50 protein-coding genes and 1 other RNA gene (2 of these 51 cut by a window edge) are annotated in these 57,671 nt (G+C 60.8%); 35 read left to right on the top strand and 16 right to left on the bottom strand.

All coding sequences use genetic code 11. The annotated features are described in order from the left end of the window. The 3 genes in view from caiB to QEO92_RS11370 are tightly spaced (at most 54 nt apart) and all read right to left on the bottom strand, a layout consistent with a single transcriptional unit that may run on beyond the window. On the bottom strand, window positions 1-820 hold the 5' portion of the coding sequence (gene caiB / locus QEO92_RS11380) for a succinate--glutarate CoA-transferase (protein ID WP_227703088.1). It extends 383 nt beyond the left edge of the window; only the first 820 of its 1,203 coding nucleotides appear in the window; it begins with the start codon at window positions 818-820; the stop codon falls past the left edge of the window. A 1-nt stretch (window position 821) separates the two neighbouring features. After that, on the bottom strand, window positions 822-1,787 hold the full coding sequence (locus tag QEO92_RS11375; protein ID WP_227703087.1) for a DMT family transporter: 966 nt from the start codon (window positions 1,785-1,787) through the stop codon (window positions 822-824). Window positions 1,788-1,841: 54 nt separating this feature from the next. Continuing rightward, window positions 1,842-2,807, bottom strand: coding sequence for an alpha/beta fold hydrolase (locus QEO92_RS11370; protein ID WP_227703086.1), 966 nt, complete (start codon window positions 2,805-2,807; stop codon window positions 1,842-1,844). 141 nt (window positions 2,808-2,948) lie between these two features. On the opposite strand from QEO92_RS11370, the gene ettA reads away from it, so the two are divergent. From ettA to metF, 4 genes are all read left to right on the top strand, one after another. Then, window positions 2,949-4,598 carry an energy-dependent translational throttle protein EttA gene (gene ettA / locus QEO92_RS11365; RefSeq protein WP_227703085.1) on the top strand — a complete coding sequence of 550 codons (1,650 nt, stop codon included), beginning with the start codon at window positions 2,949-2,951 and terminating at the stop codon, window positions 4,596-4,598. Window positions 4,599-4,825: 227 nt separating this feature from the next. Next, window positions 4,826-7,126, top strand: coding sequence for a methyl-accepting chemotaxis protein (locus QEO92_RS11360; RefSeq protein ID WP_227703084.1), 2,301 nt, complete (start codon window positions 4,826-4,828; stop codon window positions 7,124-7,126). A gap of 172 nt (window positions 7,127-7,298) precedes the next feature. After that, window positions 7,299-8,294 carry an ArsR/SmtB family transcription factor gene (locus tag QEO92_RS11355; protein WP_037147566.1) on the top strand — a complete coding sequence of 332 codons (996 nt, stop codon included), beginning with the start codon at window positions 7,299-7,301 and terminating at the stop codon, window positions 8,292-8,294. Window positions 8,295-8,307: 13 nt separating this feature from the next. Then, entirely contained in the window at window positions 8,308-9,195 is an 888-nt protein-coding gene (gene metF, locus QEO92_RS11350; RefSeq protein WP_227703083.1) for a methylenetetrahydrofolate reductase [NAD(P)H], read from the top strand. Window positions 9,196-9,608: 413 nt separating this feature from the next. Here metF and QEO92_RS11345 read toward each other — a convergent pair whose 3' ends face one another. The 5 genes from QEO92_RS11345 to QEO92_RS11325 form a co-directional block, all read right to left on the bottom strand. Further along, complete coding sequence (locus QEO92_RS11345; RefSeq protein WP_227703082.1) at window positions 9,609-10,538, bottom strand: DMT family transporter; 930 nt, start codon at window positions 10,536-10,538, stop codon at window positions 9,609-9,611. A gap of 85 nt (window positions 10,539-10,623) precedes the next feature. Next, on the bottom strand, window positions 10,624-11,826 hold the full coding sequence (locus QEO92_RS11340; protein ID WP_227703081.1) for a lytic murein transglycosylase: 1,203 nt from the start codon (window positions 11,824-11,826) through the stop codon (window positions 10,624-10,626). A gap of 116 nt (window positions 11,827-11,942) precedes the next feature. Beyond that, on the bottom strand, window positions 11,943-12,752 hold the full coding sequence (locus QEO92_RS11335) for a glycoside hydrolase family 25 protein (protein ID WP_227703080.1): 810 nt from the start codon (window positions 12,750-12,752) through the stop codon (window positions 11,943-11,945). Window positions 12,753-12,896: 144 nt separating this feature from the next. Beyond that, entirely contained in the window at window positions 12,897-13,565 is a 669-nt protein-coding gene (locus QEO92_RS11330) for a class I SAM-dependent methyltransferase (RefSeq protein ID WP_227703079.1), read from the bottom strand. Continuing rightward, entirely contained in the window at window positions 13,565-14,812 is a 1,248-nt protein-coding gene (locus tag QEO92_RS11325; protein ID WP_227703078.1) for a BtaA family protein, read from the bottom strand. Before QEO92_RS11325 ends, QEO92_RS11330 begins: the two co-directional genes overlap by 1 nt. Window positions 14,813-14,969: 157 nt before the next feature. On the opposite strand from QEO92_RS11325, the gene QEO92_RS11320 reads away from it, so the two are divergent. Next, a complete protein-coding gene (locus QEO92_RS11320; protein WP_227703077.1) occupies window positions 14,970-16,319 on the top strand; it encodes a serine hydrolase domain-containing protein in 1,350 nt (449 codons plus the stop codon). A gap of 21 nt (window positions 16,320-16,340) precedes the next feature. Here the strand turns inward: QEO92_RS11320 and QEO92_RS11315 are convergent, their stop codons facing one another. The 3 genes from QEO92_RS11315 to QEO92_RS11305 all read right to left on the bottom strand — a co-directional run bounded on the left by QEO92_RS11315 (window position 16,341) and on the right by QEO92_RS11305 (window position 19,438). Further along, window positions 16,341-17,303: a lytic transglycosylase domain-containing protein gene (locus QEO92_RS11315; protein WP_227703076.1), complete on the bottom strand. Its 963-nt coding sequence runs from the start codon at window positions 17,301-17,303 to the stop codon at window positions 16,341-16,343. A 248-nt stretch (window positions 17,304-17,551) separates the two neighbouring features. Beyond that, the gene (locus QEO92_RS11310; protein WP_227703075.1) at window positions 17,552-18,187 is read right to left on the bottom strand and encodes a LysE family translocator; all 636 of its coding nucleotides are present in this window, start codon (window positions 18,185-18,187) and stop codon (window positions 17,552-17,554) included. Window positions 18,188-18,226: 39 nt separating this feature from the next. Then, a complete protein-coding gene (locus tag QEO92_RS11305) occupies window positions 18,227-19,438 on the bottom strand; it encodes a pyrophosphate--fructose-6-phosphate 1-phosphotransferase (protein ID WP_227703074.1) in 1,212 nt (403 codons plus the stop codon). 322 nt (window positions 19,439-19,760) lie between these two features. Between QEO92_RS11305 and QEO92_RS11300 the strand changes: the two genes are divergently transcribed. From QEO92_RS11300 to ligA, 28 genes are all read left to right on the top strand, one after another. Continuing rightward, window positions 19,761-20,504, top strand: a complete 744-nt coding sequence (locus QEO92_RS11300) for a J domain-containing protein (RefSeq protein ID WP_037147541.1) — start codon at window positions 19,761-19,763, stop codon at window positions 20,502-20,504. Beyond that, the gene (locus tag QEO92_RS11295; RefSeq protein ID WP_227703073.1) at window positions 20,501-21,268 is read left to right on the top strand and encodes an N-acetylmuramoyl-L-alanine amidase; all 768 of its coding nucleotides are present in this window, start codon (window positions 20,501-20,503) and stop codon (window positions 21,266-21,268) included. The genes QEO92_RS11300 and QEO92_RS11295 overlap by 4 nt, the downstream gene beginning before the upstream one ends. A gap of 231 nt (window positions 21,269-21,499) precedes the next feature. Beyond that, the gene (locus QEO92_RS11290) at window positions 21,500-22,087 is read left to right on the top strand and encodes a lytic transglycosylase domain-containing protein (RefSeq protein ID WP_227703072.1); all 588 of its coding nucleotides are present in this window, start codon (window positions 21,500-21,502) and stop codon (window positions 22,085-22,087) included. Between the two features lie 70 nt (window positions 22,088-22,157). Then, complete coding sequence (locus tag QEO92_RS11285; protein ID WP_227703071.1) at window positions 22,158-23,348, top strand: NAD(P)/FAD-dependent oxidoreductase; 1,191 nt, start codon at window positions 22,158-22,160, stop codon at window positions 23,346-23,348. Window positions 23,349-23,388: 40 nt separating this feature from the next. Then, window positions 23,389-23,825: RNase P RNA component class A (gene rnpB / locus QEO92_RS11280), an RNA gene on the top strand. A gap of 553 nt (window positions 23,826-24,378) precedes the next feature. Beyond that, complete coding sequence (gene mraZ, locus QEO92_RS11275) at window positions 24,379-24,813, top strand: division/cell wall cluster transcriptional repressor MraZ (protein WP_227703070.1); 435 nt, start codon at window positions 24,379-24,381, stop codon at window positions 24,811-24,813. Window positions 24,814-24,827: 14 nt separating this feature from the next. Next, window positions 24,828-25,853, top strand: coding sequence for a 16S rRNA (cytosine(1402)-N(4))-methyltransferase RsmH (gene rsmH / locus QEO92_RS11270; RefSeq protein ID WP_227703069.1), 1,026 nt, complete (start codon window positions 24,828-24,830; stop codon window positions 25,851-25,853). Between the two features lie 4 nt (window positions 25,854-25,857). Beyond that, window positions 25,858-26,319, top strand: a complete 462-nt coding sequence (gene ftsL, locus QEO92_RS11265) for a cell division protein FtsL (protein ID WP_227703068.1) — start codon at window positions 25,858-25,860, stop codon at window positions 26,317-26,319. After that, a complete protein-coding gene (locus QEO92_RS11260; RefSeq protein WP_227703067.1) occupies window positions 26,319-28,064 on the top strand; it encodes a peptidoglycan D,D-transpeptidase FtsI family protein in 1,746 nt (581 codons plus the stop codon). Before ftsL ends, QEO92_RS11260 begins: the two co-directional genes overlap by 1 nt. Window positions 28,065-28,122: 58 nt before the next feature. Next, window positions 28,123-29,583: a UDP-N-acetylmuramoyl-L-alanyl-D-glutamate--2,6-diaminopimelate ligase gene (locus tag QEO92_RS11255; protein WP_227705146.1), complete on the top strand. Its 1,461-nt coding sequence runs from the start codon at window positions 28,123-28,125 to the stop codon at window positions 29,581-29,583. Further along, on the top strand, window positions 29,580-31,013 hold the full coding sequence (locus tag QEO92_RS11250) for a UDP-N-acetylmuramoylalanyl-D-glutamyl-2,6-diaminopimelate--D-alanyl-D-alanine ligase (RefSeq protein ID WP_227703066.1): 1,434 nt from the start codon (window positions 29,580-29,582) through the stop codon (window positions 31,011-31,013). Before QEO92_RS11255 ends, QEO92_RS11250 begins: the two co-directional genes overlap by 4 nt. Window positions 31,014-31,041: 28 nt before the next feature. After that, entirely contained in the window at window positions 31,042-32,145 is a 1,104-nt protein-coding gene (gene mraY / locus QEO92_RS11245; RefSeq protein ID WP_227703065.1) for a phospho-N-acetylmuramoyl-pentapeptide-transferase, read from the top strand. A gap of 7 nt (window positions 32,146-32,152) precedes the next feature. Beyond that, window positions 32,153-33,571 (top strand): UDP-N-acetylmuramoyl-L-alanine--D-glutamate ligase, encoded by a 1,419-nt coding sequence (murD, locus tag QEO92_RS11240; protein ID WP_227703064.1) that lies wholly within the window; start codon window positions 32,153-32,155, stop codon window positions 33,569-33,571. A gap of 3 nt (window positions 33,572-33,574) precedes the next feature. Next, on the top strand, window positions 33,575-34,729 hold the full coding sequence (ftsW, locus tag QEO92_RS11235) for a putative lipid II flippase FtsW (RefSeq protein ID WP_227703062.1): 1,155 nt from the start codon (window positions 33,575-33,577) through the stop codon (window positions 34,727-34,729). A gap of 6 nt (window positions 34,730-34,735) precedes the next feature. Then, window positions 34,736-35,893: an undecaprenyldiphospho-muramoylpentapeptide beta-N-acetylglucosaminyltransferase gene (gene murG / locus QEO92_RS11230; RefSeq protein WP_227703059.1), complete on the top strand. Its 1,158-nt coding sequence runs from the start codon at window positions 34,736-34,738 to the stop codon at window positions 35,891-35,893. Continuing rightward, the gene (gene murC / locus QEO92_RS11225; protein WP_227703057.1) at window positions 35,890-37,305 is read left to right on the top strand and encodes a UDP-N-acetylmuramate--L-alanine ligase; all 1,416 of its coding nucleotides are present in this window, start codon (window positions 35,890-35,892) and stop codon (window positions 37,303-37,305) included. Before murG ends, murC begins: the two co-directional genes overlap by 4 nt. Next, entirely contained in the window at window positions 37,302-38,276 is a 975-nt protein-coding gene (murB, locus tag QEO92_RS11220) for a UDP-N-acetylmuramate dehydrogenase (protein WP_037147505.1), read from the top strand. The genes murC and murB overlap by 4 nt, the downstream gene beginning before the upstream one ends. Window positions 38,277-38,518: 242 nt before the next feature. After that, window positions 38,519-39,205 (top strand): aquaporin Z, encoded by a 687-nt coding sequence (gene aqpZ, locus QEO92_RS11215; RefSeq protein ID WP_037147502.1) that lies wholly within the window; start codon window positions 38,519-38,521, stop codon window positions 39,203-39,205. Between the two features lie 204 nt (window positions 39,206-39,409). Further along, window positions 39,410-40,356, top strand: a protein-coding gene (locus QEO92_RS11210) for an IS630 family transposase (protein WP_407721030.1) whose coding sequence is annotated in 2 segments (ribosomal slippage) — window positions 39,410-39,748 and window positions 39,751-40,356 — 945 coding nt in all. Because the reading frame shifts where the segments join, the coding sequence is not laid out codon by codon here. A 274-nt stretch (window positions 40,357-40,630) separates the two neighbouring features. Next, window positions 40,631-41,557, top strand: coding sequence for a D-alanine--D-alanine ligase (locus QEO92_RS11205; protein WP_227703055.1), 927 nt, complete (start codon window positions 40,631-40,633; stop codon window positions 41,555-41,557). Next, window positions 41,545-42,477: a cell division protein FtsQ/DivIB gene (locus QEO92_RS11200; RefSeq protein ID WP_407721176.1), complete on the top strand. Its 933-nt coding sequence runs from the start codon at window positions 41,545-41,547 to the stop codon at window positions 42,475-42,477. The genes QEO92_RS11205 and QEO92_RS11200 overlap by 13 nt, the downstream gene beginning before the upstream one ends. Continuing rightward, window positions 42,474-43,805, top strand: a complete 1,332-nt coding sequence (gene ftsA / locus QEO92_RS11195) for a cell division protein FtsA (protein ID WP_037147492.1) — start codon at window positions 42,474-42,476, stop codon at window positions 43,803-43,805. Before QEO92_RS11200 ends, ftsA begins: the two co-directional genes overlap by 4 nt. Window positions 43,806-43,892: 87 nt before the next feature. Next, window positions 43,893-45,653 (top strand): cell division protein FtsZ, encoded by a 1,761-nt coding sequence (gene ftsZ / locus QEO92_RS11190; RefSeq protein ID WP_227703052.1) that lies wholly within the window; start codon window positions 43,893-43,895, stop codon window positions 45,651-45,653. A gap of 255 nt (window positions 45,654-45,908) precedes the next feature. Then, complete coding sequence (lpxC, locus tag QEO92_RS11185) at window positions 45,909-46,865, top strand: UDP-3-O-acyl-N-acetylglucosamine deacetylase (protein WP_227703050.1); 957 nt, start codon at window positions 45,909-45,911, stop codon at window positions 46,863-46,865. A gap of 184 nt (window positions 46,866-47,049) precedes the next feature. After that, window positions 47,050-47,916, top strand: a complete 867-nt coding sequence (locus QEO92_RS11180) for an outer membrane protein assembly factor BamD (protein ID WP_037147486.1) — start codon at window positions 47,050-47,052, stop codon at window positions 47,914-47,916. Between the two features lie 24 nt (window positions 47,917-47,940). Beyond that, entirely contained in the window at window positions 47,941-49,614 is a 1,674-nt protein-coding gene (gene recN, locus QEO92_RS11175; protein ID WP_227703049.1) for a DNA repair protein RecN, read from the top strand. Between the two features lie 6 nt (window positions 49,615-49,620). Next, entirely contained in the window at window positions 49,621-50,148 is a 528-nt protein-coding gene (locus QEO92_RS11170; RefSeq protein WP_227703048.1) for a DUF6886 family protein, read from the top strand. A gap of 82 nt (window positions 50,149-50,230) precedes the next feature. Further along, window positions 50,231-52,648, top strand: coding sequence for an NAD-dependent DNA ligase LigA (ligA, locus tag QEO92_RS11165; RefSeq protein WP_227705144.1), 2,418 nt, complete (start codon window positions 50,231-50,233; stop codon window positions 52,646-52,648). Between the two features lie 38 nt (window positions 52,649-52,686). On the opposite strand, the gene QEO92_RS11160 is transcribed toward ligA, so the two are convergent. Together QEO92_RS11160 and QEO92_RS11155 are read right to left on the bottom strand one after the other, a co-directional pair. Beyond that, on the bottom strand, window positions 52,687-53,292 hold the full coding sequence (locus QEO92_RS11160; protein WP_227703047.1) for a BRCT domain-containing protein: 606 nt from the start codon (window positions 53,290-53,292) through the stop codon (window positions 52,687-52,689). A 178-nt stretch (window positions 53,293-53,470) separates the two neighbouring features. Further along, a complete protein-coding gene (locus QEO92_RS11155; RefSeq protein ID WP_227703046.1) occupies window positions 53,471-54,013 on the bottom strand; it encodes a GNAT family N-acetyltransferase in 543 nt (180 codons plus the stop codon). A gap of 272 nt (window positions 54,014-54,285) precedes the next feature. Between QEO92_RS11155 and QEO92_RS11150 the strand changes: the two genes are divergently transcribed. Both QEO92_RS11150 and QEO92_RS11145 read left to right on the top strand, forming a co-directional pair. Further along, complete coding sequence (locus QEO92_RS11150) at window positions 54,286-54,876, top strand: 3'-5' exonuclease (RefSeq protein WP_037147475.1); 591 nt, start codon at window positions 54,286-54,288, stop codon at window positions 54,874-54,876. 79 nt (window positions 54,877-54,955) lie between these two features. Further along, window positions 54,956-55,453 (top strand): CreA family protein, encoded by a 498-nt coding sequence (locus QEO92_RS11145; RefSeq protein ID WP_227703044.1) that lies wholly within the window; start codon window positions 54,956-54,958, stop codon window positions 55,451-55,453. A gap of 59 nt (window positions 55,454-55,512) precedes the next feature. Here QEO92_RS11145 and QEO92_RS11140 read toward each other — a convergent pair whose 3' ends face one another. The 3 genes from QEO92_RS11140 to QEO92_RS11130 all read right to left on the bottom strand — a co-directional run. After that, window positions 55,513-55,842: a hypothetical protein gene (locus QEO92_RS11140; RefSeq protein ID WP_037147471.1), complete on the bottom strand. Its 330-nt coding sequence runs from the start codon at window positions 55,840-55,842 to the stop codon at window positions 55,513-55,515. A gap of 209 nt (window positions 55,843-56,051) precedes the next feature. Next, a complete protein-coding gene (locus QEO92_RS11135; protein ID WP_037147467.1) occupies window positions 56,052-56,519 on the bottom strand; it encodes a chemotaxis protein CheW in 468 nt (155 codons plus the stop codon). A 1-nt stretch (window position 56,520) separates the two neighbouring features. After that, window positions 56,521-57,671 carry the 3' portion of a methyl-accepting chemotaxis protein gene (locus QEO92_RS11130; RefSeq protein ID WP_227703043.1) on the bottom strand. The gene runs 811 nt beyond the window's last position, so 1,151 of the gene's 1,962 nt are visible here — the last part of the coding sequence; its start codon lies beyond the right edge, outside the window; it ends in the stop codon at window positions 56,521-56,523.

The following is a 57,671-nucleotide window of genomic DNA, read 5'->3' as shown; positions in this document are numbered from 1 at the left end:
CCAGGAGGCGGCAGAAGCGGCGGAACTGGCCGTCATTGCCGACCGCAAGGATCAGGTGTCCATCTTCCGTCGGCACGACTTCGTAAGGCGAGATGTTCGGATGCGCATTGCCAAGCCGTACCGGTGCCTTGCCGGAGATGAGGTAGTTCATGTTCTGGTTGGCGAGCACGCCGGCCTGGACGTCGAGCAGCGCCATGTCGATATGCTGACCTTCGCCGGTCCTGATGGCATGAATCAGCGCTGCCTGAATTGCCGTTACGGCGTAGACGCCGGTGAAGATGTCGGCGATGGCGACGCCCGCCTTCATCGGTTCGCCGTCCGGCTCTCCGGTAATCGACATGAAGCCGGACATGCCTTGGACGATATAGTCGTAACCGGCGAGGCTGGCATAGGGGCCGTTCTGGCCAAAGCCGGTGATGGAGCAGTAGATCAGTTTCGGGTTTATCTTCCTGAGGCTCTCGTAGTCGAGGCCGTATTTCATCAACCCGCCGAGCTTGAAATTCTCGATCAGCACGTCCGCCGTGGCAACAAGCCGGCGAACGATCTCCTGGCCTTCCTCCGTCTTGAAATCGACGGTGATGGATCGCTTGCCGCGGTTGGTCGAGTGATAATACGCTGCCGAAAGATTTTCGCCGTTCTTCCCTTCGACGAAAGGCGGACCCCAGGCGCGTGTATCGTCGCCGCCGTCCGGATTTTCCACCTTGATCACGTCGGCGCCCATATCTGCCAGCACCTGTCCGGCCCAGGGGCCGGCGAGAATGCGAGCAAGTTCGATAACGCGGATGCCCGAAAGTGGTGGTTTCTTGTTCGTCTGGTTCATATCATGGGGTCACGGTTGACTTGGCGGCGCCGGTGATGGGCTCCATGGAAGCCACGCGCCTTTCCCGCCAGATGATGTAAAGGCCGGAGCCGATGATGATCGATATGCCGAGCCATTTCATCGGATCGGGGAAATCGCCGAAGACCAGCCAACCGAGCAACGTCGCCGAGACGATCTCGAAATACTGAAGAGGGGCGATCACCGAGGCAGGCGCCGCCCGATAGGCATAGACGGCCAGGATACCGGAAAGGGCGGCGAACGCGCCGACGCCGGCGAGCCAGGTGAAGGTCAACCAGTCCGGCAGGGACGGCGCGAGGAACGGGATGCCGGTCCGGTCGCCGACGAGAAGCAGCAGGCCGGAGATCGGAATGCCCCAGAGTGCCATCTGGAACTGCATCGACCATGGATTTTCGCGATGCGCCAGTGCCCGGGTCAGGAGCGCAAAGATCGCCACGCCGAGGGCGGTGACGATCGGCAGCAGGGCGACGAAGCCGATTTCCTGAAAGCTCGGACGGATAACGATCAATGCCCCGAGAAAACCGATCCCGCAGGCTGTGTAGCGACGCCAGCCGATGGTTTCCTTGAGAAAGATGCTGGAGAGCACCGTCAGGATGATCGGCTCGACAAAGAAAATGGCGACCGCGTCGGCAACCTCCATGACGGCAAGCGTCGCGACGAAGCAGATCATGGAGAGCGTAATCACCGTTGCGCGGATCGCATGGTAGATGCTGAGCTGCCATGAAAAGGTGCGCCACGAGCCGTTCCACAAAACGAATGGCAGCATGCAGAGCGCCTGGAAAAGGAAGCGGGCAGCAGTGATGAAAGTCGGCGAAGCCGAGTCGGTGGCAAGCTTGGAGAATATGTCGATGAAGGGCGCCATCAGCATGGCAAGGATCATCAGTCCGAGACCATGGACGATTCGGGTCTCGGGTGTCGAGGCAGCAAGGCTTGCAGACGACGAACTCATGAACCTCCTATAGCCGTGCATGACAGCGGAAGCACTTGAATAAATGTCATGAACTCATTCCATTTTAGATGACGAGCCGGTTTTGACGACAGGTGCTGCAGGCGGCAACGCGGCTTTCGCCCAGGATGCGAATTCAGCAATGGCGCGGGTGCGGACCGTGTCGTTCAGCGTTTCATGTCGCGTGCCCGGCCAGATCTTCGTGGTCACGTTCAAAAGACCATTCTTCTTGAGATGTTCTGAGAGCCAGAGAATTTCGCGGCCGCCGTTGGTGGCCGGATCCTCCGCGCCGCAGACCAGATGGATGGGCAGATCCTTTTGCAGGCTGCCGATCAGCGCCGGCGCGCGGAACGTCATCTCGAAAAGGTCGAGCCAGAGCGAAACGCTGGCGCCGAAACCGCAAAGCGGGTCTGCGATATAGGCATCGACGACGTCCCGGTCGTGGCTCAGCCAGTCGAATTCGGTGCGGTGGCCGGGGATGGATCTTCCCCAGGCTCCGAAAGTGAGTTTCGGCAGAAGGCCGCTCGGCACGTCGGAGCCCTTCAGGGCTTTTTCGGTGAGGAGGATCGCCTGCGCCGCACGCCCGGCAATTCCCGGATGGAAATTTGAGTTCCAGACGGCGACCGCGTCGAAACTTCCAGGAACGTCGACCGCGGCGCTGAGCGCAATGAGCCCGCCCATGGAATGGCCGAAGAGCAGAATCGGCAGGCCGGCATGGGCATCCGCTGCCATATCGCGCATGGCCTTCACATCTTCCAATACCAATCGCACGCCGTTACGCCTCGCGAAACGACCGATCGGCGCATCGGACGCCGTCGTCTCGCCATGGCCGCGGTGATCGAAGGCATAGACGTGGAAGCCGTGCGAAGCCATGATCTCGGCAAACGGTCGGTAGCGTTTGGAATGTTCAGCCAGGCCGTGGGAGATCAGCAAGATGCCGCTGACCGGTCCTGCAGCCGGCTGATAGTGATAGGCAAGACTTGCCCCCGTCGGGCTCGAAAGCCGCCTCGTTTCGTCGAACATCCCCGTCCTCCCATCGCTCTGCGCCGTTTATGCGTGATTTTCTTGCTTATGCATCGGTTTTTTCCGAAAAGCGCTTCACACTTTTCGGTCCGATGCACTACATAGCGGCAAACAAAATTCCCCCGTGGAGCAATTTATCCGATGGCACGTCAGTTCATTTACCACATGGCCGGCCTTAACAAGGCCTACGGCAACAAGAAGGTTTTGGAGAATATCCATCTGTCCTTCTATCCCGATGCGAAGATCGGCATCCTCGGCCCGAACGGCGCCGGCAAGTCGACCGTGCTCAAGATCATGGCCGGCCTCGATACGGAATATACCGGCGAGGCATGGCTCGCGGATGGCGCGACACTCGGCTATCTCGCTCAGGAGCCGCAGCTCGACGAGAGCCTGAACGTGCTCGGCAACGTGATGGAAGGCGTTGCCGACAAGAAGGCGATCCTCGACCGCTACAACGAACTGATGATGAACTATTCCGACGAGACGGCGGAAGAGGGCGCCAAGCTCCAGGACATCATCGACAGCCAGAACCTCTGGGATCTCGAAAGCCAGGTGGAGATGGCGATGGAGGCGCTCCGCTGCCCGCCGGGCGACGCGACCATCGACAATCTCTCCGGCGGTGAAAAGCGCCGCGTCGCGCTCTGCCAACTGCTGCTGCGCCAGCCCGACCTGCTGCTGCTCGACGAACCGACCAATCACCTCGACGCCGAGACGATCGCCTGGCTCGAAAAGCATCTGCGGGAATATCCCGGTGCCATCCTGATGGTCACCCACGACCGCTACTTCCTCGACAACGTCACCGGCTGGATCCTCGAGCTCGACCGCGGCCGCGGCATTCCCTACGAGGGCAACTATTCCGCCTATCTGCAGGCCAAGGCGAAGCGCATGTCACAGGAAGAGCGCGAAGAGGGCGCCCGCCAGAAGGCGCTTGCCCGCGAGCAGGAGTGGATCGCATCCTCTCCCAAGGCCCGCCAGGCGAAGTCCAAGGCCCGTATCCGCGCCTATGACGAACTGGTCAAGGCGGCGGAGGATCGTCGTCCCGGCGAAGCACAGATCATCATTCCGGTCGGCGAGCGGCTCGGACAGGTGGTCATCGAGGCGGAGAACATCTCCAAGTCCTATGGCGACCGTGTGCTCTTCGAAAATCTCTCCTTGAAGCTGCCGCCCGGCGGTATCGTCGGCGTCATCGGCCCGAACGGCGCCGGCAAGACCACGCTGTTCCGCCTGATCACCGGTCAGGAAAAACCGGACAGCGGCGATATCCGCGTCGGCGACACCGTCCATCTCGGTTACGTCGACCAGAGCCGCGATTCGCTCGACGGCAACAAGACCGTCTGGGAGGAGATTTCGGGCGGCAACGACATCATCAAGCTCGGCAAGCACGAGATGAACTCCCGTGCCTATTGCGGCGCCTTCAATTTCAAGGGCGGCGACCAGCAGCAGAAGGTCGGCACGCTTTCCGGCGGCCAGCGCAACCGCGTGCATCTCGCCAAGATGCTGAAAGCCGGCGGCAACGTGCTGCTGCTCGATGAGCCGACCAATGACCTCGATACGGAAACCCTCTCGGCGCTCGAAGATGCGCTCGAAAGTTTTGCCGGCTGCGCGGTCATCATCAGCCACGACCGGATGTTCCTCGATCGTCTTGCCACCCATATCCTTGCTTTTGAAGGCGACAGCCATGTCGAATGGTTCGAAGGCAATTTCGAGGATTACGAAGCCGACAAGATCCGTCGTCTCGGTGCTGATGCGGTCAATCCCAAACGCGTCACCTACAAACGCCTGACGCGCTGAGCAAAAGGCACTTCGACGAATTGTTGAGCCCCGTTTCGGCGGGGCTTTTTCATGCTTCTCATTTAAGTCGCACCTTATAAATGCGAGAAATTACTCCAACTATTTGATAGTGGGGCCGCAAGAAAGCGCAAAGACTCTGCTTCTAGGTTCTCAACGATAGCAGGACCATGCCCGTTCGGTCCTTGGCGCCATCATGAGGATGGGAGACTGGGGAGTGATTGATCGCCATGGCCCGTTTCATTGAACGTCTGTCTTTTCGGACTTCTCTGGCACTTGTCGCTGTTATACCAACCGCTGCTGCGATCGTCCTTGGTGCGGCTTTGGGGCTGAGTGCCTATGAGAACTACAGGCAGTTCGACAGGGCGCGGACGCTTACCAAACTTGTAGGGCCGGCCGGTAGCATGATGAATGCGATCTCCGCTGAAAGCTATGCGGGACCTGCTGAGCGCGATGCAGCGCGCAAGAACGCGGATACGATCGAGAAGGCTCTGGTTGACAACTATGCTCGCATCAAGTCGCAGGGCATGGCCGACCGCGGACTTGAGGAGACGATTGCCGCCCTGGAGGACCGTTACGCCCGCATGGGTGAATTCCGCGCCAAGATCGATGCTGGCGACAAGAACCCGCTTCTTACCGCACAATATCTCACGCCTTTGTCGCAGCAGACGCTCGATACCGTGGCTCGTGTTGCCAACCTGACCGAGGATCGTGCGCTGGCGCGCGCCATCGATGGCATTCATGCATTGGTGCAGGTCAATAATGGCTATGCGATTGTGACCCGGATGGGCCAGCAATTCGCCAAGAATGGTACGCTGACGTCCGAGGAAGTGGCCCGTTATGTTCAGGGTCGCCAGCAGGTGCGCATCTACGAAAAGCATATGCGTGCAGCACTGGCGCCAACGGTGCTCGCCAAGCTTGACGCTTTCTGGAACGCGCCCGACGGTGCGTTCGCAATTGATCTTCTGAAGACCTTCGATGCCCTGAAACTTTATACGCCCGCTGCCACGGACTACGACCGATGGACTGCCGCGATGGAACAGCGCAGATTGCTCTCGGCCGATCTGGTCGAAGAGGCTTCGGGAGAGCTGGTACGTCTCGCCGACGACCTGACGATGGGCGCTTCCAACAGGCTATTGACGATCAGTGGCGTGCTCGTTGCCTTGATCGCCGTCGTCGCCTGCTTCAGTTTCCTTGTTGCCTCCAGCCTGTCCGGTTCGATCCGCCGTATCAGTGGCCGGATGGCGAGCCTTGCTGCAGGCAATACCGAGGAAGCCATTCCCTACGCGGATCGCAAGGACGAGATCGGCGACATGGCGCGCTCGGTCGAGGTCTTCCGCGAAGCTGCCATCCGCAACAACGAACTCGAAGCAGACGCCGATGCCAGCCGCCGCCGTTCGGAGGCCGAGCGTATCGAAATGCAGCGGCAAACGGAGGCCGAAGCCGAGGCCCGTCTCAACCAGGCGACCGGTGCGCTTGCCACGCATCTGCGACGCCTCGCCAACGGGGACATGCTTTGTGAGGTGAATGAAGCCTTCGCGCCACAGTTCGAAGGTCTGCGGCACGACTTCAATACGTCGGTCCGCCAGCTCCGCGATGCACTTTTGAGTGTCGGCAACTCGGTTTCGACCGTTACCAGCGGCTCGAAGGAAATCTCGGATGCCTCGGATAACCTGTCCAAGCGCACCGAACAGCAGGCCGCCTCGCTGGAGGAGACAGCAGCTGCTCTTGAAGAGATCACCGCCAATGTGGTCGCGACGTCAAAGCGTACCTCCGAGGCTCGCGATGTCGTCCGCGATGCCCGCGCCCGCGCCGACCAATCGGGGCACGTCGTTCGCAATGCGGTCGCAGCGATGGAGCGGATCGAGAAGTCGTCGCACCAGATCGGCCAGATCATCGGCGTCATCGACGAGATCGCCTTCCAGACCAATCTCCTGGCGCTCAATGCAGGTGTCGAGGCGGCGCGCGCCGGCGATGCCGGCAAGGGCTTTGCCGTCGTCGCCCAGGAAGTGCGCGAACTCGCGCAACGCTCCGCGAATGCCGCGAAGGAAATCAAGGCGCTTATCTCCAACTCGGCGGTTGCCGTGGGCGAGGGCGTCAAGCTGGTGAGCGATACCGGCGAAGGCCTTGGCGTGATCGAGCACCTGGTCCAGACTGTCACCGCCCATATGGACGCGATCGCGACTGCGGCCCAGGAGCAGTCGGCAGGGCTGGCGCAGGTCAACACTGCCGTCAATCACATGGACCAGTCGACTCAGCAGAATGCGGCGATGGTGGAAGAGATGAATGCCGCTGGCGCTGGTCTCGCACAGGAAAGCGCCAAGCTTAGCGATCTGCTGTCGCACTTCCAACTCGGGGGCAGCAGCGCAACCTCTCCGCTTCGCGATGCCGCCGCTCGCATGCGTGCTCCGGCAGCGCCTGTATCAGCTCCTCGGCCTGCCACACCCACCCGCCAGGCCTCTTCGCGCGCGCCAGTCTCTCACGGCAATGCCGCGGTGGCGCAGTCCGCGGAGGAGTGGGAAGAGTTCTGATCGCGACAGAGATCATCGGAGAGATCGATCAGGCGGATTGGGAAGGGCGGTCTTCGGGCCGCCTTTCCTCGTTCTGCCGATCCCTTGCCGCATGGATCGTTTAGTGCTTGCATAAAGTCGCAAAATCACATAAACATATCTTTATATGTTGATTGGCTGGAGATGTGTCGGAATGGGTATGGCGCTGGATACGCTGGTGGATGTCCTGAAGACTGCAGGCGAGCCCACGCGCTTCCGCCTGCTGGCGTTGCTTGCAGCCGGAGACCTTACCGTCACCGATCTCACGGAAATACTGGGACAGTCGCAGCCGCGCATTTCGCGGCATCTGAAGCTTTTGGCCGAGGAGGCTTTGATCGACCGCTACCAGGAGGGGGCATGGGCCTATTTCCGGCTGAAGCAGGACGGGAAGGCGGCAACGCTCGTCAGGACCCTGCTGGCCGCCTCCTCCGAGGAGGACCCGGTGCTTCTGCGCGACAGCGAGCGGCTTGCGACCGTCAAACGCCTGAGATCAGAACATGCCCAGGCCTATTTCAGCCGCAATGCATCCGAATGGGATGAACTTCGCCGGCTGCATGTCAGCGACGCCGCCGTCGAAGCGACACTGCTAAAGCTTGTCGGCACGACGCCGGTCGACTCGCTTCTCGACCTCGGTACCGGCACGGGCTGGATCCTGCAGCTACTATCGAAGCTTTATCGCCGCGCCATCGGCATTGACGCGAGTCGCGATATGCTCGCAGTGGCGCGCGCCAATCTCGATAAGGCCGGCATCGTCAAGGCCTCGGTCCGACACGGCGACATCCTCAACCTGCCGCTCGAAGGGCAGGATTTCGACCTCATCACCATTCATCAGGTGCTGCACTTCCTCGATCAGCCGGAACTGGCGATCGCGGAAGCCGCCCGCGTGCTGCGGCCGGGCGGGCGGCTGCTGATCGTCGACCTTGCTCCGCATGCGCTCGAATATCTGCGCGATGACCACGCCCATGTGCGTCTCGGCTTTTCCCATCAGGTAATGGCGGAATGGCTTGAGAAGGTCGGCCTCGAAGTCGAAGAGGCGATCGATCTCGGTTCCGGCAAGGAAGGTGCGCTGACTGCCACCGTCTGGCTCGCCCGCGACCGCAGGCTGCTCATCGCTTCGCATGCACCCGCTGAAACCCAAACCGCGCTTTAAGGGAGCTGAATCCATGACCGCACACCGCGAATCTTTCAGCGTCTCCTTCGAATTCTTTCCGCCGAAGTCGGATGAGATGGAAATCCAGCTTTGGGAAACCGTCGAACAGCTCTCCGGCTGGGACCCGGATTTCGTCTCCGTGACTTACGGCGCGGGCGGTTCCACCAAGGAACCGACGCTTGCGGCTGTGACGCGGATGATCGGCGAGGAAAAGCTTCCGACGGCGGCGCATCTGACCTGTGTCGATGCTTCGCGTGACGAAATCCGCTCCGTCATCGAGGAATACCGCGCCGCCGGAGTTCGGCGCATCGTGGCGTTGCGCGGTGATCCGACCAGCGGGATCGGCACGGCCTATGCTCCTCATCCCGAAGGCTTTGCCGAGACGGCCGATCTGGTGCGCGCCCTGGTGGAATATGGGGATTTCGATGTGTCGGTATCCGCCTATCCCGAAAAGCATCCGGAAAGTGCCGATCTCGCGGCAGATATCGATACTCTGAAGCGCAAGGCGGATGCGGGTGCTGCGCGGGCGCTCAGCCAGTTCTTTTTCGACAATGATATCTTCGAGCGCTACCTCGAAAAGGTTCGGGCGGCCGGAATCGGCATTCCCGTCGTCCCGGGTATCATGCCGATCCAGAACCTGACACAGCTCAAGCGCTTCGCCAGGCGCTGCGGCTCCTCCGTGCCGGCTTTTCTCGACGCCCGATTCGAAGGATTGGACGAGAAGCCCGAGGAACGTGAAAAGGTTGCCGCCGATATCGCCGCCGAACAGATGGAGGATCTGGGCCGTCGCGGTATCCGCGATTTCCACATCTATACGATGAACCGTGCGCCGCTCGTCTCCGCCGTGTTGCAACGCCTCGGGCGTCGACAGATCAGCAGCCCTCGTATTGCCGCTGCCTGAAAATGAAAAACGCATGCTCCTTTGCGGGGAGCATGCGTTTCATTGGAAGTGCTGATATCAAACGGTCACGGATGCGAGATATATGACCTGTTAGTGGGAACCTCGTGGCGGCTCAGATGAAGAGCATGGATACCACGAACACGAACGCTGCACCGACTATCAGGACATTCAGAGAGTATGTACGTCCCATGTCTGCCTCCTTGCGTTGACCGTTAAATTTTATGTCGTTTTCGTGGCGCTTGGAAAGCAGATTCTATGCTGCACTGCCGTTGGGAACGAAACAAGTTTCACGGCTTCTTTCTATATATAACTGATTATATTGCCTAAATGTCCCACGAAGATTCGTGCGGCAAAAGTTAAAAACCGGTACACGACTGTTAATATCCGTCATATTTCGTGAGGGTTCCGTCCTCTTACGAGACTTTCTTCGGCTGATTGCTGCGATAGCGAAGAAGCCTTCCGTCGAGCAAAACGAGGCCGAGGCCGATCAGCAGCATGCCGATCAGATCAGTCATCCCCAACCGTTCGCCGAGGAAAAGCGCTCCCAGCAGGATGGCGCTCGGAGGAACGACGAGCGTCACGAGGGAGGCATTGGTGGCACCCGCCATGCTCAGAATCCGGAAGAAGAGCAGGTAGGCGAAAGCGGTTGAAAGAAGCGCCAGAGCCAGGATCGCCAGCACTGCATGGGCGGATGGCACGGGCAACATCCACGGCCTGTCGGCGATGAGCGAGACGGGCAGCATGATCAGTGTCGAGGCGGTCAGTTGTCCCGTCGCGGATACCGGTGCCGGCAGGCTGCGGAAGCGCTTGCCATAGGTGCCGGCGACGCCATAGGAGACTGCTGCAAGCACCGGCAGCACCAGCGCCCAGAGGGGAGCAGAGGCGGCATCCGTCACGCTCGGACCGATCAGCACCGCCGTGCCGGCCAGGCCGGTCAGGCAGCCTGCCAGTTTTGCCGTCGTCAATTTTTCATCCGTCGTCCAGCGATTGGCGATCAGCACCGTCCAGATCGGCGTGGTGGCGTTGAGGATAGAGGCAAGGCCTGCGCCGATCTCGGTTTGACCGAAGAAGATCAGCGTGTGGGGCAGGGCATTGTTGACGAAGCCCATGACGAGGAATGCGCGCCAATGGGTTGCAAGCGTCTCATAGAGGCCGAAACGGCCATGGAGATAGATATGCAGGGCGAGCGCCGCGAGGAAGAGGCGCAGGAATACCAGAGTGAAGGGCGGTACTTCCAGGACCGCGACGCGTGCGAAGAAGAATGAGCCGCCCCAGATCAGTCCGAGCAACAGGATAAGCGCCCAGGCGGAGGCACTGGGCTTCGGATTGGTGGCGCTCGTCATGCGGTTCTCCCTCTCATTGAAGCGAGGAATAGCCGTCAAATCACGGAGTCGCCACCCGAATCTTGAATGATAGGATACCGCTTGCTCACAGGGCCGACAGAAGCGCCTGGGTCGGCCAACCGTCCGCAGGCATGCCAAGCCGTGCCTGTTCCTTCTGGACCGCGGTGCGCGTGCCCGAGCCCAGGATGCCGTCCACCTTGCCGACGTCGTGCCCGAGCGCTTCGAGCCTGGTCTGCAGCGCCTTCATGCCGGTATCGTCCAGGCCCAGGTCGGGCGTGCCTTTCAGATAGGGCGGGGCGCCGGAAAGCCGGGTCGCAAAATAGGCGGCGGAAGTTGTGTAGATGAAGGATTGGTTCCACTCGAGGTAGATGCCGAAATTCGGGTATGTGAGGAAGGCGGGTCCCTTGCGGCCCTGCGGCAGGATAAGCGCCGCCGGTAGGTCACCGAAGCTCGTGTCATTGTCGCGCGGGGTCACGCCCAGCTTGAACCATTCGCTTGCCGGAATCTCGTTGCCAAGCCCGGACTTTTCCCATGGGAGGCTTTCCGGAAGTGTTACCTCCTGGATCCAGGGCTGACCGGCCTTGAAGCCGAGACTCTGGATGAATTTTGCCGCCGTCAGGATGGCGTCCGGCGCGCTGCCCTTGACGTTGACATGGCCGTCGCCATCACCGTCGATGCCATAGGCGATAATGTCCTCAGGCAGCATCTGGACCTGTCCGACCTCGCCCGCCCAGGCGCCGGTATTGGTGGCAGGGTTCAGGTCGCCATGCTGCACCATTTCAATCAGGGCGATGAGTTGCGGGCGAAAGAGTTCGGGTCTGCGGCAGTCATGCGACAGTGTCACCAGTGCATTGCGCGTATTGAAATCACCTTGGACCGCGCCGAAATCGGTTTCCATGGCCCAGAAGGCGGTAATGACGCCGGGGGCTACGCCGAATTCGCGTTCCGCACGGGCAAACACATCGGCATATTGCTTCAGTTTCTGACGGCCGATGTCGAGGCGGGCCTGGCTCACGGTGCGCTGCGAGAATTCGAGAAAGGTCTGGCGGAAAACGCCCTGGGCGCGATCGCGGGAGAGCACCTTCTGGTCGATCTGCGCGCCGGCAAGCGCCTCATCGGCGGCGCTCGCCGGAATGCCCTTGGCAACGGCTTCCGCCTTCACACCTTCGAGGAAGGCTCCGAGATCGCCGCCGCAGCCTGGCGCGGGCGTCTGGGCGAGCGTGTTTGAAGCAAGACAACCGGTGATGACGGAGGCGAAGGCAAGGCGGCGGACAAATACGGAGGACATTCGGGGTTCCCAGAGTGAATGAGCACCGCCCGTTTCCGAAAGATTTGTGACCGAAACGTGGGCATTGGTGCGGCTGCCGCAGTTATTACCGCAACGCATCGTACAGCGCCAGATGGCTATTCCGCAGAGGCGACGGTCTTGTTGTCGCTGACGGTCGCAACCCAGCTGTTCCAGTTCTTGGCCGTGCCTGCAAAAACGTTGATATCTGTCTCGCCCTTGATGCCCGGCACAACGCCGGTCGAGGTATATTGCCAGAAGGCCCACCGGCGGCCGGCATAGATTTCGCCCGGATGGGCGGCAACTGACCGCAACCAGAATTGATAGTCGTTGAAGCTGCCGACCAGATTGTCCCGGTGGAAGTCGACCGATGTATAGATGATCGGACGCTTGCCGTAATGGGCTTCGAGACGGTCCATGAAACGCTGCAAGACGTCGCGCACGGTCGCTGAATCGGGCCGGAGCTTGCAGGTCGGGGAGGCGTGGTTCCATTCGGCGTCAAGCACCGGCGGCAGGGTGACGGCTCCCCTCGGCACATTGGCGATGAACCAGTCGGCCTGTTCGTCGGGTGTCGAGCAGAAATAATAGAAATGATAGGGCGCGTGAGGGATTCCGGCAGCCGCGGCACCGCGCCAGTTCTTTTCGAACGTCGGATCGATGCGATCCTTGCCCTCGGTCGCCTTGATGAAGACGAAGGCTATACCGGACTTCTTCACGGTCGCCCAATCGATGCCGTCGCCGTTCCATTTGGACAGATCGATTCCGTGGACTTCGTGCCGGCCGGGATGATTCTTGCCGAAGTCCTGCGGATCGCTGTCCTTGAACGGCAGTTTCTTGACCGATGCAGTCTCGACGAAATCATAGTCGGTGGACGTGCAGCCCGTCCCGAGGATCGCGGTCGCAACAAGGGCGAGAAGGAGCCGAGGCATGGATGTCCCGTGTTGATGCTGTGCAGGAAGCCACTTGCCCGCGAAGCAACACACGGGAAGCGCAAAGCCCATATTCGCCATATCGTCGTAAAAAGTCGGTTAGGGCAAGAGGGATTCGTGCCGCCAGCACGATGGCGTGCCCGGTCAGCCGCGCCGGCGGATGACCGCATGCCAGGCATAACCCCAGCCGATCTCCTCGAAGATCATATCGGCGTCTGCCGCGGACAGCCTGCTTTCGAGCACCGCGTGCAGGTTGGCGCGAGGTGTCACGTGGAAGCGTGTGAGCCAGGCTTTGAGCAGCCGCCCGAACCAGCCGGGCAGCTGTTCCTGCTGGCCGAAATCGACGATATGCAGCGAGCCGCTCGGCGCCAGCGCCGCAAGGGCGGCATCGATTGCCTTTTCCCAGTCGGGAATCATCGACAGCGCATAGGAGATCAGGATGCGGTCGAACCCTGCAACGCCGAAATCCCCAGCCTTGAAACTGGTGGCGTCGGCGACGCGGAATTCCGGCGCGACCGGCTTCCTGCGGAAATTGGCTTGGGCACTCTCCAGCATTTCGGCGGAAATATCGAGACCGTAGAGCTTGGCGGTCGGATAGTGCCGGTGAGCGAGCAGGAGGTTACGGCCCGTGCCGCAGCCGACTTCGAGCAGCGTCGCGCCGGGCGGAACATGCAGCCCGCCGATCGCCCGATCCCGCCCGAAGAGATAATACTTGCGGGTAAGGTCGTAGATATGGCGCTGATACCGGTACATCCGGTCCATGCGTTCGGCATGATCGTGGGACAAGGAAGCGCTCGCCATATCCGTCGCCATCAGGCTCTCTTCACATAGATGTGGAAGCCGCCGTAGATTGCCGAGCGGTCCTGAAGGTTGAGCTCGTGGGAACGCTCCTCCAGATACAGCCATTGATCGAGCAGGGCGGGGGAAAGGCGGCCATCGAGCACGCTCTTTTCCGCGGCCGTGCGGAAGATCACCCGAGCGCCCGGAGCGGCCGTTCGGGTGATTTCCGACCATAGGTCGTTCAGCTGCTGATCGTTCATCCAGTCCTGCGCGTCGAGCAGCACGTAGCGATCGACGGTTGCGGCCGCCTTCTGCGCCAGAAGCTCCGTGAAGCTGGCGTGATGGACGGTGACACGCTCTGCGTTGCCACGGATGGCGCGATAATTCTCGGCCTTGAGATAGGTCGGCAGCGTGCCTTCCTCCGGCTTCGGATAGCGGCGGACGAAGGCCTGCCAGGCGAAATAGTTGTCACGGAGCGGGAAATGGCAGGCGAGCTTTTCGAGGCGCTGGCGAAGGACCGGCGCGATCGAGCCATCCGATGCCAGGCTCGCCAGTTCGTCATATTGCTGCGGTGGAATGCCGAGGCCGAACAGCGAACTCTTGCGGCTCGTGACCCAGCGGATCAGCGGCTTGTCGAAGAGGGGGGCTACGCGGTCGTCGAAGAACTGGCGCTGTTCGCGTAGCGAGCGCGCGTTCGCCATGTCCTTGAGATTGATGCCGTGCAGGCGGGCGATGGCGTGGCCGGCGCCGATGAACCGGCCGAGCAGACCCGTCTTGTAGATATTGCGGTCGAAGACTTCGATGCGGCGGCGGCCCGAGAGTGACCGCTTGTCCCAATAGGCGCGGGTGGCAATATCAAGGTTCGGAGCGATGAAGGCATCGTAGCTCTTGCTGTTGGAGCGCACGCCGTCCAGGCCGAAATGGCGCACGACATCGCCATGTCCGGGCAGATGGCGGAAGGCGGCAAGCTTCAGCCGGTTCAGCGCCACGTGATGCGGGTTGAGGTCGACCACGTCGATCTTCTTCGGAGAGCGGGAGAGATAGGCGAGCATATTGCAGCCGCCGGAGCCGATGGTCACGATCGTGTGTCCCTCGCCAAGCTCCATCGCCGCCATATCGACGTCCGGGTCTTCCCAGATCTGCGGATAGACGAGGCCGGAGAAAAGCAGCCCGAAAAGCCTCTCCGAAAAACCCTGCCGCGAAAGAGCCTTATGCTGCAGAAGCGCGTCCTTCAGCTTCTGGTTTTTCCGAAAACCGGCTTCCTGTGCAATATCCGCCATGGTCGAATCCCGCCTGTTCAAGGTTTCAGCGCGTGTAAACCCGTCGTGCAACAGATTGATGACGCAGCCTGTGGCCGGTTGGTTGCGGATGTCCGAAAGACCCTTCCACGATACGGAGAATCCTGATTGCATGCGGCGTGCGCAACGGGAGACGGGCATGCGGTTGTTGATCCGGATTGTGAAGATCGTTTTGAGCGTTGTCGTCATCAGTCTCGTCGGCCTCGGAATCGGGCTTTACACAGTGCCGCCGGAATTGTTCCGCGTCGGCAGCGGCTACGCGGCGAAGATCGTGTGCTCCAATGTCTTCCTTGCCGGACGTGATAGTGATGAGGTCCTGGCCGTCGATGTCCAGGCGCCGGGGCATCCGCTTCTCAAGCTTATGCGGGTTTCCGTCGACCAGGCGGACAAGCGCGTGCGTGCGGCCCTTCTTGGCTTCATCGCCGGCAATGACGCGGTCTACCGCGAAGGCCTGGGCTGCGCCGTCACACCGGACGGCAATCCGTCTGCTGCATTGAGATTGAGTCATGCCGCGCCGCGGCCGGCTGATGAAAATGGTCTCTGGCCGGAAGGCGGGAAAATTGAATCCGACCAGAAGGTTGCTGAACTTCTTTCAGATACCGATCTCGTTGGGCCGAATATGCGGGCGGTGGTGGTCGTAAAGAACGGGCGGATTGTCGGCGAGGCTTACGGGACCGGTTTTTCGAAGGATACGCCACTGCTCGGCTGGTCGATGACCAAGACGGTCACCGCCACGATCATCGGCACGCTGATCCGCGACGGCAGGCTTTCGCTGGAGGACAGGAGCCTTTTCTCGCAATGGCAGGACGATAAGCGTGCCGATATCCGGCTCGCCGATCTGCTGGCGATGGAAAGCGGTCTTGCCTTCAACGAAAATTACGGCACGGTCGCGGATGTCACACGCATGCTCTACCTTGAGCCGGATATGGCGAATTTCGCTATCATTAAGCCCCTCGAAGCCGATCCAGGCTCTCGCTTCAACTATTCCTCCGGCGTGGGCGTGATATTGTCGAGGGTCTGGATGGACAGGCTCGGCGACAAGGCGGCTGCGCTCGCCTATCCGAGCAAGGCATTGTTCGATCCGCTCGGCATTACAAGTGCGGTGATGGAAACGGATGAGGCCGGCACGTTTGTCGGCAGTTCCTATATGTACGCCACGGCGCGTGATTGGGCGCGGCTGGGATTGCTCCTTGCGAATGATGGCATGTGGAACGGCAATCGTATCCTGCCGGAAGGTTTCGTCGGTGAGATGCATGAGCCGAACCGGACTTCGAATGGCCGCTATTCGAAGATGCAGACCTGGCTGCCCGCCAGCAGCAGCGGACTCCCCGCCGACGCGTTTTTCCTCGATGGGCACGATGGCCAGAATGTGGTGGTCATTCCGTCGCTTGATCTTGTCGTCGTGCGGCTCGGACTGACACCGGGCTGGGAACCTTACAGTCCCTTGCCGCTTGTCGCGGAAATCACCAGAACGGTGACGGCGCCCTGAGGCGCCGTTGTCCGCGGATCCTTATTTTTGAAGGACGTGCAGCATGTCCTTGCGCTTGGCGTCGTAATAGTAGCCTCGCGCATAGAGCCTGATGGCATTGTCGTTCTTATTGTCGGCGACGAGCCAGGCGCCGCGCAGATATTTGATGGCGTATTTGAGATTGGTCTCGGCGTCGAGCAGGCCTTCCGGCGGACCTTCATAGCCCATCGATTTTGCGGTCGAATACTTGATCTGCATGAGGCCCCAATAGCCGTTCTTGTGATAGGCCTTGGGGTCGTAGCGGCTCTCACGATGCACGACGCGATGAACGAGCGATTCCGGCACGCCATATATGCCGGCATAACGCTTGATGAGCATGTTCAGCTGCGGCGGCGCGTCGGAAGCGGTTACCGGCAGCGGATCGCCGGGAGCGGGCGGAAATTCCATGGCAGAGAGCGCAGCAACAGCCTTTGGCTGGGCGGCGTAGGCGAGCGTCGTGGTATCCGGCCGCTGCGGACGTGGCGTGGGGACGACCGACTGCAGCGCCACCATGTCCGGCGTGAGCTCCGGCTCGTCGAGCGCGATCGCCTGAGCGGCGGCCGGTTGGATCCTGCCTTCAGTAACGGCGGGTGCGACCAGAGGAGAGGTGATACGACCACTTTTGGAAGCGGCAAGAATGGTGGACGTCGCGGGAACAGGTGCGGGGGCAGCCGCAACAGATGCTACGGCGGTGGATGTCGCCGGCGTCGCCGGCTGCACCGGAAGCGCTGCAGGCGCGAAGGCGACGAGCGGAGCCATGGTCGGAGACGCCATCGCAGCCGTCTGAACAGATGCCGCTTCGACTGCAGGCGGGACGGGAACAGCAAGCCTGCCTGACTTGGCAAGTGCGATTGTCGGCTGGGTGCCGGCGAGTTGTGCTGCGGCGGCTGTCTGGGGCTGTTGGCCAACCGGAAGGTCGGACCTGTATTGGATGACCGCTCCCCCGTCGGCGGATGCCGTTTGCATCGATCCGGCTGGCTGGCCGTTCGCCGGGGTCGTCGTCTGAGTCGCCGCCAGCCGGGGCTCTCGTTGGACGCTGGAACATCCGGCAAGAGCTGAAGATATGGCGCACGCCACCGCCGTCCCGCGGCCGAGCAATCGGATTATCGCCATTGAGTCGCCTTCATGAAGAATTGGTTACCCCAGTCCGCCCAAATGCCACCGAAAGAGCATTTCCATTAACCTATTGGACGGCGGCCGGCAAGACAGGCCCGCTATGCGGCAATCCTGCGGTAACCCGCAGTAACCGCGCGCCGTGAGATGAATCGCATCTGCGGCTTGCGTGAGGCTGAATTGAGGGAAGGGATGCGGCGCTTGCGGCCGATCACGCGGCGCGGGAAAAGCACGTGGATTCCGGCTCCGAACACCGCGCAGACGAGGAATGTCGCCTGCATTTCGAGGAATTGCGGCAGGAGCGGGCGACCTGGGTCGATGAACTGCGCCAGCGCGGCGGCAAGGACAATGGCGTAACGGGGGCCGAAGGCGGATTTGCCGAACAGGCAACCAAAAATCCGGGCGGCCCGGTATTCGGGGAGGTTGTCGTTATCGGCGACGAGGCCCGAGATCCGCGGATCCTGATAGGACCAGAGCACGTAAAGCATCAGATAGCCGAGACCTGCCCAGGAAAGCGTCTCCAACAGACGAGGCAGATAGAGGGCCACGACTGCGAGCGGAATGACGGCCATGATCAAGGCGGCCGATAACCCGACGGCAAAGCCCGGGATCGTGGCGACCGCCGTACGGCGGCCGCGCTGAAGCGAGAAGCCGGCAGCAAGGCAGGCAAGGGGGCTCGGAAGAAGGACGAGAAAGATCGCGGTCGCGGCAAAAGCGAGCCAGGTATCAGCCGTCATTCCATTCCCTCCAGAACACCCGTTGGTGTCCTTTACATATCAAGCCTCGGCGAAAGGCTGGCCGATATAGTCCATCACTTCGCCGAACCATTTTGCCGTCAGATCGAAATGTTTTCCACCCTTGATTCTCGGGAATTCGATCGTTCGCAATTTTCCGTTCTGGTCTTCGTCATGGCCGGTCACGCCTGAAACCTTGTTCAGCGCACTTTCCACGGCAAGGTCGACCATGCCCTTGATCAGCATCAAATCGCCGGCATTCGCCGGGGCCGAGCGTGCGAAATAGCCGGATTTTTGCACCATGGAGCGTTCGGCGCCCAGAAGCGCGGCGAACTGCTTCTGGAACCAGTTTCCGACATTGATGGTATCGATCTTGACATGGCCGAAGGCATCGCGTTTGACGGCCTCGCCGGCGGCTTCCCGCTCGGCGACGATTGCGTCAAGGCAGGCGCCTTCCGAGACGAAGAGCGTCACGAAACCGCGCTTGTCCATAACGTCCTTGAGGCGTGCGGCCTCCTTGTCGAGGTCGAAAGCCATCTCGGGCAGGTAGAGCCCATCGATGTTCTTCATCGCCGTGTTCATCATCAGGCCTTCGACATATTCATTGTTCCTGGTCTTCTGAATATAGGCGCGGGCCGTCGCGGCGGTAAGCCAGCCGCAGTGACGTCCCATCACTTCGTGAATCACAAGTGTGCGAGGGGCGGCACTCTGCTCGTTGGAAACGTGGTCGAAGAAATGTGCGCCGACTTCCGCCGCGGTCCAGGCGCCGAGCGACTGCCGGATCGGCACCACGTCGTTGTCGACCGTCTTCGGCAGGCCGACGACGGTCAGGTCGTAGCCGTTGGCGCCAAGATAGGCGGCGAGGTCGGCTGCGGTCGTGTTGGTATCATCGCCGCCGATCGTGTGGAGGATGGTGACGCCGTCCTGCGCGAGGCGGTCGGCGGCGATGCGCAACGGGTTTTCGCCTTCTTTGACGAGGCCGCGCTTGACGCAGTCGGCGGCATTGGTGAGCTTCACGCGGCTGTTGCCGATCGGCGAGCCGCCATAGCGATGCAGGAGATAGGCCTTTTCGCGCATGTCCTGGGTGATTTCGATGTGGTCGCCCAAAAGCACGCCCTGATACCCGGAGCGGTAGGCGACCATCTCGATCTCGGGCGCGATGTCGTTATAGCGTTCGATCAGCCCGCCGACGGCGGAAGACAGGCAGGGCGCAAGGCCTCCGGCGGTCAACATTGCTACTTTCTGTTTGGCCATCGTTCCTCCTTGACGCTTTCGCGTACAGCTCAAAAAACGAAGGAATGGATGCGCCAGAGATGGCCCCCCTGTAAAGTGAATTTCTCAAGAAAAACCGAAGCTTCCGTTCAGCGACCCCGGAGGATGGAATATAATCGATTCAACCACGCTGCGCGCCGGCCGCCCTTGTGGAAAACGGTTGCCCAGCGATCGCCCGTAGCGTGGATGCAAGGTAACCGATCGGTGATCGGTGGTGATTGTTCGGAAAACATGAACATAGTTTAATCCGAGACGGACCACCCACCTCCTTGCAATCGCAGGGATAATCTGGTCCATTGCAGTAATGATTTTCGATTTTTCCTGTCTGCAGATCTCCTCCCTTTGGGAACGGCTCCTTGGCGCGATCGGCGATGCGGCAGGCAGTGTGCTCGGCCGCGTGGTCGAGGCGATCCGCACGGTGTTCGAGGGCGATCCCGAAACGCGCCGGAAGGTTTCCTTTTCAGTGGCGATCATAGCGCTGTCCGCGAAGATGGCGAAGGCCGACGGAATCGTGACCGAGGCGGAGGTGAAGGCCTTCCAGCAGATTTTCGACTTCCCGGACGAGGAGGCGCGCAACGTCGCGCGGCTCTACAATCTCGCGCGTCAGGACGTGGCCGGCTACGAGGCCTATGCGACGAAGCTTGCAGGTCTGTGCAGCTCGGGTGCCTCGGAAAACTGCCCGATGCTGGAAAATGTCATCGACGGCCTGTTCCACATCGCCAAGGCGGATGGCCTGGTGCATGAGAAGGAACTCGCCTTCGTGGCCCGGATCGCTGAGATCTTCCGGATCGACGAGGTTCATTTCCGCCGCATCATGGCGCGCCATGTCCACCTCGATGGCGCCGATCCCTATCTGGTACTCGGTGTTTCGCCGGAAGACGATTTCGCAGATATCCGCAAGCAATACAGATTGCTGGTGTCCGAGCATCATCCGGACCGGCTGATCGCTCGCGGCGTACCGGTTGCACTGCATGCGGCCGCCAACGAGCGGATGGCCGCTCTCAATGCGGCTTATGCGGCCATTGCGAAAGAGCGCCGCGCTGCATGACGTCGTTCATCGCCGATTATGCCGGCGCTTCGGTCATGCCTTCTCCCAATCACGGTGAACGTGCGAACGGGCGCAAGCCCGACATGATCCTTCTGCACTATACCGGCATGGGCAGTGCCGATGGCGCGCTCGACTGGCTCTGCCGCGAGGAAAGTCAGGTTTCCAGCCATTATTTCGTCCATGAGGACGGGCGTGTCGTGCAACTCGTGCCCGAGGCGCGCCGGGCCTGGCACGCGGGCAAAAGCTGCTGGGCGGGAGAAACGGACATCAACTCCTGTTCCATCGGGATCGAGGTTGCCAATCCTGGACATCCCGGTGGCCTACCCGGCTTTCCCGATACGCAAATCAGCGCCGTTGTCGAATTGTGTCGGGACTGCGGCTCAAGATGGGGAATTCCGGCCGAAAGGGTGCTCGGACACTCGGATGTTGCACCGATCCGCAAGGTCGATCCGGGTGAAAATTTCCCCTGGCAGGAATTGCACTTTGCCGGCGTTGGTCACTGGATCGATCCAACACAAATCAGCGGCGGGCGCTTCTTCCAGTACGGCGAAAGTGGTCAACCCATCGAAGCGTTGCAGTCCATGCTGTCGCTCTATGGGTACGACATTGAAATTACAGGGAACTTCTGTGAGCGGACGAAAGGTGTCGTTGAAGCTTTCCAGCGACATTTCCGGCCCCTGCTCGTGGACGGTATCGCTGATTTCTCCACGATCGATACACTGCATCGCTTGCTGAAGGCTCTGCCGAAATACAGCCATGTCTGATTGCAGGACGAGGCTTCAAATCCTGCGTTTCCAGCAAAAATTTTGCGCTGCCACATCATTTCCTTATTAAGACTTTCTAAAGAACCCGTTAGCGCAGCCGCCAGGTAGGACGGGGTTGCAGAGATAAACGATCAGGTTTCGTAGAACGCTGCGCCGTCTGTCCGGCGACGCGGCGAGGGTATCTGCGTCATGATATCCGCGGGCCTGTTGGTTCGGAGACATTCTTATTCGATGAAAAAACTGATCATTGCTGCCGCGGCGGGCCTTGCCATGCTTGCCGCGGAAACCGAATTCGTGCGCGCTCAGGATGGCAGCGAAGTCAAAACCTCCACCAACACTTCCAAAGTTCCCTGGGAAACGCGCGAAACCGGTTTGGCGGCGCCGACGGATGCGGACAAACGCCTCGTCCGGCAGACGCATTATACAAAGCTGATCGAGAAATATGCCGATGAATATGACGTCCCCGTCGAGCTCGCCAATGCAGTGATCCAGGTCGAGAGCAATTACCGCCCCACGGTCAAGGGAAAGGCCGGCGAGATCGGTCTTATGCAGATCAAGCCGGCGACGGCGCGGTTGATGGGATATGAAGGGCCGGACTACGGCCTCTACGACCCGGAAACCAATATCCGCTTCGGCATGAAATATCTCGCAGGTGCTCACGAGCTCGGCGATGGGAAAACCTGCGGCACCATTCTCAGATACAATGCCGGCCACGGAGCCAAGCGCATGAATCCCGTCTCGAAGCGTTATTGCAGCCGGGTGGAGGCGATCCTGGAAACGAAGCAACAGACTGCGTCGCTTTCGCCTGTGGCATTTTGATTCCGAAAACGGCTAGAAGTGCTTCGATAGAGGGCACTTCGGCCGGTGGAATCGAAAAAAGGGGCAGGGCATGACGGCGCGGTTCAAATACATCGTCATCGGAAGAGGCATGATGGGGGCTGCTGCGGCCCGTTACCTCTCGAAATGGACCAACGGCGTCGCGCTGATCGGTCCGGGCGAACCTGCCGACCATCAGCGCCATGAAGGCGTGTTTGCCAGCCATTACGACGAGGCGCGCATTACCCGGACGATCGATCCCGACCCTGTCTGGGCGCACCTCGCCAATCGTTCCATCGCCCGTTATGGCGAGATCGCCGCCGAGAGCGGTATCGATTTTTACTCCGAATCCGGTTGCCTGATCGTGGGGCCGAAGCGGGCCGACGGGCCGTCCTATGTCGGCAATGTCCTTGATGCGGCTGACAGGCTGGAGGTCGCGACCGAGACCTTGACCGACGCCGGTCTCGCAAACCGTTTTCCGTTCTTCTGCTTCCCGGGCGAGAGCGAGGGCGTCTGGGAGTCGAAGAATGCCGGTCATATCAATCCGCGCCGGCTGGTGAAGGCCCAGGCGCTGCTCGCCGAAAGGCAAGGCGCCGCGATTATCGCGGAGACTGTCTTCTCTGTGCGCCAGGAAGGCGATGCGGTTACCGTCACCACCGTTGAGGGCAACAGCTATTCAGCCGAAAAGGTCCTCGTCGCCGCCGGCGGATTTTCCATCAACGAGAATCTGTTGCCGCGGCGTCTTGATCTGAAGGTTTATGCCCGCACCGTGGCCTTCTTCGAGGTGGACGAGGCGGCGATGGACATTTTCGGCAAGGTGCCGTCACTGATCTGGAAATGGAACCAGGCGGAGGACGGCATCTATCTCCTGCCGCCGGTGCGTTATCCGGACGGCAGGATCTATCTCAAGATCGGCGGCGATCCGGACGATCTGCTGCTGCCGTCTGAACCGGATATCCGCGCCTGGTTTCGCTCCGGCGGTCGTGAAAGCACCCGGGCCCATCTGACGGAGGTCATGGCACGCCTGATGCCCTCGCTCGACCTTTCCCGCAATTCAATGGCGGCCTGCGTCACCTCCTTCACGCCGACGGATTATCCGGCCATCGCCATGACGGAGGCAGGCCGTATCGGAATCCTGAGCGGCGGCTGCGGCGCGGCAGCCAAGAGTTCGGACGAGATCGGCCGGCTTGGAGCTGAGCTGATCTTCCACGGGCGGATCGTGGATGACGCCTATTCGACGGATTTTTCAGCGGATTATCTGTAAACTCTGGTGTTCGATCCCTATCTCGTTTATGGACCGCATGCCAGTTGGCCGGGCAGCCGCGCTTTACCAATGCCGAAAGGCGGTGAGGTGAGGAAAGTCCGGGCTCCACGGAAACACGGTGCCGGATAACATCCGGCGGGGGCGACCCCAGGGAAAGTGCCACAGAAAGGAAACCGCCCCGCCTTTTCAACCGCTTGGAATGCAAGCGGCTGAGACGGCGGGGTAAGGGTGAAAGGGTGGGGTAAGAGCCCACCGCGCCTCTGGTAACAGGGGCGGCACGGTAAACCCCACCGGGAGCAAGACCGAATAGGGATGACGCGGGCCTACGCGAAAGCGTGGCCACAGCCGGTTTCCGGGCCAGTCATCCGGGTGGGTTGCGCGAGGCGATGTGCAAGCATCGTCCCAGATGAATGGCTGCCGCGTTCCGGTGTTCGCATCGGGGCCATACAGAACCCGGCTTACAGGCCAACTGGCATCGTCTCCCTTTGGTGCGGATTTTAATCCAATTTTATCCCCAACACGAGGCGTCTGCAATATGAAGCGATCTGACGGCCCCGTCGTATCATTCCGGGATCCGTCGATCCGCGCGGGCCGGCAGGCGGATTGCGCCTAACGCGCACGGCCTGCCGAAGGCTGTTCGCCGGTGGCCGGTTATCGCCGTGGTTTTCCATTAGAGCTTCAGAAAATTCTTTTGGCTGCGGCGCTTTAACCGTTGCGCCAGATCGACTTGCAGCGCCTGCTCAAGGCGGTTCCTCCATCGGCTTCAATAACCCTTTGTTAAACTTAACGGCTTATAAATAAATCCGGTTTGGGAGCAGCTAGCGGGGCTTCTCCCATTGACGCCCATATGGTCCCATGGTATCCCAAAGCTGCATTGTGCAAGGGCGGATGATCGCCCGTAAATCCCAGAGTTTCGGTCTTCGGGCCGGATGGCTTGTCGTCCATTCGGGTGGCGAAGCTGTGTCTGGTGCGGTGCGTACGGGCGGGCGGTTTTTCGCCCTGGATTTGAATGGGGCGGATGTTCGGTGTGATGAGCCGCTTCCTGTCGAATGCGACGAACAGGATCGATGCGAAGGGGCGGGTCTCCGTTCCGGCGAGTTTCCGTTCGGTTCTTTCGGAGCGCGGAATTCAGGAGCTTTATTGTCTCCAGGATTTCGTCTATCCGGCGATCAGCGTCGGAGGGCCGGACCTGCTCGATCGTTACGAACGGCAGATCGCTTCCGTGGATCCGTTTTCGCCGGACGCGAACCGGATGTCGCTGCTGGTCCACGGTGGCGGCGTCTTCATGAGGCTCGATGCGGAGGGCCGGCTGATGGTCACGGATTTTATCCGCGACTTCACGGGAATCAGTTCGGAAGTGACCTTCGTCGGGCGCTCGGATCATTTTCAGCTTTGGCAGCCGCAGGCGTTCCATGCGGCGCAGGCGGCGGCAAGAGAGGGGCGTCTGAGTTCGCGTCCCGTCTAGGACAGGGGTGCGGAATGGCGGCGAATCCAGGCAAGGGAACAACCGAGCCCGACGGCGGACCGGTTCGCCACATTCCGGTTCTTCTGAGGCAAGTCCTCGATGCTCTCGATCCCCGGTCGGGCAAGCTTATTCTGGACGGCACATTCGGGGCGGGCGGGTATACGTCCGCCCTCCTTGCCGCTGGTGCCGACGTGATTGCCCTTGATCGGGATCCGACTGCGATTGCCGCCGGTCAGGCTCTTGTCGATGCCAATCAAGATCACCTCACGCTCATTCATTCTCAGTTTTCCCGGCTTGCAGACCATGCGCCGCAGGGCGGGGTTGATGGCGTCGTTCTCGATATCGGCGTTTCGTCGATGCAGATCGATGAAGCCGAGCGCGGCTTCTCCTTCCAGAGAAATGGCCCGCTCGATATGCGCATGTCGGCTGAAGGCGTCTCGGCCGCCGATGTCGTCAATCGCGCCAAGGTTAGCGATCTCACCCGCATCTTCGGTTTCCTGGGCGAGGAGAGGCAGGCGGGCCGTATTGCTCGGGCTATCGAAAAGCGCCGCGCATCCCAGCCTTTCACCACGACACGCGATCTTGCGAACCTGATCGAAAGCGTCAATCCGCGCAAGGCCAAGGACAAGATCCATCCGGCGACGCGCGTCTTCCAGGCGCTGCGCGTCTTCGTCAACGATGAACTCGGTGAACTCGCCCAGGCTCTTTTTGCTGCGGAGCGTGCCTTGAAGCCTGGTGGCCGGCTCGTGGTCGTCACGTTTCATTCCCTCGAAGACCGGATCGTCAAGCAGTTCTTCGCCGATCGCTCCGGCAAGGTTTCCGGTTCGCGACATCTGCCGATGGTCGAGGCGAAGCCTGCCGTTTTTGAGACGCTTGGCAGATCGGTGGTCGCCGCCAGCGATGAGGAGGCGGAAGCCAATCCGCGGGCCCGTTCTGCCAAATTGCGCGCCGGCATTCGTACGGACGCGGCGCCGCGCCCGGTCGACATGTCGATTTTCGATCTGCCCGATCTCGCCAGCATTGCAAAGATGGGAGCCTAACGGAATGCTCAGAAGCTTCGATCTCGTTCTGATCGGCATCATGACGGCGACGGCGGTCGTTACCTACACGATCAAACATCGCGCCGACGAGAAGCTTGCCGAGGTCCGCCGGCTGGAGACGGAAATCAAGCTGGAGAAGGACACGATCGATCTCCTGAAGGCGGATTGGGCGCTGCTCACCCAGCCGAACCGTCTCCACAGGCTGATCAAGGTCTATAATTCGGAACTCGGCCTGGCTCCGACCGAGCCGACCCAGCTTGCCATGCCGAAAGAACTGCCGATGCCCAGATCGGCGCTGCCGCAGCCGGAGACGACGATCGAGGATATCATCGCCGGCAAGAGCAGCGAGGTTGCCGCCGCGCTCAAGGGTGTTGCAGCCGCCAAGGCAAAGCCCGCCCAGAAAATCCCGGTGCCGCTGCCGCGCGGCTCCGTCGAAGTCATCTCTACTGGATCGGTGAACCGCTGATGTCTTTCCTGTCTCGCATCATGGTCTTGAAGAGCCGGGCGCATTTTTCCGCCGGCAGTCGCGGTTATTCTTCGTCGGGTGGCGCCTCGTTCGAGGGCACCCGCAAGCGGAAGGCCAACCAGGCGAAGAATCGCGTCGGCCTGCTGATTGCCGGGTTCACCGTTTTCTATTGCGTCATCGGCGGACGTCTCGTGCAATATGGTGTGGCGCAACCGCTTACGACGTCCAGTATCCTGCCTGCCGATCGGCTCATGGCTTCTCGTCCCGATCTCGTCGACCGCAATGGCGAGGTACTGGCGACCGATATCCGGACGGTTTCGCTGTTTGCCGAGCCGCACAAGATCGTTGATGCGGACGAGGTGATCGAGAAACTCTCGACCGTGCTGCACGATCTCGACGTCAAGTCGACCTATTCGAAGCTCAAATCCAGTTCGCGCTTCCAGTGGCTCCGGCGCCAGCTCACGCCGAAACAGCAGAGCCAGATCCTGGCGCTCGGCATTCCGGGGATCGGCTTCCGGCCGGAGAAGCGCCGCTTCTATCCCGGCGGAGCGACGGCCGCGCATGTCGTCGGCTACGTCAATATCGACAACCGCGGCGTTGCCGGCATGGAGCGTTATGTCGACAGTCAGGGGCTTGCGGACCTTACAGCCGTCGGAATGACGTCGAACCAGCCTCTCGAACCGGTGAAGCTTTCGATCGACCTTCGCGTGCAGTCCATCGTTCGCGAAGTGGTTGTTGAAGCGATCGCCAAATATCGCGCGATCGGAGCCGGAGCTGTCGTCATCGACGTCCATACCGGAGAAATCCTCGGCATGGCTTCCGCCCCGGATTTCGATCCCAACAATCCCGCCGTGGGTGGTGAGGAAGGATGGTTCAACCGCATGTCGAACGGTACGTTCGAGATGGGTTCGACCTTCAAGTCCTTCACGATCGCGATGGGCCTCGATTCCGGCAAGGTGAACCTGCAGAGCACGTTTGATGCACGCTTCCCGATTCGCATCGGCGGTTTCACCATCAAGGATTTCCATGGCAAGGGACGAGTGCTCAGTGTTCCCGAAATCTTCCAATTTTCTTCCAATATCGGGACCGCGAAGATCGCCGATACCGTCGGCATCGACGGGCACAAGGAATTCCTGACCCGGCTTGGTTTGCTCAGCAAGATGAAGACGGAGCTCCCGGAGGTCGCCCAGCCCAGCCAGCCGCGCACGTGGAAGAAGATCAACTCCATCACGATCTCGTTCGGCCACGGTGTCTCGACGACGCCCCTGCAGACGGCCGTCGCAGGGGCGGCGCTCGTCAACGGCGGCAAGCTGATCGAGCCGACCTTCCTGCCGCGCACGCGCGAGGAGGCTGACAAGGTTGCAACCCAGGTGCTCAAGCCGTCGACCAGCAAGGACATGCGCTTCCTTTTCGAGTGGAACGGTGCCAACGGGTCCGGCAGGAACGCCCGTGTCACCGGCTTCAACGTCGGCGGAAAAACGGGCACCGCCGACAAGGTCGTCAACGGACGCTACGCGCACGACAAGAACTTCAACGCCTTCCTGGCGGCCTTTCCGATGGACAATCCGCAATATGTGGTCTTGAGCTTTGCCGACGAGCCGAAGACCGACAAGGGCAATGGCGCGGCGCTGTCGGCGACGTCGGCCGCGCCCATGGTCAAGGAGATCATCAGCCGAGCTGCGCCCATTCTCGGTGTAAAGCCGAAATTCGGCAATGACGGTTCTGCCCTGCTCGTGTCTTATTGAGCGATAACAAATCGGCTTACGATTCGTGGGGACGATACTCAGAATGAAGATTCAGCCGATGAAATTGCGGGACCTTGCCGGACGGGATTTTCCGGAAATAGCGGAGCTCATGGCCGGACCGGCAGGTGAACTCGATGTGAGGGGCCTTGCCTCGGACAGCCGCAAGGTGATTCCCGGTATGCTGTTTGCCGCGCTTGCCGGCTCAAAGGCCGACGGTTCGGCCTATATCGGCGATGCCGCAGCCCGTGGTGCCGTTGCGGCCATCGCTGGCCATCCGGCGGATGCGGGAATTCCGGTTCTGGTGGTTTCCAATCCGCGCCGGCTGCTGGCGCTTGCCGCGGCTCGATTCTACGGTGCGCAGCCGGAAACCATGGTTGCTGTAACGGGGACGGCCGGCAAAACCTCGGTTGCCTCCTTCACCCGTCAGATATGGGCGTATGCCGGTTTTGCCGCAGCTCAGATCGGTACCACCGGTGTGGTTTCTCCAACCCGCAACGACTACGGCTCGCTGACGACGCCCGATCCGGTCGAACTCCAGAAGCTGCTTGCCGAACTTGCCGCCGAAGGCGTCACCCATGCCGCCATGGAGGCGTCCAGCCACGGCCTCGACCAGAGCCGCCTCGACGGTGTGCGCCTCTCGGCTGCCGCGTTCACCAATCTCGGCCGCGACCACATGGATTACCATCCGACGGTGGAAAGCTATATGGCCGCCAAGATGCGGCTTTTCGATACGCTGATGCCGAAAGGTTCGCCGGCGGTGATCTTTGCCGACGACCAATGGTCTGATGAGGCGATCCGCGTGGCCACCGCCTCCGGCCTCGATGTCCGCACTGTCGGCCGCAAGGGCAATTATTTGTGCCTCAAGCGGGTTGAGCACTTCCGCCACAAGCAGACCGCCGAAGTCCATTTCGGCGACGAAATCTTCGAAGTGGATATTCCGCTTGCCGGCGACTTCCAGGTTGCGAATGCATTGGTCTCGGCGGGTCTCGCCATGTCGACCGGCGTGGCCGCTCCCGTCGCCATAACCGCACTCGAAAAACTGGTTGGCGCTTCCGGCCGTCTCGAACTGGTCGGTCATACACGGGATGGCGCGCTCGCCTATGTCGATTATGCCCACAAGCCGGATGCATTGGAAAATGTGCTGACATCCGTGCGCCCCTTTACGACAGGCCGTGTTATCGTGGTCTTCGGCTGCGGCGGTGATCGCGACAAGGGCAAGCGGCCGATCATGGGCGAGGTGGCGACAAGGCTTGCCGACGTCGTCATCGTCACCGACGACAATCCGCGATCCGAGGTTCCTGAAGTGATCCGCTCCGAAATCATGGCCGCGGCGCCGGGCGCGATCGAGATCGGCGACCGGTCGCAAGCAATCCGAGAGGCCGTGCGCATGCTCAATTCCGGCGACACTCTGATCGTTGCCGGCAAGGGCCATGAGGAGGGCCAGACGATCGGCGCGGCGATCCTGCCGTTTTCCGATCATGTGGAGGTACGCAAGGCGCTGGAGGAGCTGAAGTCATGAGCTTTCTGTGGACGTCGGAGGAGATGGTGGCCGCCATGGGCGGCCGGCCGATCGGCACCCTGCCCGAGGGCATCACGGGCATTTCGATCGACAGCCGCACCATCGGCGATGGCGAGGCTTTTTTTGCCATCAAGGGTGATCGCGTGGACGGCCACGATTTCGCCAGCATGGCTGTCGCGAACGGCGCGCCGCTGATCGTGGTCAGCGAGGCGAAGCTTCCCGCATTGGGCAAGCTCATCGTGCCGATGATCATCGTCGACGACGTGCTCGCCGCGATGGGCCGGCTTGCCCTTGCATCGCGTGACCGCAGCCGGGCGCGTATCGTCGCCGTCACCGGTTCGGTCGGCAAGACGACGACGAAGGAGATGCTGCGCCAGGTGCTGGCGCCCTCCGGCAAGGTGCATGCCGCCGTCGCTTCCTTCAACAATCATTGGGGCGTGCCGCTGACGCTCGCCCGCATGCCGGCGGATGCGGATTTCGGCGTCTTCGAAATCGGCATGAACCATCCGGGCGAGATCCGGCCGCTTGTGAAGATGGTGCGTCCGCATGTGGCGATCATCACCACGATCGCCGCCGCCCATCTCGGCCACTTCAAGAGCCTCGAAGAGATCGCCGCTGCCAAGGCGGAGATTTTCGAGGGGCTTGAGCCCGGCGGCTCGGCGATCCTCAACCGGGACAACAAGCAGTTCGACTTCCTGGAAAAGCAGGCGCAAGAGTCCGGGGTATCCCACGTCTACACCTTCGGCCAGCATGCGAAGGCGGATTTCCGGCTGGCGGATTTCGAAGGCAATGCGGAAGGCTCGACCGTCTGGGCCGTGCTGAACGGGGAAACTTCGGAAATCCATATCGGTGCGGCAGGCCGCCATATCGCCGAAAACGCCATGGCGGCGCTCGGCGCCTGTTTCCTCATGGGAGCGGACATGCCGAAGGCCATGGAGGCGCTTACCGCCTTGAGGGCCGTCAAGGGCAGGGGCGAACGCCATCTCCTCGGCATCGGCGAGGGACATCTGACGCTGATCGACGAAAGCTACAACGCCAATCCGGCTTCCATGCGGGCGGCGATCGCGCTCCTGGCATCCGCGACACCGGAACTTGCCGGCCGGCGAATCGCCGTGCTCGGCGACATGCTGGAGATGGGCGAGTTCTCGGCAAAGGTGCACGAGGATCTGGCAGGCCCGCTGCTTGCCGCCGGCGTCGAGCATGTCTGGCTCGCCGGTCCGGAAATGGCGGCACTGCGCGACGCGCTCCCCGAAAGCGTCCATGTCGAATACCGCGAGAAAACGGCGGATCTGGCCGATTTCGTGGTGCGCGCGGTGATGCCTGGCGATGTCGTCATGGTGAAGTCATCGCTTGGACTTGGCTTCGGCAGGATCGTCGCAGCCCTGCTTGACAACTACCCGGCATTCCCCGACACGGAGCGCCACTCTTAATTAGACGCGGCTTGAGAAAGGGCCCTGAATGCTGATCTGGCTTGTGGAACTGGCGGATAGAATTCAATTCTTCAACCTGTTCCGATACATCACCTTCCGGACGGGAGCGGCCCTCTTCACCTCTGCCTTTATCGTCTTCCTGTTTGGCCCGCGGATCATTGCTTCGCTACGCGTCCGGCAGGGCAAGGGCCAGCCGATCCGTGCCGACGGACCGCAGACGCATTTCAAGAAAGCCGGTACGCCGACCATGGGCGGACTGATGATTCTGGCGGGCATCCTCGGCGGTTCGCTGCTCTGGGCCGATCTTTCCAACATCTATGTGGTCGCCACGCTGCTCGTCACGCTCGGTTTCGGTGCGATCGGCTTCTATGACGACTACCTGAAGGTGACGAAGCAGACGGAGAAGGGCTTTTCCGGCAAAGCGCGGCTTGGCATCGAATTCGTCATCGCCGGCATCGCCGTCTTTTTCATGATGCGCGTGGCGCTGGCGACGGGTTCTTCGACCAATCCGGTTCTCGGGACGTCGATCGCCTTTCCTTTCCTCAAGGATTTCCTCCTCAATCTCGGGTTTTTCTTCATCCTGTTCGGCGGCTTCGTGATCGTCGCGGCGGGCAATGCGGTTAATCTGACGGACGGCCTCGATGGGCTCGCGATCGTGCCCGTCATGATCGCTGCGGCTTCCTTCGGCGTGATCGCCTATCTCGCCGGCAACGCGGTCTTCGCGAACTACCTGCAGATCAATTTCGTGCCCGGCACGGGTGAACTTGCCGTCATTCTTGGCGCGGTGATCGGCGCGGGCCTCGGCTTCCTCTGGTTCAACGCGCCGCCGGCTGCAATCTTCATGGGCGACACCGGTTCGCTGGCCCTCGGCGGCCTGATCGGCTCCGTCGCCGTCGCCACCAAGCACGAGATCGTCATGGCGATCATCGGGGGCCTCTTCGTCATAGAGACGCTGTCGGTGATCATCCAGGTCGGATTCTTCAAGATGACCGGCCGGCGCGTCTTCCTGATGGCGCCGATCCATCACCATTTCGAAAAGCTTGGCTGGACGGAAAGCCAGGTGGTGATCCGCTTCTGGATCATCGCCGTCGGGCTTGCGCTCCTCGGGCTTTCGACGCTCAAGCTCAGGTGAGACCAAGATGATCCCGGTCACCACATTCAGGGATAAGCAGGTCGCGCTTTTCGGGCTCGGCGGATCCGGACTTGCGACCGCCAGGGCGCTTGTCGCCGGCGGGGCGAAGGTGGTCGCCTGGGACGACAATCCGGATAGTGTCGGGAAGGCTGCGGGCGAGGGGATCACGACTGCTGATCTGCACACCATCGATTGGCCGGCCCAGGCCGCCTTCGTGCTATCGCCAGGTGTGCCGCTCACCCACCCGAAGCCGCATTGGAGCGTCGATCTTGCCCGTGCGGCAGGCGTCGAGATCATCGGCGATGTCGAACTTTTCGTCCGCGAGCGCCGGGCACATGCGCCGGATTGCCCCTTCATTGCCATTACCGGCACAAACGGCAAATCGACGACGACTGCGTTGATCGCTCATATCCTGAAATCGAGCGGCTGCGACACGCAACTCGGCGGCAATATCGGCACGGCCATCCTGACGCTCGATCCGCCGAAGGCCGAGCGCTACTTTGTCGTCGAGTGCTCCTCCTACCAGATCGACCTTGCGCCGACACTTGATCCGACGGCCGGCATCCTGCTCAACCTGACGCCGGACCACCTCGATCGGCACGGCACGATGCAGCATTATGCCGATATCAAGGAACGGCTGGTTGCCGGCAGCGAGACTGCGGTCATCGGCATCGATGATTCCCATTGCGCCCTGATCGCCGACCGCGTCGAACGGGCTGGAGTGTCGGTGAGACGCATATCCAAGCGCAACGTCGTGGCCGATGGACTTTATGCCGAAGGCACACGGATCATCGAGGCGCAGGGCGGCACCTCTGCGGTGCTTGTCGATCTCGACGGCGTCCAGACGCTTAAAGGCAGCCACAACGCCCAGAACGCCGCCGCGGCAATCGCCGCCTGCCTGGCAGTCGGCGTTTCCAGGGATGACATCCGTGCGGGGCTGAAATCCTTTCCAGGCCTCAAGCACCGTATGCAGCCGGTCGGCCAGTTGCGCCATGGGGGCGGGCAGGTGGTGTTCGTCAACGATTCGAAGGCAACCAACGCGGAGGCCGCAGCGCCGGCGCTTTCCAGCTACGGCCGTATCTACTGGATTGCCGGCGGTCTGCCGAAGGAGGGCGGGATCGCAAGCCTCGCTCCACTCTTTCCGCGTATCGTCAAGGCCTATCTGATCGGAGAGGCGGCGCCGGCGTTTGCGGCAACCCTCGGCGAGGCGGTGCCCTATGAGATTTCCGGCACGCTCGAAAAGGCCGTGGCGCATGCCGCAGCGGATGCGGGGGCTGACGCGATGCCGTCCGCGGTGATGCTGTCGCCTGCTTGCGCCAGCTTCGATCAGTTCAAGAATTTCGAGGTTCGCGGCGATGCCTTTGTCGGCTACGTCGCGGCCCTCGAGGGAGTCACGATGTTGATCGAGACCGGAAAGGGACGCTGACAGATGGTAAGCCGCGCAGACCGAGGGCCGCTCGCAGACTGGTTCTGGACGATCGACCGTTTCTTCCTCGTCGCCTTCGTGCTTTTGATGGGCATCGGCTTCATGCTCTCCTTTGCGGCCTCACCGGCGGTTGCCGAGCGAATCGGCCTGCCAAGCTTCCATTTCGTCGAGCGGCATGCGCTCTTCATCCTTCCGTCATTGGCGGTGATGATCGGTCTTTCCTTCCTGACGCCGAGGCAGGTGCGCCGTACGGCGATCATCCTCCTCGTCATTTCGCTGGCGTTGATGGTGCTGGCGCTGTTCTTCGGCGTTGAGGTCAAGGGTTCCCGGCGCTGGATCGGTGTCGGCACTTTCTCAATCCAACCTTCCGAATTCATGAAGCCCGCCTTCGTTGTGGTCTGCGCCTGGCTCTTTGCCGAGCATGCGCGTCAGCCGGAAATTCCGGGCAATCTCTTCGCCATCATCCTGTTCGGCATCGTCGCGGCGCTCCTCGTCGCCCAGCCGGACCTCGGCCAGACCATCCTCACCAGCGTCGTCTGGGGCGGCATGTTCTTCATGGCCGGCATGCCGTGGCTCTGGATCGTCCTGCTCGGCGGTGTCGGAACAGGCGGCATTCTTGCGGCCTATTACATGCTGCCCCACGTGACCGCGCGTTTCGACAAGTTCCTGACTGGCGAAGGCGACCGGTTTCAGATCGAGACGGCGCATGAAGCGATCCTGCAGGGCGGCTGGTTTGGCCAGGGACCGGGCGAGGGGATTGTCAAGCGCATCCTGCCGGACAGCCATACTGACTTCATCTTCTCCGTTGCAGCGGAAGAATTCGGCATTATCTTCTGTATGGCGCTGGTGGCGGTCTTCGCCTTCGTCGTGTTGCGGGGCCTCAATCATGCCTTCAAGGAAGGCAATGACTTCAACCGCTTTGCGGTGGCGGGGCTCGTGCTGCAGATTGGCATGCAGTCGCTGATCAATATCGGCGTCAATCTGGAACTTATGCCGGCCAAAGGCATGACGTTGCCTTTGATTTCCTATGGCGGCTCGTCGATGATCGCTATCTCCATCACGGCGGGGTTCATTCTGGCGCTCACGCGTCACCGCCCGGAAAAGCGGGCCAAGGAGAAGAGCCTGTTCCGTGTCGCTCAAGGCGTACCGGCGGAGTAAATATAGATGACCAAGGGCATCATCCTTCTCGCCGCCGGGGGAACCGGCGGTCACGTATTTCCGGCGGAGGCGCTCGCGCATGAGTTGAAGGCGCGGGGCTATTCCGTCCATCTCGTTACCGACAGCCGAGCGGAGCGTTTCGCGGGCACATTTCCGGCCGACGAGATTCATGTGGTTCCTTCCGCCACGCTGGGCTCGAAAAATCCGATTGCGGTCGCCCGTACCGGCTGGAGGCTCTGGACGGGGCTTCGCGCCGCCCGCCGCCTGGTCAGCAAATTGAAGCCGCTCGCGGTCGTCGGCTTTGGCGGTTACCCCACCGTGCCGCCGCTGATGGCGGCGACCTCCATGGGCGTGCCGTCGATGATCCACGAACAGAACGCCGTGATGGGTCGCGCCAACAAGGCGTTGGCGGGCAAGGTGCAGGCAATCGCCGGCGGCTTCCTGCCGGAGAACAATGGTCCCTATGCGGACAAGACCGTCACCACCGGCAATCCGGTGCGACCGGCGGTGTTGGCTGCCTCTAATATTCCCTACATTGCATCCCGCGGCAGCGATCCATTCCGGCTGGTCGTTTTCGGCGGCAGTCAGGGTGCTCAGTATTTTTCCTCGGTCGTGCCGACGGCGCTCAGCCTGCTCGACAAGGCCGAGCGCGACCGCCTTGTCGTCACCCAGCAGGCGCGGCCGGAAGATAAGGATCGCGTGATCTCCTGCTTTGCCAAACTGAACGCACCGGCCGATATCTCATCGTTCTTCTCGGACATGGCCGAACGTCTGGCGACTGCACATCTCGTCATCTGCCGTTCGGGTGCTTCCACGGTTTCCGAGATCGCAGTGATCGGACGGCCCGCCATTCTCGTGCCTTACCCGCATGCTCTGGATCATGACCAGGCTGCTAATGCAGCGGCACTCGTGGCGACCGGAGGAGCGCAGGTCGTGTCGCAATCGGAGCTTTCGCCGGAAAAGCTGGCATCGCTCATTTCGGCTGCGATGAAGGAACCGGATCGCCTGGAAAAAATGGCCACCGCCGCCAAGACGGCAGGACATCCGAACGCGGCGAGCTTGCTCGCGGATATGGTCGTGGCTATAGCCGAACGCAAGTCGATTGCGGAATTCAGGACGTCGAAGGACTTCGGTAAATCAGAAGATTGGGGAGTGCGGGCATGAAGATGCCGAAGGCCATAGGGCTTGTTCATTTCATCGGCATCGGCGGGATCGGCATGAGCGGCATTGCCGAGGTTCTGCACAATCTCGGCCACAAGGTGCAGGGCTCAGATCAGGCCGACGGCGCCAATGTCCAACGGCTGCGCGACAAGGGCATTCCGGTGTTTGTCGGCCACAGGGAAGAAAACCTGGGCGATGCGGAAGTTGTCGTCGTGTCGACCGCGATCAAGAAGAACAATCCCGAGCTGATCGCTGCGCGTGAAAAATCATTGCCGATCGTGCGCCGTGCCGAAATGCTCGCCGAACTGATGCGCTTCCGCAATGCGATCGCGATCGGCGGCACGCATGGCAAGACCACCACGACCTCGATGGTTGCGACACTCCTGGAGGCTGGCGGGCTCGATCCGACTGTCATCAATGGCGGCATCATCAATGCTTATGGCACCAATGCCCGGATGGGCGAGGGCGAGTGGATGGTCGTTGAGGCCGACGAATCGGACGGCACCTTCCTGAAACTTCCTGCTGATGTTGCGGTCGTCACCAATATCGACCCGGAACACCTCGACCACTACGGCAATTTCGACGCGGTGCGCGCCGCTTTCCGGCAGTTCGTCGAGAATGTACCGTTCTATGGCTTTGGCGTGCTCTGCCTCGACCATCCGGAAGTGCAGGCGCTCGTCGGGCGCATCGAGGATCGCAAGATCATCACCTACGGCGAGAACCCTCAGGCTGACGCGCGCTTCTCCAACGTTCGCACGGAAGGCACGCGCGCGATCTTCGATGTGGAAATCCGCCGCCGCCGCACCGGTCGCGTCTTCAATTTCAAGGATCTGGCATTGCCGATGCCCGGCCGGCACAACATTTCGAACGCGACTGCGGCGATTGCAGTCGCCAATCGGCTCGGCATTTCGGAAGAGAATATCCGCAAGGGGCTTGCGAATTTCGGGGGTGTGAAACGCCGCTTCACGCTCACCGGCATCTGGAATGGTGTGCAGATCTTCGACGACTACGGTCATCATCCGGTTGAGATCAAGGCGGTGTTGAGGGCGGCGCGCGAGGCCTGCCAAGGCCGTATCATTGCCGTTCACCAGCCGCATCGCTACACGCGCCTGTCGAGCCTCTTTGAGGATTTCGCCACCTGCTTCAACGATGCCGACAGCATTATCCTGGCGCCGGTCTATGCCGCGGGCGAAGAGCCGATAGAAGGTGCCAGTTCCGAAGCACTGGTTGCCCGCATCCGCTCGGGCGGCCATCGCGATGCGCGCTATATGGCTTCGCCGGACGAACTTGCTTCGATTGTATCGGGCATTGCGAAACCAGGTGATTTCGTGGTTCTTCTGGGGGCTGGTAATATCACGCAATGGGCGGCGGCCTTGCCGAAGGAACTGGAAAATATTTCGGGACAAAAGGAATGAAACAGGTGAATGGGGAAAAGCTGCTGGCGTCGCTGGGGGATGACGTCAACAAACTGCGCGGGCGCCTGACGCCGGATGCGCCGATGGATCGCGTTACCTGGTTCCAGGCCGGCGGTCTCGCCGAGCTCATGTTCCAGCCTCACGACGTCGATGACCTTGTCACCTTCCTGAAGATCCTGCCGGAGGACGTGCCGCTGACGGTGGTCGGCGTCGGCTCCAACCTGCTGGTCCGTGACGGCGGCATTCCGGGCGTCGTCCTTCGCCTTTCCGCCAAGGGGTTCGGCGGGCTCGATCTCGTCGGCGAGAACCGCATCCAGGCCGGTGCCATTTGCCCCGATAAGTATATCGCCGCCATGGCGATGGATAATGGGATCGGTGGTTTCGCCTTCTATTACGGCATTCCGGGTTCGATCGGCGGCGCGCTGCGCATGAATGCCGGCGCCAACGGCACGGAGACGGCGGACCGGGTGGTCGAAGTCCATGCGGTCGACCGCAAGGGCAACAAGCATGTGTTCTCGAAGGAGGAGATGGGCTACAGCTACCGCCATTCATCGGTGCCGGCAGACCTGATCTTCACGCACGCTGTCTTCGAAGGTTATCCCGAGGACAGGGCGAAGATTCGCGCCGAGATGGATGCAGTACGCCAGCATCGCGAGACGGTGCAGCCGATCAAGGAAAAGACCGGCGGTTCGACCTTCAAGAATCCGGAAGGCCATTCGGCCTGGAAACTGATCGACGAAGCGGGCGGCCGTGGCCTGATGAGCGGCGGGGCACAGATGTCCTCGCTCCATTGCAATTTCATGATCAACATCGGTCATGCGACCGGTTACGACCTGGAATATCTTGGCGAGACCATCCGTCAGCGCGTCTTTGAACATTCCGGCATCAAGCTTGAATGGGAAATCAAGCGGCTCGGCATCTTCATGCCAGGTCGCGAGGTCAGACCATTCCAGGGCGTCACGACCGAGTGACCATACCCCAAACTACTGCCTAGTATCCTTGCAAGATGCCGTAAAATCAATATTTTGCGGTATCTTTCTTATATTCTGGTTTCGTTTTTCCGCGCCAGGCGTATGATAATGGACAATATATTTCAGCCATTTCTTATTCATTGGGCGTTCACGAACAGCCGTTGCATAATCATTGTGCATCAAGTGAGTCGCGCCTGATGCCGGCACGTGCCGGAGGCGCGCGATTAGGGGGATGTAACAACATGTTCAAGAAATTTGCAGCCGAATTCCTCGGCACTTTCTGGCTTGTCTTCGGTGGATGCGGCAGCGCGGTTGTGGCTGCCGCATTTCCTGATCTTGGAATCGGCTTCGTAGGCGTCGCGCTGGCATTTGGTCTGACGGTCCTTACCATGGCCTTTGCCGTCGGTGGCATTTCCGGCGGACATTTCAATCCGGCGGTATCGGTCGGGTTGACGGTGGCGGGCAGATTGCCGGCCTCCAATCTCCTTCAGTATGTCGTTGCCCAGGTGCTCGGAGGTATTGTTGCAGGGTTGGTTCTCTATCTCATCGCTTCCGGCAAGGCCGATTTCCAGCTCGGCGGTTTTGCGTCCAACGGCTATGGCGAGCACTCACCCGGCGGTTATTCACTGACCTCCGCGTTGCTTGCGGAAATCGTTCTTACCGGCTTCTTCATCTTCATCATCCTGGGAGCGACCGGGCCAAAGGCACCGGCCGGCTTTGCTCCGATCGCGATTGGTCTCGCGTTGACGCTCATCCATCTGATCTCGATCCCGATCACCAATACGTCCGTCAATCCGGCCCGTTCCACCGGCGTGGCGGTGATTGCCGGGGGCTGGGCGCTCGAGCAGCTTTGGCTCTTCTGGGTGGCTCCTATCGTCGGCGCGGTCCTCGGCGCTCTGGCATGGAAGGTTGTGGACGATTCGGAATGATCGGCAACGATCCAGGCCGAAGGTAAGCCGCATTCTGCCTTAAAAGAAAGCCCGCGAGATTGTCGGTCTCGCGGGCTTTTTCTCGTCCCGACGTCATTCAGGTCGGATTTAGAGCGGGATGAATTTAGGCGGAATCGGCATGGGGATTCCCTTTTGTGAGCAAATCAGATTCACTATTCAGGCCGGTGCAGGAGGCCGGCCAGGATGGCGAGACCCTTTTCGGATGACCTTAGGGACCGTGTTGTTGGTGCAGTGACGCGCGATGGGGTGTCCTGTCGGGCGGCGGCGAAGCGCTTCGGCATCGGCATCAGCACGGCGATCGATTGGGTACGGCGCTTCCGTGAGACGGGCAGCGCCGCCGCCGGCCAGATGGGCGGGCACAAGCCGCGAGCGATCGCCGGTGAGCATCGGGCCTGGCTAATCGAGCGCTGCCGCGCGCAGGCATTCACCTTGCGCGGGCTGGTCGCGGAATTGGCGGAGCGGGGCCTGAAGGTCGACTACCGCTCCGTCTGGATCTGCGTGCATGAGGAAGGGCTGAGTTATAAAAAAAGACGTTGGTCGCCAGCGAGCGCGACCGGCCCGATGTCGCCGCCCGACGCAGCCGCTGGCTGAAGCATCGCCATCGCATCGATCCGGCCCGCCTCGTCTTCATCGACGAGACCTGGACGAAGACGAACATGGCGCCGCTGCGAGGCTGGGCGCCGCGCGGCGAACGGCTGTTCGGCCAGGCTCCCTTCGGCCACTGGAACACCATGACGTTCATTGCCGCCCTGCGCGTTGATCGCGTCAGCGCGCCCTGGGTCATCGACCGGCCGATCAACGCGACGAGCTTCCTCGTCTATGTCGAAAAGGTGCTGGTGCCGGAGCTCACGCCCGGCGACATCGTCGTGATGGACAATCTCGGCTCGCACAAGGCCGCGGCGATCCGCACCGCCATCCGCAAGGCCGGCGCGCGGCTGTTCTTCCTGCCGCAATACTCCCCCGATCTCAATCCGATCGAAAAGCTCTTCGCCAAGATCAAACACCGGCTACGCGAGGCGCAGGCCAGAAGCCGCAACGCCATCCATGACGCGCTCGCAACCATCCTCCAAACCGTTTCTCCAAAAGAATGCCAGAACTATTTCAACGAGGCCGGATATGAACGGATCTAAAATCATCCCGCTCTAATCATCAAGAATAATAGTTCGAAGTCCGTATCGATGCAGGCGCTCATTCGCGTCATGACGGAATGCGTTAATAATCGCTCATTCGATTTTTCCTTTATTTTCATGCCTTTGCCCGGTGGCATTAATCAAAGTAAACGATTTGTTAACCATATTGAGGCACTAATGCAGTCAAATCTTATATCCGGTGGGAATCGCCTCCGGAACGAGTTTGGCGCAAGCGCCGTGGCATAGACTGAAGTCCTTTTTTCGGGAGTGAACGATGAGTGGCAAGCATGTCGCTGTTTTGATGGGAGGGCTTTCCTCCGAGCGGCCTGTAAGCCTGTCTTCGGGCAATGCCTGTGCCGATGCTCTTGAGGGTGAGGGCTATCGCGTCACTCGCGTCGATGTCGGGCGGGATATTGCGACGGTGCTCACCGATCTCAGGCCGGACGTTGCCTTCAATGCACTGCATGGGCCTTTTGGCGAGGACGGAACGATCCAGGGCATTCTCGAATATCTGCAGATACCTTACACCCATTCCGGCGTTCTGGCGTCTGCGCTCGCCATGGACAAGCATCAGGCCAAACGGGTCGCTCAGTCGGTCGGCATTCCCGTTGCGGAAGCCAAGGCAATGAACCGCTTCGATATTTCCAGCGCGCATCCGATGGCTCCGCCTTATGTGGTGAAACCGGTGCGCGAAGGGTCATCCTTTGGCGTCGTCATTGTCCAGGAGAATCAGCCGCATCCGCCTCAGGTCATCGGTTCCTCCGAATGGCGTTACGGGGATCACGTGCTCGTCGAGCGTTACGTTTACGGTCGCGAGCTGACCTGTGGGGTCATGGGCGATGTGGCGCTTGGCGTAACGGAAATCCTGCCGGTAAGTCATGCTTTTTACGATTACGATGCAAAATATGCCGAAGGTGGGTCGAAACACATCATTCCTGCACAAATTTCACCGAATGTTTACCAAAAGATTCAAACACTGGCGCTCAAGGCGCATCAGGCGATGGGCTGCCGGGGCGTCAGTCGCTCAGACTTCCGCTACGACGACCGTTTCTCCGAGGATGGTGAGATTATCTGGCTCGAAATCAATACGCAGCCCGGTATGACCCCCACATCGCTGGTGCCCGAAATGGCCGCGCATGCCGGCCACTCTTTTGGTGAACTGGTCCGTTGGATGGTGGAGGATGCTACGTGTTTGCGTTGATCGGCAATAGAGCGGGTGGACCGCGCGGCCGTTCTCAGGCTCTCTATCTCGGTGTCGAAGAGCGGCGCGTGCTTCCGCGGCCGCTTCGCCGGATGGTGCGTTTTTGCGTCAGCCTTGCAACGGGCCGAATTCATATTCCTCCCCACACGGGCACCGTGTCGGCATTCGGTTTCTTTGCTGCCGTCGGCCTTTACGGGATGTCGCTCGGTGGGCACGGTCACGAGGTCGCGCAGGCGACGACGGCGGCTGTCGGTTTCGCCATCGAAGACGTGCGCGTTTCGGGCAATGAGCAAACCTCCGAGATCGATATTCTCCAGCTTCTCGGTCTCGATGGCACGACATCGCTCGTGGCGCTCGATATCGATGCGGCCCGCCGCAAGCTTTCGGAATTGCCCTGGGTCGAATATGCGGAGGTCCGCAAGGTTTACCCGAGGACGATCGATGTCATGCTCAAGGAGCGTCAGGCATTCGGCATCTGGCAGCACGGTACCGAGCTTTCGCTGATCGAGAAGAATGGCAGCGTGATCGCGCCGCTGCGCGACAACAAGTTCACCTCGCTTCCGCTCTTCGTCGGTCGCGATGCCGAGACGGCTGCCTCTTCCTTCGAAGAGGAGATGTCGGGCTGGCCCGAGCTGAAAAACCGCGTGAAAGCCTATGTCCGCGTCGCGGGCCGACGTTGGGACCTGCACCTCGACAACGGTGTCGTACTCAAGCTGCCGGAAAGCAACGTCGCCAAGGCTCTTGCCGTGCTTGCCCGCCTTGAAAAGGAACAGGGTGTGCTGGAGCGTGACATTGCGGCCGTCGATCTTCGTCTTGAAGACCGGACCACCATTCAGCTTACCGCCGGCGCTGTCGAGCGTCGCGGGCAGGCGCTGGAAGCGCGGGCCAAGGCTCTTAAGAAAGCGGGAGAGCAAATTTGAGCGTCTTCGGTTCTTCCCATTTCGGTCTGCCGCGCATGAGGCCGCTTTCCTCCAAGCGCAGCCACGTCGTTTCCGTCCTGGACATCGGCTCCACCAAGGTGGTCTGCATGATCGCCCGGCTGACGCCGCGCCAGGAAAGCCAGGTCCTGCCGGGACGCACCCATAACATCGAGATCATCGGCATCGGCCATCAGCGCTCGCGCGGCGTGAAGTCGGGCGTGATTGCCGATCTTGATGCTGCCGAAAGCGTGGTGCGGCTTGCGGTCGATGCGGCCGAGCGCATGGCGGGCCTTACCGTCGACAGCCTGATCGTCAACGTCTCCGCCGGCCGGCTGGCAAGCGACGTCTATACGGCAACGATCGATCTCGGCGGTCAGGAAGTCGAGGCGGCAGACCTCAAGAAGGTTCTCGTCGCGGCAAGCCAGCAGTCGCTGCGTCAGGACCGTGCAATCCTGCATTCGCTTCCGACCGGCTTTTCGCTGGACGGTGAGCGCGGAATCCGTGATCCGCTGGCGATGTTCGGCGACGAGCTGGGCGTCGACATGCATGTGGTCACCGCCGAACGCGCTACGCTCAAGAATCTCGAGCTCTGCGTCAATCGGGCTCATCTTTCGGTCGAGGGCATGGTTGCGACGCCCTATGCCAGCGGTCTCGCGGCCCTCGTCGACGACGAGGTCGAGCTTGGCTGCGCTGCAATCGACATGGGTGGCGGCACGACGACGATCTCGGTCTTTGCGGAAGGCAAGCTCGTCCATACGGATGCGATCAGCCTCGGAGGCCATCACGTCACGACCGATCTGGCTCGCGGTCTGTCGACCCGCATCGAGGATGCGGAGCGCATGAAGGTCGTGCATGGTTCGGCCCTGATGAACAGCGGCGACGAGCGCGACGTGATCTCGGTGCCGCCGATCGGCGAGGACGACCGCGACCAGCCGACCCAGGTGCCGCGTTCGCTGGTCACCCGCATCGTCCGGGCCCGTATCGAGGAAACCCTGGAACTGATCCGCGACCGTATCCAGAAGTCGGGCTTCAGCCCGATCGTCGGCAAGCGTGTCGTGCTGACGGGCGGCGCAAGCCAGCTCACCGGCCTTTCGGAGACCGCCCGCCGCATCCTGGCGCGCAACGTCCGCATCGGCCGTCCGATGGGCGTCTCCGGTTTGCCGGCGGCAGCCAAAGGCCCGGCCTTTTCGACGGCCGTCGGTCTGATGATCTATCCGCAGGTTGCGGACATGGAAACACATGCCTCTCAGAGCGGGCTTATGGCTTCGCTTGGCAGCGGCAACGGCCGGCTGGCGCGCGTGGGCCAGTGGCTGAAGGAGAGTTTTTGATGCGGGGGCTTCTGCCCACTGCCTCAGAGAAGAGTTGGAATGAATTGGCCGGCGGCGATGCGGCCTGAAGAAGAAGGAACTGCTGCAATGACCATCAAGCTGCAAAAGCCGGAAATTAACGAGCTGAAGCCGCGCATCACCGTATTCGGCGTCGGCGGCGGCGGCGGCAACGCCGTCAACAACATGATCACGGCCGGGCTGGAAGGCGTCGATTTCGTTGTCGCCAATACCGATGCCCAGGCGCTCACGATGACCAAGGCTGAACGGATCATCCAGATGGGTGTCCGGGTCACCGAAGGTCTCGGCGCCGGCTCGCAGCCGGAAGTTGGTCGCGCCGCCGCTGAAGAATGCCTCGACGAGATTGTCGATCACCTGAACGGTACGCATATGTGCTTCGTGACCGCCGGCATGGGCGGCGGCACGGGCACGGGCGCCGCTCCGGTTGTGGCACAGGCCGCCCGTTCGAAGGGCATCCTCACCGTTGGTGTTGTCACCAAGCCGTTCCACTTCGAAGGCCAGCGTCGCATGCGGCTCGCCGAATCTGGAATTCAGGAGCTGCAGAAGTCGGTCGATACCCTGATCGTCATTCCGAACCAGAACCTCTTCCGCATTGCCAACGACAAGACGACCTTTGCAGACGCTTTTGCGATGGCCGATCAGGTGCTCTATTCCGGTGTCGCCTGCATTACCGACCTTATGGTCAAGGAAGGCCTGATCAACCTCGACTTTGCCGACGTCCGGTCGGTGATGCGCGAGATGGGCCGCGCGATGATGGGCACGGGCGAAGCGTCCGGTCCGGGCCGCGCGATGCAGGCGGCGGAAGCGGCGATTGCCAATCCGCTCCTCGATGAGACCTCAATGAAGGGCGCTCAGGGGCTGCTGATCTCGATCACCGGCGGCCGCGACCTGACCCTCTTCGAAGTCGATGAGGCCGCGACCCGCATCCGCGAGGAAGTCGATCCGGATGCCAACATCATCCTTGGTGCGACCTTCGACGAGGCGCTTGAAGGCCTGATCCGCGTGTCGGTCGTCGCCACCGGCATCGATCGTGGTGCTGCCTCGGTCGATATCCGGGCCGCTGAGATGCGCGCTGCTCAGAGGCCGGTGATTCGTCCGTCTGCGGCTGTGTCGTCGGCTCCGTCCGTTGCGGCTCAACCGGCTCCGGTTGCCCAGGCCGCTCCGGCTCCGAAGCCGGCTGTCGACCCGATCGCCGAGACGATCCGCATGGCAGAGGCCGAGATGGAGCGCGAGCTCACCATCCCCGAGCCGCCGCAGGCTGCCCCGGCGCCTCAGCCGGCCGCTTCGCAGCCGGCTATGCAGCAGCATCATGAAGAATTCCGGCCGCAGAGCCGTATCTTCGGTGCTGCGCCGGTCGACGCTCCGGCCCCGATCGCGAGCCGTCCGGCTCCGGCCCCGCAGCCTGCTCCGGCAATGACGCAGCCGGCGCCCCGCATGGCGCAGCCGGTCCACCATGAGCCGGTCGCTCCTTCCATCTCGACGGTTGTCGAACCGGTGCGCATGCCGAAGGTTGAAGACTTTCCGCCGGTCGTGAAGGCCGAGATGGACCGCCGCGCTCAACCCGTACAGCATGTGCAGGAAGAGCGTGGTCCGATGGGGCTCCTGAAGCGAATCACCAATTCGCTCGGCCGCCGCGATGAGGAAGAGCCGGTCAGCGACATGACGGCTCCTGCTCCTGCTCCCCAGCCGCGTCGTCCGCTGTCGCCGGAAGCCAGCCTTTATGCGCCGCGCCGCGGTAACCTCGACGACCATGGCCGCGCCGTTCCGCAGGCTCATCACGAGGACGATCAGCTCGAAATTCCTGCCTTCCTGCGCCGCCAGTCGAACTGAGTTAACAACGGTCACGAAATGTGAAAGAGGCCCGGATCACGCATCCGGGCCTTTGCTCGTTTTCTTAACCCGTACGCGGAGTTAACAACGTAACAATCGGAAACGAACAGTGATTTGGAATGCGCCGGACGGCTGCGTATGTAGTGCGATGAAAGACGCGGAATGAGGCCTCCCGATTCAGGTGATTGGTCTCTGGACGCTAGGAATTTCGGATCACTTTGCCTTAGTGGTCCGACGATAAAGAAGGCAGTAGGAATGACCATCGGATTGCTCGGTTTCCAGACCACCATCGCCGCCCCGGTAACCTTGACGGGGATAGGCGTTCATTCCGGAGCGCCTGTCGATATTACCTTCCAGCCTGCCGAAGCCGGTACCGGCATCGTGTTCACGCGCGTTTTCGAAGACGACAGTTCGGTAGAATACCGCGCCGTCTCTTCTCAGGTCGGTCCGACGGATCTGTGCACCGTTCTCGGCAGTTCGCCCGCAAGGTGGATTGCCACGATCGAGCATGTCATGGCGGCTCTTTATGCTCTCGGTATCGACAATGTCGTGATCGATGTCGACGGCAGCGAAATGCCGATCATGGATGGCAGTTCCTATCCCTTCATCGAGGCGATCGAGCAGGTCGGCATCGTCAATCTCGGCATCAAGCGCCGTTATATTCGTGTCGTGAAACCGGTGCGTATCGATTCGGGTTCATCCTGGGCCGAGTTCCGTCCGCATGACGGCACCCGGTTCGAAGTCGAGATCGACTTTTCCTCGCCGCTCATCGGCCGGCAGAAGTGGGAAGGCAATCTGACGCCGGAGACTTTCAAGCAGGAGCTTTCCCGCGCCCGCACGTTCGGCTTCATGCGTGATGTGGAACGCCTTTGGGCCGCCGGTTATGCGCTCGGCTCCTCGCTCGAGAATTCGGTCGTCATTTCCGACGATGATACGGTCGTGAATGTCGAAGGCCTGCGCTACGAGGATGAGTTCGTTCGCCACAAGGCGCTGGACGCCGTCGGCGATCTGGCGCTGGCCGGCGCACAGTTCATCGGCTGCTACCGGTCCTATCGCGGCGGTCACAAGATGAATGCGAATGCGCTGAAGGCGCTCATGAGCGATCCGACGGCCTACGAAGTCGTCGAGGCTCCGTCGTCGCGTGTGGCTCGCGTGCGGGCAGGGGAGTTCGTGCCGGTCAGCATGCAGGAACTGACGCCCTGGTTCGCCTGAAAAAAATATGATCCAGTCCACCTGGCCGCTTCCTCGGAGGCGGCCTTTTCTTTTGGGCGACGACCTGCAATGCCACAAAAATGCATTAATGCGCCATCATTGCGTTGCTCTCCCTTTGCTTTTATGGGTAGAACCGCCTGCTCGGGGCAGGGCTTCAATGCGCGGGACGATCGGGAACTGTCGAATGAACCATGTAAGGTCTGTTGGAATGCGTAAGACGGCAAGAATGGCGCTTGTCTCGCTGATGCTGGCTGGCGCCGGTCTGGGCATGACGGCTTGCCAATCGGACCGCGATATCGACATCACAAAGCTCGGCATGGAGACCGATCCGCCGGAAACGCTCTACAACCAGGGCCTCGCCAACATGAAGGCCGGTAACCTCGCCGAGGCAGGCCGCAAGTTCGATGCGATCGACAAGCAGAACCCGTTCACCGAATGGGGTCGCAAGGCGCTCGTCATGAGCACTTTCACCAAATACCGGCTGGGACGTAACGACGAGGCGATCACCACCGGCAACCGCTACATGAGCCAGTATCCCCAATCGCAGGATTCAGCTTATGTGCAGTATCTGGTCGGTCTTGCCTATTCGAAGCAGATCGCCGACGTGACGCAGGACCAGAAGGCTGCGATGCGCACTATCGAAGCGATGAACAAGGTCATCAAGGACTATCCCGATTCCGAATATGTCGAGGACGCGCAGGCCAAGATCCGCTTTGCGCGTGACCAGCTCGCCGGCAAGGAGATGCAGGTCGGCCGCTATTACCTGGAGCGCAAGGAATACCTCGCGGCGATCCAGCGCTTCCGTGTCGTGGTCGAGCAATATTCCAACACCAACCAGGTGGAAGAGGCACTGGCGCGACTGACGGAAGCCTATTATGCGATGGGTATCGCCGAGGAAGCGCAGACTGCCGCGGCCGTTCTCGGACGCAACTATCCGGACAGCCAGTGGTATGCCGATTCCTACAAGCTGTTGCAGAGCGGCGGCGTCGAGCCTCGCGAGAATCGCGGTTCGTGGATTTCTCGCGCCGGAGCGAAGCTCATCGGCGCGTAAGGTACAGCGCAAGATCGGGGAAACATGCTGATCCAGTTGTCGATCCGCGATATCGTTCTGATCGAGCGGCTGGATCTTGCCTTCGAGACCGGCCTGTCGGTGCTGACCGGCGAAACGGGCGCGGGCAAATCGATCCTTCTCGACAGTCTGTCGCTCGCGCTCGGTGGCCGCGGTGACGGTGGCCTTGTGCGGCACGGGGAAGAGAAAGGGCAGGTGACTGCCGTCTTCGACGTGTCCGGCACTCACGCCGCCCGTCAGCTTCTGCGGGAGAACGGGATCGATGACGACGGCGACCTGATCTTCCGCCGCATCCAGTCCGCCGATGGCCGCACACGTGCCTCCATCAACGATCAGCCGGTGAGCGTTCAGCTCATGCGGCAGGCGGGGCAGCTTCTCGTCGAAATCCACGGACAGCACGACGACCGGGCATTGATCGATACGGATGCGCACCGCACGCTTCTCGATGCGTTTGCCGGTTTGAGCGATGAGGTCCAGCAGCTTTCCGGCCTCTACAAGACCTGGAAGGATGCCGAGCGCGCCTTCAGGACGCATCGCGCCAGGGTGGAGGCTGCCGCCCGCGAGGCTGACTATATCCGCGCCTCGGTCGAGGAGCTCGAAGCGCTGGCGCCTCAGGACGGCGAGGAGGACGAGCTTGCCGAGCAGCGGTCACGCATGCAGAAAGCCGAACGGATCGCAGGCGACATTTCCGAAGCCTCCGAATTCCTCAACGGCAACGCGTCCCCCGTTCCGCTGATTGGTTCGCTGGTGCGGCGTCTTGAGCGCAAGAGCCATGAGGCGCCGGGCTTGCTGGAGGAAACGGTAGAACTGCTCGACACGGCGCTCAACCATCTCTCCAACGCGCAGATGGAGATCGAGGCGGCGCTCCGGAAGACCGAGTTCGATCCGCGCGAACTGGAGCGGGTGGAGGAGCGGCTGTTCGCATTGCGCGCTGCCGGCCGCAAATATTCCGTTGCCGTCGCCGACCTGCCGGCGCTTACCGAAAAGATGATCGCCGATCTTGCCGACCTCGATGCCGGCGAGGAGAAGCTTGCCGAGCTCGAAAAGCTGACGGGCGCCGCCAAGGCGGAATACGATCGGGCGGTCGTCGCCCTGTCGGGGAAGCGCCGGCATGGCGCCGAGGCGTTGGCGGAGGCCGTGATGACCGAGTTGCCGGCACTGAAACTGGAACGCGCCCGCTTCATGGTGGAGGTAGCAAGCGATCCCGAGGCTGCGACCGCCGAAGGCATAGACACGGTCGAATTCCACGTGCAGACCAACCCCGGCACGCGTCCTGGCCCGATCATGAAGGTTGCATCCGGCGGCGAGTTGTCGCGTTTCCTGCTGGCGCTCAAGGTGGCGCTTGCGGATCGCGGCTCGGCTCCGACGCTGGTCTTCGACGAAATCGATACCGGCGTCGGCGGTGCGGTGGCAGACGCGATCGGCCAGCGGCTGAAGCGGCTTTCCGAGAAGGTGCAGGTGCTTTCAGTGACGCACGCACCGCAGGTGGCGGCGCGCGCGGCGACCCATCTCTTGATCTCCAAGGGACCGGCTGGGCAAGGCTCGGACAAGATCGCCACTCAGGTTGCCACGATGGAACCGGAGCACCGCACGGAGGAGATCGCCCGCATGCTGGCAGGGGCTTCCGTGACGGACGAGGCGCGGGCAGCGGCAAAGCGGCTGCTTGCCGGCGGCGGCTGATCGCAGATGCGGCTTTACCATTTCAGCGACGATCCGGGGATCGAACGCTTCGAGCCGCGGCCGGTCCGGGTTGCGTCGCCGCGGCAACCCGGCAAGGAATGGCTGAATGGTCCGCTTGTCTGGGCGATCGATGAAGCACACGAATTCATGTATCTCTTTCCGCGCGATTGCCCCCGGATTCTGATCTGGGCGAAGCCGGACACGCTTGCGGACGACCGCCGATCCTGGCTCGGCGATTGGCGCGCCGTAGCCTATGTCGAACGCGTGTGGCTCGATCGTTTGAGCGGGGAAACGATCTGTCGTTACGAAATGCCGGTTGAAGGGTTCGAGGATCTCGATGACGCCGGCATGTGGGTCGCCCGCCGGATCGTCGTGCCGATCGGTGTTGCCGCGCTGTCCGGGCTGGACCGGGAATTCGCGCCGCGGGGCGTCGAGCTTCGCGTCGTCGATAGCCTGAAGCCTCTCAAGCCTCTCTGGCAGAGCAGCCTGCATGTCAGCGGCATCAGGCTTCGCAATGCGCTCGATTGGGTCTAGGGCGACCTTCCCGCATCGCTCTCTTCCCATTGCGGAAATTTGCTCTAAAAAACGACTCCGCGATCGCGAGGAGTGCATCCACATGTCCGTCGAAAAAACGCCCGTCGAAGACCTGACCGAAGAACAGGCCGCAGCCGAGCTCGCTTATCTGGCGGCCGAGATCGCCCGTCATGACGAGCTCTATCACGGCCACGATGCGCCTGAGATTTCCGATGCTGATTATGACGCGCTGAAGCGGCGCAACGATGCGATCGAGAAGCGGTTTCCGAAGCTGATCCGGGCCGACAGCCCGTCGATCCGCGTCGGCGCCGCACCTTTGCCGACATTCGCGCCGATCACCCATGCGCGGCCGATGCTGTCGCTCGACAACACGTTTTCCGACGACGACGTGCGCGACTTCGTCAACTCCGTCTACCGTTTCCTCGGACAGCTTCCGGATGGTTCCATCGCGTTTACGGCGGAGCCCAAGATCGACGGGCTCTCCATGTCGATCCGTTACGAGCACGGGCGGCTCGTCAATGCAGCGACGCGCGGAGACGGCACGACCGGCGAAAACGTTACCGAGAACATCAGGACCATCAAGGAAATCCCCAACCGCCTGCCGACCGGCGTGCCGGACGTCATCGAGGTGCGCGGCGAGGTTTATATGCGCAAGAGCGACTTTCTGGCGCTCAACGCGCAGATGGAAGCGGAAGGCAAGCAGACCTATGTCAACCCGCGCAACACCGCCGCCGGATCGCTTCGCCAGCTCGACGCCAGAGTGACGGCCAGCCGAAACCTGAAATTCTTCGCCTATGCCTGGGGCGAGATGTCGGAAATGCCGGCCGACACCCAGATGGGCATGGTGGAGAAATTCAAGGAATGGGGGTTTCCGGTCAACCCGCTGATGAAGCGGTTAAACTCGGTTGATGACATTATCGACCATTACAAGCAGATCGGGCTGAAGCGTCCGGACCTCGATTACGAGATTGACGGGGTGGTCTACAAGGTTGACCGGCTCGACCTGCAGGGAAGGCTCGGCTTCCGCTCGCGCTCACCGCGCTGGGCGACGGCGCACAAGTTCCCGGCCGAGCAGGCATTCACCCGTGTGGAGAGGATCGATATCCAGGTCGGGCGGACCGGCGCGCTGACACCCGTCGCGCGTCTCACGCCCGTCACCGTCGGCGGCGTGGTGGTCACCAACGCGACGCTGCACAACGAGGATTACATCAAGGGCATCGGCAATTCCGGTGAGCGCATCCGCGAGGAGGAGCACGATATCCGTATCGGAGACACGGTCATCGTGCAGCGGGCCGGCGACGTCATCCCGCAGGTGCTCGACGTCGTCATGGAAAAACGTCCTCCTGACGCCGTGCCTTACGAGTTTCCGAAAAAATGTCCGGTCTGCGGCAGCCATGCGGTGCGGGAAGAAGGTGAGTCTGTTCGAAGATGCACGGGCGGATTAATTTGCTCGGCTCAACAGATCGAACGTCTTCGTCATTTCGTTTCGCGCGATGCATTCGACATCGAGGGGTTTGGAGATCAATATGTCGAGCTTTTCTTCGCTGCGGGTCTACTCAAGACGCCTGCTGATGTTTTCCGCCTTCACCTGCATAGCGACGAGGTGAAGAAAGCTATTCTGGAATATCGGGAGCTCCTTCAGCGTGAACGTGAAGAGCGCACGGGCAAGCGGCGGAAGAAAGTGTCCGCGGAAGATTCGCGATCTTTCGAGGGCGTGGATAAGCTTTTTGCTTCCATCGATAAGAGGCGGCATATATCCTTTGAGCGCCTGCTTTTTGGTCTGGGCATTCGTCACATCGGCGAAGTGACTGCAAAGGCCCTTGCTCGGCGTTACAATAAGCCTTTAGACTTCCTAGCGGCAATTATCGCGGCAGCCGACGGACGACCAGGCTCTGCTTGGCATATATTGTCCTCTGTGGATGGCATTGGCGGTGTCACACGGGATGCACTGATCGCCTCCGTTGGATCGAGTGCTCCGGCCGGTTTCGGGCTATCTCACGAGAGCTGGCTCTCTGGCGTTGGCCTCAACAAAAAACAAAAGCAGAATCTTCTAAGTCGATTTGGCGATGCGGAAGGAGTCTATAGAGTGGTTTTGGCTGCTTCCAAGGGAGCGCCAAATCCTGCTTATAAAGATTTGGCTAACCAGAAGGATGTTGGAGAGGTCGCCGCAGATGCTTTGATTGACTTTGTCACTGAGACACACAATCGAGAGGCCGTGGATGACCTCCTCAGCTATCTCGATGTTTTCTTTGATCAGCCGGCGTCCTCCAGCAGCGAGTTGTCAGGAAAGACGGTGGTTTTTACGGGCAACCTGGAAAAGATGACGCGTAACGAAGCAAAAGCAACTGCCGAGCGGCTTGGTGCACGTGTTTCGGGTTCTGTTTCCGGGAAAACGGATCTTGTTATTGCGGGACCAGGCGCTGGCTCGAAACTGGCCGACGCTCAAAAACACGGGGTCAAGATCATAACTGAAGACGAATGGTTGTCGCTGATTGAGTAGGCGGCGTGTGAGGGCTGCGCACTTAAACAATATGATAATCAGAGATGCCTAACCCAGTGTTCTTCGGAAACGATCACTATCGGGTGACCTTTGTCTCGTAACTCGCACGCTTGCAAAATCTTATTGCCAAATGCCGAGTGTTTCCAAGAATCTGTCGCGTAAACACCAATGACGAGAACGTCGGTCTTTTTGGATAGTCCCCCGACCATAGCACCACGCTCTATCATCACTGTCTCGCAATGCTTTCGCTGGCCGAAATTAAATGTTCCGGTGAAACAGTAGGTTTTACCTGCAAAAGTTAGATCAGGTGCGGGAGAGCTAAGCGGAAGTGATGTCGCCTTGAGAGTCTCTCCGAGTTCGAAATTTCGATTGGCAAATCGATCTAGTGTATCAAGGAGTTCAGATATTTCGATCTGATCCACAACACCATCAGCCAATATCTCTGTTACTCTCTTGTATAGCGTGCTTATAACTGGTTGATCCCAGACAGCGCCGTTGGCGACGAGCCATTTCTGGAGGAACTCGACTTCTTGCTGATTGAGCATTCCATCGGCCACCAGTCCTCTTGCTAAGCCTATTAGCTCATCAATCTGTCGGCTCGAAATCCGGTCATTTTCAAACCTGATGAGTGTTGCTTCATCCATGTAATTCATGCCCCCTCAGTTGATTGTATATGAGAGCAAATACACAAAAAAGTCGAGTATCCTTGATAGGCTTTTCATTCGCGTTCCTGGCGCCGGCTCCAAGCTCGACAAGGCGAGGGAGTTCGGCGTCCAGGTGATGGACGAGGACGAATGGCTGGCCTTTATCGGCGGGTGACGCTCACGTCCGAATTCTGGCCATCGTATAGGCATCCACATATTCGCCATCGCGAAAACCGAAGCAGCGGAGGTGGCCTTCCTTGACGAAGCCGTTCCGTTCGTAGAGGCGGATGGCGCGGTCGTTGTCGGTATAGACGGTCAACTCGACCCGTTTCAGGTTCAGCCAGCGGTCAGCGATGGCGAGGATTTCGCCGAGCAGCGCCCTGGCTATGCCGCGGCCCTGATAGGCGTCGTGGACGCCCATGCCGATGCTGCCGGCATGCGCCCGGCGCGGGTTGGGAAAGCGGCTGAGCCCGCAAATGCCGACGATGCGACCTTCGAACTCGGCGATGAGTTCAAAGGAATTGCTGGACTGATTCTCGATGTTCTTGCGAACCTCGTCGGGCGTGTGGTGGGGTATGCGCAACGTGCCGTAACGGTAGCCGGGCAGGTTGATCAGGGTGGCGATCGCCGGAGCGTCGTCCGGCGTGCGTGCGCGGATCGACAGGCCTGTGGGCCATCGGGCATCCGGATCGAGCGGGGGCGGGGTATCGAATTCACTCATCATACTCTCCTTCGTTTCGCCGAAGCAGAGCGGGAGAACCGACCCTGCCTTGCTTTGGCAGGGTTGGTGGACGGATGACCGGCTAACGCGCCAAAACCGCCACGCACCCTGCGGGATGGATGGTCACGGTAAGATGCATATGGGCGGCGAACTTGGTCATGACCGGCATGAAGCCAGAGAGCGTGCGAAGCGTCAAGAGTTCATACCGCCCGTCTTTGCCGAATCGGGTCGCGGGCTGTAGAAGTCGGTCGACATCCATTCGGGACCAGCCTTTGAAGACCATAGCCATCGATTTCGAAACCGCCAATGAACAGCGCGGCAGCGCCTGTTCGGTAGGTTTGGCATGGATCGAGGACGGCGAGGTCGTGCGGGTGGAGGAACGGCTCATTCGTCCCAAGGATATGCGCTTCTCGTCCTTCAATATCGCCATTCACGGCATCCGGCCGGAACATGTCGAAGACGCGGGTGAGTTTCCCGAGGTCATGGACGAATTTGCCGACGATTTCCACGGGGCGACGATGATCGCCCACAACGCCGCCTTCGATTTCAGCGTCTGGCGCGCCTGCCTCGATGCCTATCGGCAGAGCTATCCCGAGCTTGCCTATCTCTGCAGCGTGAAGATGGCCAAGAAGGTCTGGCCTCATCTCGGCTCCCACAAGCTGAATGTTCTCGCCGACCATCTTGGGCTGCGGTTTACGCATCACAACGCGGCAGAGGATGCCGCGATCTGTGCCGAAGCGACGATTGCCATTGCCGGCTCCCTGCAGGTTTCGCATGTCCGCGATATTCCCGCTGCGATCGGCATGAAGGTCGGTCGCCTCTTCTCCGGTGGCTATGATCCCTGTACCTGTCGTCTGAAATGAGACATTCGGACATGCCTGCTTGTAACGGCGCTGGCACGTCTTATCTCAGATCACGGATTGTTTACCGGAGTTCCTGTCCATGAAACGCCTGAACCGCCTCGCATCCGCCGCTGCCCTTTCCGTCGCCTTTCTCTCCATTCCAGCTTCCGCCGAAGTGGTCGGCAAGGTCGGAGTTGACTGGATCGGCAACGACATCGTCGTGGAGGCGATTGCGGATCCGGAAATCAGGGGGGTGACCTGCCACGTCACCTATTTCGACCGCTCGATCATCGACCGCCTGAAGCAGGGAAACTGGTTCGAGGACCCGTCGAACAGCTCGATCGCCTGCCGACAGACCGGGCCGATCGAGATCGGCGATATCGACCTGTCCAGAGGCGGTGAGGAAGTCTTCCGCGAAGGCCGCTCGCTGATCTGGAAGGATCTTCTCGTCAAGCGCATCTACGACAAGGCGAACGATACCCTGGTCTATCTCGCGCATTCGCGGCAGATCGTCGAGGGATCGGCGAAGATGGCGATTTCGACGGTTCCGCTCTACAACCAGAACGCCGTCTGGAAGAACGGCAAGCCGCAGCCCTGATCCGGCCTGCCGTATGCGGAAAACCGGGCTGGCGCGCCCGGTTTTCCGGGGATCATGGATCAGCGGACGTAGACGATCCTGCTGCCATCCGCCGCCTTTTCGATGCCGACCACGTTGTTCAATTCGACATTCTGGCTGACGAGCGTTTGGCGGAGCCTGGAATCGGTTCTCACCTCGTTCTGGGCTGCCTTGACCGTCGACTGGTCGGGATGGGCAAAGGTATCGGGAATGCTGAGGAAGCGGGCGCTGTCGTCTGCGCCCGGATCGGTATAGATGATCCGGACATCATTATTGCCGGCCGGGACTGCCATCGAACCCATCTCACGGGCATAGGCGCTTCCCATCGTGGCGACGGACATCAGGACTGCGAGTGCAAAAGCCTTGTTCATGGTCATTCTCCTGTCTTCGTAAACCAGCCGAAGAGTTTTGAAGCGGTTCGGTTGGGCGTTTTGCGACGGGAGAACTCGCAGTGCACAAAAGCGGTTCCGGATATTATTCTTAAATTTGTGTAATGAATAAATTAATGATTACAATATGTTAACCTTCCGCCGCGGGTGCTTGCGGCGGAAGTCTCCAAGCCTCTGTTTGCACTGCAAAATCAGGCTGCTTCGCGTTCCAGTTCATCGGCGATGACGGTGTCGAGGTTCAGGAAGCAGACCATGGTCTTTTCGAGCGCCACGATGCCGCGGCAGAAGGCGCGCTGGGCTTCCGGAATGATCTCCGGCGCCGGCTGCAGATCCTCGCCGCGGATGGTCATCATGTCGGAAACCTGTTCGACCAGCAGGCCGACCAGCTTGCCGCGGATGTCCGTCACGATGATCGCGGAGCGTTCGGAGGGTTCGGTCATCTTCATGCCGAGGCGGCAGGCCATGTCGATGACCGGGATCACCGCGCCGCGCAGGTTGATGAGGCCGAGAACGTAAGGCGGCGTGTGCGGCATCGGGGTCACCGGTGCCCAGCCGCGGATTTCGCGGATCGCCATGATGTCGATGCAGAATTCCTGGTCTCCAAGATGGAAGGAGACGATCTCGAGATACGCGCCGGACTGCTTGATGGCATTGGTCATGTCAGAACTCTTCCCATTTGTCTGAGGAGCCCGAAGCCTTCCTGGCGGAGGCCGGGCTATTGCTGAATGCTCCCGCGAGCTTGTTCATCAAGTTCAGTGCGGGGGAGGGTTTTGCTGGCGTGGAGGCGCTCGCGACATCGACGGCGTGCGGGCCATTGCCGCCACGGATCTGGAACTGGCTGATCAGTCGGCTGAGGGTTTCCGCATCACTTGCCAAAGAATGGCTCGCGGCGGTGCTCTGCTCCACCATGGCGGCATTCTGCTGGGTTGCTTGGTCCATCTGGCCGATTGCGCTGTTGATCTCTGTCAGTCCGGTGGATTGTTCGCGCGCAGAAGTGAAGATCGCGTGAACGTGATCATTGATTTTCAGCACATCATCGCCAATGCGCGTGAGGGCTTCGCCTGTGGCCTTCACCAGATCCACGCCCGTCTTGACCTCCTGATTGGAGCGGGTCACCAGCGCTTTTATGTCCTTGGCGGCACCCGCAGCACGTCCGGCGAGTTCGCGCACCTCCTGGGCGACGACCGCAAAGCCCTTGCCGGCCTCGCCTGCGCGGGCTGCCTCGACCCCGGCATTCAGCGCCAGAAGATTGGTCTGGAAGGCAATCTCGTCGACGACGTTGATGATCTTGCCGATCTCGGCCGTTGCATCCTCGATCCGCTCCATGGCAGCCGTTGCGTCCCGAACGACCGTGGTGGATTGTTCGGTATAATCCTTGGTGTGGCCCACCATCTCGCTTGCTTCCTCGGCGCGATGGGTGGTGCTGCGGACGGTCGCGGTGATCTGTTCGAGCGCCGATGACGTCTCTTCCAGAGAAGCCGCCTGTTTTTCGGTGCGACGGGCAAGGTCGTCGGCGGCGGAGCGCATCTGGTTGGCATTCGCGCCGATGGAACTGGCGCTGGTCGTGACTTCCGTCATGACGTGACGCAGCCGCTCGACGACCCGATTGAAATCCTGCCGGAGGCGTTCGAGGTCGTCGCGGAACGGGCGGCTCAGCGTTGCGGAAAGATCGCCTTCGGAGAGACGGTTCAGTGCTTCGCCCAGCGAATCGACGGCAAAGTGAAGCGCCTGGGCGTCGGCTTTCTGTTCCTCGTCACGGGATTGGCGGCGAAGCTCGTTCTGGTGTCGTTCGTCCGCGAGACTGGCCTCCA

It is taken from the genome of Neorhizobium petrolearium, assembly GCF_029854435.1.
In the GTDB taxonomy this organism is placed as follows: Bacteria; Pseudomonadota; Alphaproteobacteria; order Rhizobiales; family Rhizobiaceae; genus Neorhizobium; species Neorhizobium petrolearium.
Note: the sequence above shows the minus strand (reverse complement) of the source record. Positions and strands in the feature narration are given on the sequence as shown.

Bases quoted from the DNA above. Each gene is read 5' to 3' on its own strand.
- QEO92_RS11155 (WP_227703046.1), bottom strand. From the start codon at position 54,013: ATGAGTGAATTCGATACCCCGCCCCCGCTCGATCCGGATGCCCGATGG.
- murG (WP_227703059.1), top strand. From the start codon at position 34,736: ATGACCAAGGGCATCATCCTTCTCGCCGCCGGGGGAACCGGCGGTCAC.
- QEO92_RS11180 (WP_037147486.1), top strand. From the start codon at position 47,050: ATGAACCATGTAAGGTCTGTTGGAATGCGTAAGACGGCAAGAATGGCG.
- QEO92_RS11260 (WP_227703067.1), top strand. From the start codon at position 26,319: ATGTCTTTCCTGTCTCGCATCATGGTCTTGAAGAGCCGGGCGCATTTT.
- QEO92_RS11325 (WP_227703078.1), bottom strand. From the start codon at position 14,812: ATGGCGGATATTGCACAGGAAGCCGGTTTTCGGAAAAACCAGAAGCTG.
- QEO92_RS11145 (WP_227703044.1), top strand. From the start codon at position 54,956: ATGAAACGCCTGAACCGCCTCGCATCCGCCGCTGCCCTTTCCGTCGCC.
- QEO92_RS11255 (WP_227705146.1), top strand. From the start codon at position 28,123: ATGAAATTGCGGGACCTTGCCGGACGGGATTTTCCGGAAATAGCGGAG.
- QEO92_RS11290 (WP_227703072.1), top strand. From the start codon at position 21,500: ATGAAAAAACTGATCATTGCTGCCGCGGCGGGCCTTGCCATGCTTGCC.
- aqpZ (WP_037147502.1), top strand. From the start codon at position 38,519: ATGTTCAAGAAATTTGCAGCCGAATTCCTCGGCACTTTCTGGCTTGTC.
- QEO92_RS11250 (WP_227703066.1), top strand. From the start codon at position 29,580: ATGAGCTTTCTGTGGACGTCGGAGGAGATGGTGGCCGCCATGGGCGGC.
- QEO92_RS11140 (WP_037147471.1), bottom strand. From the start codon at position 55,842: ATGAACAAGGCTTTTGCACTCGCAGTCCTGATGTCCGTCGCCACGATG.
- QEO92_RS11285 (WP_227703071.1), top strand. From the start codon at position 22,158: ATGACGGCGCGGTTCAAATACATCGTCATCGGAAGAGGCATGATGGGG.
- QEO92_RS11160 (WP_227703047.1), bottom strand. From the start codon at position 53,292: ATGGATGAAGCAACACTCATCAGGTTTGAAAATGACCGGATTTCGAGC.
- mraY (WP_227703065.1), top strand. From the start codon at position 31,042: ATGCTGATCTGGCTTGTGGAACTGGCGGATAGAATTCAATTCTTCAAC.
- QEO92_RS11335 (WP_227703080.1), bottom strand. From the start codon at position 12,752: ATGCCTCGGCTCCTTCTCGCCCTTGTTGCGACCGCGATCCTCGGGACG.
- lpxC (WP_227703050.1), top strand. From the start codon at position 45,909: ATGACCATCGGATTGCTCGGTTTCCAGACCACCATCGCCGCCCCGGTA.
- QEO92_RS11300 (WP_037147541.1), top strand. From the start codon at position 19,761: ATGATTTTCGATTTTTCCTGTCTGCAGATCTCCTCCCTTTGGGAACGG.
- QEO92_RS11135 (WP_037147467.1), bottom strand. From the start codon at position 56,519: ATGACCAATGCCATCAAGCAGTCCGGCGCGTATCTCGAGATCGTCTCC.
- ligA (WP_227705144.1), top strand. From the start codon at position 50,231: ATGTCCGTCGAAAAAACGCCCGTCGAAGACCTGACCGAAGAACAGGCC.
- murB (WP_037147505.1), top strand. From the start codon at position 37,302: ATGAAACAGGTGAATGGGGAAAAGCTGCTGGCGTCGCTGGGGGATGAC.
- ettA (WP_227703085.1), top strand. From the start codon at position 2,949: ATGGCACGTCAGTTCATTTACCACATGGCCGGCCTTAACAAGGCCTAC.
- metF (WP_227703083.1), top strand. From the start codon at position 8,308: ATGACCGCACACCGCGAATCTTTCAGCGTCTCCTTCGAATTCTTTCCG.
- QEO92_RS11295 (WP_227703073.1), top strand. From the start codon at position 20,501: ATGACGTCGTTCATCGCCGATTATGCCGGCGCTTCGGTCATGCCTTCT.
- QEO92_RS11305 (WP_227703074.1), bottom strand. From the start codon at position 19,438: ATGGCCAAACAGAAAGTAGCAATGTTGACCGCCGGAGGCCTTGCGCCC.
- murD (WP_227703064.1), top strand. From the start codon at position 32,153: ATGATCCCGGTCACCACATTCAGGGATAAGCAGGTCGCGCTTTTCGGG.
- ftsW (WP_227703062.1), top strand. From the start codon at position 33,575: ATGGTAAGCCGCGCAGACCGAGGGCCGCTCGCAGACTGGTTCTGGACG.
- ftsL (WP_227703068.1), top strand. From the start codon at position 25,858: ATGCTCAGAAGCTTCGATCTCGTTCTGATCGGCATCATGACGGCGACG.
- murC (WP_227703057.1), top strand. From the start codon at position 35,890: ATGAAGATGCCGAAGGCCATAGGGCTTGTTCATTTCATCGGCATCGGC.
- mraZ (WP_227703070.1), top strand. From the start codon at position 24,379: ATGAGCCGCTTCCTGTCGAATGCGACGAACAGGATCGATGCGAAGGGG.
- recN (WP_227703049.1), top strand. From the start codon at position 47,941: ATGCTGATCCAGTTGTCGATCCGCGATATCGTTCTGATCGAGCGGCTG.
- QEO92_RS11320 (WP_227703077.1), top strand. From the start codon at position 14,970: ATGCGGTTGTTGATCCGGATTGTGAAGATCGTTTTGAGCGTTGTCGTC.
- QEO92_RS11170 (WP_227703048.1), top strand. From the start codon at position 49,621: ATGCGGCTTTACCATTTCAGCGACGATCCGGGGATCGAACGCTTCGAG.
- QEO92_RS11205 (WP_227703055.1), top strand. From the start codon at position 40,631: ATGAGTGGCAAGCATGTCGCTGTTTTGATGGGAGGGCTTTCCTCCGAG.
- QEO92_RS11360 (WP_227703084.1), top strand. From the start codon at position 4,826: ATGGCCCGTTTCATTGAACGTCTGTCTTTTCGGACTTCTCTGGCACTT.
- QEO92_RS11370 (WP_227703086.1), bottom strand. From the start codon at position 2,807: ATGTTCGACGAAACGAGGCGGCTTTCGAGCCCGACGGGGGCAAGTCTT.
- ftsZ (WP_227703052.1), top strand. From the start codon at position 43,893: ATGACCATCAAGCTGCAAAAGCCGGAAATTAACGAGCTGAAGCCGCGC.
- QEO92_RS11330 (WP_227703079.1), bottom strand. From the start codon at position 13,565: ATGGCGACGGATATGGCGAGCGCTTCCTTGTCCCACGATCATGCCGAA.
- QEO92_RS11355 (WP_037147566.1), top strand. From the start codon at position 7,299: ATGGGTATGGCGCTGGATACGCTGGTGGATGTCCTGAAGACTGCAGGC.
- QEO92_RS11310 (WP_227703075.1), bottom strand. From the start codon at position 18,187: ATGACGGCTGATACCTGGCTCGCTTTTGCCGCGACCGCGATCTTTCTC.
- QEO92_RS11340 (WP_227703081.1), bottom strand. From the start codon at position 11,826: ATGTCCTCCGTATTTGTCCGCCGCCTTGCCTTCGCCTCCGTCATCACC.
- QEO92_RS11345 (WP_227703082.1), bottom strand. From the start codon at position 10,538: ATGACGAGCGCCACCAATCCGAAGCCCAGTGCCTCCGCCTGGGCGCTT.
- QEO92_RS11315 (WP_227703076.1), bottom strand. From the start codon at position 17,303: ATGCAAACGGCATCCGCCGACGGGGGAGCGGTCATCCAATACAGGTCC.
- QEO92_RS11375 (WP_227703087.1), bottom strand. From the start codon at position 1,787: ATGAGTTCGTCGTCTGCAAGCCTTGCTGCCTCGACACCCGAGACCCGA.
- rsmH (WP_227703069.1), top strand. From the start codon at position 24,828: ATGGCGGCGAATCCAGGCAAGGGAACAACCGAGCCCGACGGCGGACCG.